The organism is Vibrio sp. NC2, from assembly GCF_025195005.1.
Taxonomy (GTDB): domain Bacteria; phylum Pseudomonadota; class Gammaproteobacteria; order Enterobacterales; family Vibrionaceae; genus Vibrio; species Vibrio splendidus.
The window spans coordinates 350,335-391,131 of record NZ_JANVFC010000002.1 but is presented as its reverse complement, the minus strand read 5'-3'; the positions used below and the strand labels follow the sequence as shown (position 1 = coordinate 391,131).

The following is a 40,797-nucleotide window of genomic DNA, read 5'->3' as shown; positions in this document are numbered from 1 at the left end:
ACTTTAGCGTGCGCGAATCTTCTTTATGACCATGAAAATGAAGGGTTATATTTAGAATCTAAGGTTGGGGTTAAATCTGATGAGCTTATTGCTTGGTCTCCGATGACTAAAGCGTTTGTCGGTAAAGAAATCTCACTCACAGGTGCATGTGCTGCAACCATGGAAATGAGCGACAACACGGCCGCTAATATAGTGTTAGCTGGTATTGATGGGCCTAACGGGTTAACAGAGTTTTTGCGTTCAATCGGAGACCGCGAAACGCGTCTTGACCATATCGAACCCGATTTGAATCATGCTCGTCCGGGCGATGAGCGTGACACCACGACACCAAACACTATGGTAAAAACGTTAAACGAATTGGTGTATGGCAACGTGCTATCAGAAGAATCTAAAGCTCAGCTAAAGACTTGGATGATGGATAATAAAGTCTCCGATGGGATGATCCGTTCGATTCTGCCGGATGGTTGGAATATTGCCGATAGGTCTGGAGCGGGCGCTTATGGCTCACGTGCTATCACGGCTATCGTGTGGAGTGAAACTCGCGCTCCGTTAATCATCAGTATCTCTCTTACAGAAACCGAGTTAACCATTCAAGAGCGTGACACTGTGATAAATGAAATTGGTCAACTCATCTTTGATGCGTATCGCGTACAGTAGTTAATACCACGTTCAATAGTTAATACCACGTTCAATAGTTAATACCCACTTCACTATACTTCGCGCTAGTCACTGGTCCAGCTTCGGTGCTAGCGTGTTTTATTCTTTAGACTGAACCGAGCAATTTGTAAATAAACCGTCAGAGATGGAGTGCTGATGGTTTTATTAGTTATTACATGATGTTAGATTTGAACCTATACTTGATTTAACGGCATGCATTCAAAGCCGATTAATCAACTTGAATATCGAATTCATAACATTTGAAGGGAGAGTCAAATGGGAACAGTTTTTCGACGCAAAGCCTCGCAGCGCACTCAGTTTTTCAGGTCTAATTTAAAGTCCTGTGCAGTCATGTTGCCGCTTATTGTTTTACACCCCTCCGTTACTTACGCTTCTGATACCCAATCAACTCCTGCTGTCACCGTTATTGAAACCACACAATTGGTTGGTTTTGGTGAAGCAAAATATCCAGCCGATTTTACTCACTTTGATTACGTTAATCCTGATGCGCCAAAGCAGGGCAAAGTGACCTATGGCAGCATAGGTACCTACGATAGCTTTAATCGATTCGGTTCCCGCGGCGTTGCTGCAAGTTATACCGGAGAGATTTACGATACCTTGATGTTTTCTCCGAGCGACGAGATTGATGCGTACTATCCATTGATTGCTTCAAAGGTTCGCTACGCCAGTGATTTCACTTGGATGGAAATCGACATCAACCCAAATGCTAAATTCCAAGATGGCGAGCCTATCACCGCGCATGATGTTGCCTTCACTTTTGACAAGTTTTCAAAAGAAGGTGTGCCTCAGTATCGCGTGTATTACAAAGAGATTAAGTCAGTAAAAGCGGTCTCTGATTTGGTTGTTCGTATTGAAATGAACAGTCCAAACCGCGAAAAACTGTTTAGCTTTGCGCAAAGCACTCGTGTATTGCCGGAACATTTCTGGAAAGACAGAAAACTGTCTGAGCCTCTAAGCGAGCCACCAGTCGGTAGTGGTCCCTATAAGATCATTAGCTATAAATCTGGGCAAAGTGTGACCTACGGCCTAGATGAAAACTACTGGGCAGCAGACCTACCAGTCAACGTTGGCCGTAATAACTTCAAGCAAGTGCAATACGATTACTATCGCGATGACACTGTAATGCTCGAAGCCTTCAAAGCAGGGGAGTTCGATCTTCGAACCGAGAACTCGGCTAAGTTCTGGGCCAACTCTTACACGGGCGCAAACTTCGATAAAGGCTACATCATTAAAGAAGAGATCAACCATGAGAAGCCTGAAACGACTCAAGGTTTTGTCTTCAATATTCAATCTCCAGTGTTCTCTGATCCTAAAGTTCGTGAAGCGTTAACGTACGCGATGGACTTTGAATGGATGAACAAGAACATGTTTTATGGTCAGTACAAACGGACTCGTAGTTACTTCCAAAACACTGACTATGAAGCGAAAGGCTTACCAAGCGAAGCTGAAGTTGAGTTGTTGTCTCAATACAAAGACCAAATTCCACCGAGAGTGTTTACTGAAGAATTCCAGCCATCAGTCACCGATGGCAGTGGCCGTATTCGTAGCCAAATGCGCACAGCTTTCAAATTGCTGAAAGAAGCGGGTTGGGTGCTGAAAGACAAGGTGATGACCAACGAAAAGACCGGTAAGCCGATGTCATTTGAGTTGTTGATTTACAGCCCAACCACGGAACGAATCGCAACGCCGGTTCAAAAGAATCTCAAGCGCATGGGTATCGAGATGAAGATCCGTACCATCGATACCACCCAGTACATCAAGCGTCTTCGTGATCGTGACTTCGACATGGTTTCGTCGTCATTTTCCGCAAACCCTTATCCTAGCCCGAACTTAATGATCGTTTGGAACTCTAACTACATTGATTCTACTTACAATACTGCAGGTGTGATGGATCCAGTGGTTGACGCATTAACAGAAGAAATTGCGCGTAACCAACAGCATCCTGAAAAGCTGCTTACGCTAGGTCGTTCACTTGACCGTGTATTGCAGTGGAATTTCTACAACATCCCTCAATGGCACGTCGGCGAATATCGCGTAGCAATGTGGGATAAGTTTGAGCGTCCAGATGTATTGCCTAAATACGATTTAGGTATCGATACATGGTGGATTTCAGAAGAGAAGGCGGCTTTGCTTCCTGAAAAACGTCGCTAGGAGTTAGCTTGCATGGCCGCGTATATATTTCGACGTTTATTGTTGGTGATCCCCACGCTGTGGGCGATCATCACCATCAACTTTTTCATCATCCAGATTGCCCCTGGAGGTCCGGTAGAACAAGCCGTTGCTCAATTAGAAGGGCATAACTCTGGCATCATGGAGCGCTTTTCTGGTGGTGGACAAGAAGTTGATTTAAGCGAAAGTGACCAAGCGTCTGCCAGTGGCTATAAAGGCTCTCGCGGGCTTGATCCTGAAGTGGTTGAAGAGATCAAAAAACAGTTTGGTTTTGATAAGCCGATTCATGTTCGCTACTTCGACATGTTGAAAAATTACGCGACCTTTAACTTCGGTGAAAGCCTGTTTAAAGGCGGCAACGTTATTGATTTGATCATCGAGCGACTGCCTGTCTCCATTTCCTTAGGGCTCTGGAGTACGTTAATTATCTATGTGATTTCGATACCCTTGGGCATTATGAAGGCGATACATCACGGATCTCGGTTTGATATTTGGTCGAGTGCGGTGGTGATTGTCGGTTATGCCGTTCCGGGCTTCTTGTTTGCGATTATCCTGATTATTTTGTTCGCGAGTGGTAACTACTTCAGTTGGTTCCCATTGCGTGGGCTCGTGTCGAGTAACTTCGACCAACTCAACTGGTATCAGCAAATTGGCGACTATTTCTGGCACTTAGCTTTGCCTATTTTTGCTATGGTCATCGGTGGCTTTGCCACGCTCAGCATGCTGACCAAAAACTCCTTCCTAGATGAAATCAACAAGCAATATGTGGTGACGGCGCGAGCGAAAGGCTTGGACGAGAGCAGTATTCTCTACAAGCACGTTTTTCGTAATGCCATGTTGATTATTATTGCGGGTTTCCCAAGCGCGTTTATTAGTATTTTCTTCACGGGATCTATGTTGATCGAAGTGATGTTTTCACTCGAAGGCATCGGTCTGCTTGGCTTTGAGTCGACCATTCAGCGAGATTACCCCGTGGTGTTCAGCTCTCTCTATATCATGACCTTGCTCGGCTTGGTGCTGAGTATTATCTCCGACCTGACGTATACCTGGGTTGATCCTCGAATTGATTTTGAAGCGCGTTAATGGCGAATGAATAAAAAGGTATTGATAATAAATGTTTAACAACCCTTTAGCTGAAGCTCGTTGGTTACGTTTTAAAGCAAACAAGCGTGGTTTTATCTCCCTTTGGATATTTACCATTTTGTTTGGATTGAGCCTGTTCGCTGAGATCATCGCTAACGATAAGCCACTCTTGGTTTCTTATGATAATCAGTGGTTTGTACCTGTTATCAATGAGTACGCCGAGACCGAATTTGGTGGTGAGTTTGAAACCGAAGCCGACTACAAAGATCCTTATGTTATCGAACTCATTGAAGACAGCGGATACATTGTGTGGCCAATCATTCCGTTTAGCTACGATACGATAAACTTCGATATTTCGGGCGCGGTGCCATCGGAGCCAGATTCAGTGAACTGGCTTGGAACCGATGATAAAGGGCGCGATGTGCTAGCTCGCATCATTTATGGGTTCCGTATTTCCGTTCTATTTGGTTTTATTCTGACGATTGTATCGAGCGTGGTCGGCGTCGTAGTCGGCGCGACACAAGGTTACTACGGTGGCTGGGTCGACTTGTTTGGGCAGCGCTTCATTGAAGTTTGGTCGGGCATGCCGACTCTATTCTTGCTGATTATCCTTTCCAGTTTTATCGAACCTAACTTCTGGTGGTTACTAGGAATTATGGTGTTGTTCAGTTGGATGAGTTTGGTTGGGATTGTTCGAGCTGAATTCTTACGCTGTCGAAACTTTGATTATGTAAGAGCCGCGCAAGCCATGGGTGTCGATGATAAACGTATTATGCTTCGTCACATGTTACCCAATGCGATGGTGGCTTCATTAACCATGATGCCGTTTATTTTGTCTGGCTCGGTCACTACGTTAACCTCATTAGATTTCCTTGGTTTTGGTTTGCCTGCGGGTTCACCTTCATTGGGCGAGCTATTAGCGCAAGGTAAAGCTAACTTACAAGCGCCTTGGCTTGGCATTTCTGCTTTCGTCGTGCTTTCACTGATGCTGACGTTACTTGTCTTCGTTGGTGAAGCGGTGCGTGATGCTTTCGACCCACATCAACAGAAGTAAGGATAGGTTATGACTTCAAATACAGTTCCTACTTCCAATAACGTTTCTACTGCAAGATCAGCAACAGGTAGTTCCGACACGTCTCCAGTTCTAACCATAGATAAATTGTCTGTCGGGTTTGGGCGTAAAGATTCGATAGAACAAGTGACTCATGATGTCTCTTTAGAAATATACAAAGGTGAGACATTAGCGCTGGTGGGCGAGAGTGGTTCAGGCAAATCGGTTACGGCTAATTCAATACTGAAACTGCTGCCTAAAGGCTCGTCACACTACTTGAATGGTAAGATCAATTTCTCTGGTACCGACATTCTGAGTTGTTCTGAAAGGCAATTGCGAGGGATTCGTGGTGGTCGTATCGGCATGATCTTCCAAGAGCCTATGGTTTCGCTTAATCCACTTCATCGAGTCGGTAAGCAGCTGGTTGAAACTCTCTCTATTCACCGAGGAATGCGAACCAATAAAGCGCAAGCCTTGGCGATAGAGTGGCTTTCAAAGGTGGGTATTCGCTACCCAGAGCAGAAGATATCAGCGTACCCGCACGAGCTATCAGGTGGAGAGCGTCAGCGTGTGATGATTGCGATGGCACTGATCAACGAACCAGAACTGCTTATTGCTGATGAGCCTACTACGGCTTTGGATGTATCAGTACAAGCGCAGATTCTCGACCTGTTAAAAGATCTGCAACAAGAGCTGGGTATGGCGATGCTCTTTATCACACATGATTTGAGTATCGTTCGTAAAATTGCCGACAGAGTGGCGGTAATGAAAGATGGTCGCTTGGTTGAAAGCAATGACTGCCAAACACTCTTTAATGCACCAGCTCACCCTTATACGCAAAAGCTTATCAACTCTGACCCGAAAGGTTTGCCCGTTCCAGTTTCTCCGGAAAGTGAACCTCTGCTCGATGTTAATCAACTTCGTGTTTGGTTCCCGATTACGGGCGGTTTATTCAAGCGAACCATTTCTCATGTTAAAGCTGTGACAGACATGGAGTTCACTTTGAAGAAAGGGCACTCAATCGGTTTAGTTGGCGAAAGTGGCTCTGGTAAATCGACGACCGGTATGGCGATACTCAAATTGGTGCAAAGTGAAGGTTCAATTACTTACGCAGATGAACAAATTCAAGGCTTAAACCGCCAACAGATGCTACCGTTTCGAAGCCGTATGCAAGTTGTATTTCAAGACCCATTTTCTGCGTTGAATCCAAGAATGTCGGTAGCTCAAGTGATTGGTGAAGGTTTGTTAGTGCATCAGAAATTGGATGAGAATGAACTCGACCAACGCATCTGTGACGTAATGAAAGAGGTCGACTTAGACCCAGAAACTCGTCACCGTTACCCAAATGAATTTTCTGGCGGACAAAGGCAGCGTATTGCGATTGCTCGTGCTTTGATTTTAAAGCCAGAGTTTATCTTGCTAGACGAACCAACATCGTCACTCGACAGAACCGTTCAAGCGCAAGTCCTAGACTTACTTAAGTCACTTCAAGAAAAGTATGGCCTGACCTATTTGTTTATCAGTCATGATCTGAATGTCGTGAAATCCTTGTGTCATTACACCATCGTCATGAAAGCTGGCGAGGTAATAGAGAAGGGCGATACTGAGACTTTGTTTGGTAATCCGCAGCATGACTACACCAAGCAGCTGGTGAGCCTTTCCAATGTTGGTGGTGTGTAGCTAAGTACATTACTCATAGATTAGCTCCTCTCTCATTAGACCAATAAATCGCTTCTGTTTCACAGTGGCGATTTTTTGCATTTGATTTCGATTTGTCACCATATCAATGCAGCTTACAAACATGTTTGAATTGTCTAAGCGGTTCACTTTCTAAGTTACAAACAAATATTAACGATACCTTCTAATTCCAAATTATTATTGATATCTAATTTAAGGTTATGATTTTAAAGGGTAAAGTTTTTAAATTGAACTGGTTAAAATTAAATGGAATTGTAAGCTAATGTAGGTAAATGTAACCATTTGACTACTTTATTTTATTGATTAAATTGATGAAATATTGCTTTAAATGGAATTTGGCTAGTTAGAATGATTGCATATTTACTGAAACGTTTTGCTTTAGTTGTACCTACGTTTCTTGGTATTACTATTTTGATATTCGCGATTACGCGATTTGTCCCTGGGGGCCCTGTTGAGAGGATGCTTGCAAATATGCAGCCTCAAGGGGACGGTGGTGGCGCGTCTAGTCTCGTTGGCCAAAACTCAGCTCTGTCTGAAGATCAGCTTGCTGATCTAAATAAATTTTATGGATTAGATAAACCGGTAACGGAAGCGTATCTCGAATGGTTAGTTCGACTTGTTCATTTTGATCTAGGCGAGTCGACACGCTACTACGAACCTGTCAGTGACATGATTTTTGAGCGCCTGCCAGTCTCTGTTATGTATGGTGGTGTTACCTTTTTCATTAGTTATTTTATCTCGATTCCTCTTGGTTATTTTAAGGCGATGAAGCACGGCAGCGTTTTTGATTCTGTTTCATCAATCATGATTTTTGTCGGCTATGCCTTACCGGGATATGTAGTCGGCGTGCTTCTTATTACGTTTTTCAGTTATCACCTAGAGTGGTTCCCAATGGGGGGCTTTGTTGATGATGACTTCGACGACTTCAATACTTTCTCAGAGCAAATTACTGATATTTTGTGGCATGCGGTCTTACCTTTGCTTTGTTACTTGATAGGTGACTTTGCGACGTTAACCATGACCATGAAGAATAATTTGATGGAAAACTTATCGTCAGATTACATTCGCACCGCTATCGCTAAAGGTTTGCCTTTCAGAGAGGCGATTCGTAAACACGCACTACGCAATAGTTTAATTCCAATCGCTAGCCACTTTGGCAACTCTCTTCTTTTCTTCATGACGGGCTCTTTCTTAATTGAGGTCATTTTCGATATTAATGGCATAGGCCTGCTTGGTTATGAATCAATTGTAGAAAGAGACTACCCAGTGGTTATGGGTATTGTTGCAATCAACGCCTGCATATTGCTACTTGGCAATATCTTGTCTGATGTCTGCGTTGCATTGGTCGATCCTAGAGTGAAGTTTGGAGCTTGATGATGATTAAATTAAATCCGCTGACGCTAAAGCAGATCAAGCGATTCAAACAAATAAAGCGTGGATACTGGTCGCTGATAATTCTATCTGTAATGTTGTTACTGTCTCTTTTTGCTGAAGCGTTGATCAACAGTAAGGCTTTGGTGGTGCGTTATCAGGGGGAATATTACTTTCCCATTGTATCTGATGTTTACTCAGGTAAGACATTTGGTTTGGAGTCTTCGGGAGAGGCAAACTATCGACTGCTTCAATTAGCGCTTAAAGATAAAAACAATGGCGACTTTGCGATTCTACCTTTAGTGCCTTGGAATCCTTATGAACAAGACTTCTCCGGCGAATATCCACCACATGCTCCAAGTGCATACTCAAAACACTATTTGGGAACAGATGTAATCGGCCGGGACATTTTAGCCAGACTGGTTTACGGATTCAGAACTGCAATGGGATTTGCTCTGATAACAATGATCATTGCATACAGCATTGGTGTAACAGTGGGCTGTGCAATGGGTTTCTTTGGTGGCAAGTTTGATCTGATTGTTCAAAGAATCATTGAGACTTGGTCTATGGTTCCGTTCCTTTACGTGATCATGATTTTGGTTTCGATAGCGCAACCAACGTTTATGCTTTTCGTATTGATTAATGTGACTTTTGGGTGGATGGGTATTACTTGGTATATGCGGACGATGACCTACAGAGAATCGGCCCGAGAGTATGTCTTAGCAGCAAAGGCTTTAGGAGCATCAACAGCAAGGATCATCTTTCACCATATTTTACCCAACACAATGGTAATGATCGTTACTTTGGCACCTTTCACTATTGCTGCAAACATTACAGCTCTTACCGCATTGGATTATTTAGGTTTAGGTCTTATTCCACCTACTCCTAGCTGGGGGGAGCTTCTTCAGCAAGGTAAGTCAAACTTAGATTCCCCATGGATTGTTGGTTCTGTTGTGACCGCAATAGTCGGTGTGTTGGTTATGGTTACATTCATTGGTGAAGCGATAAGAACAGCCTTTGATCCAAAAAAATACACAGTTTATAGATAAGCACTAGGAAGTGATGATGTACAGATATGGACTATTCGCTTTGTTGTTGAGTTTTCTAGCTCAAGCACAGCAAACACCAGACAATTTGGAATGGCATAGTAACTGGGTTGATCCAGTATTTGCGTCTGACGAAGCTAAGCGCGGAGGCACACTACGCAGTTATATGCCTAGCTTTCCACAAACACTGCGTTCAGTTGGACCAGACGCGAATTCTGGCATTCGTTTCTATTTAATGGATGGCACACCTAAACTGTCGCAACGACATCCAAATACAGACCGCTGGATCCCTCAACTGGCGAATGAATGGGCATTTGGGGATGATCACAAGACAGTTTATTTCAAACTGAATCCTGATGCGAAATGGTCTGACGGAGAGAGCGTAACGGCTGACGACTATCTATTTATGCTGACGTATTACCGTTCGAAAGACATTATTGATCCTTGGTATAACGACTTTTTCCGCAACAGCATCAAGGCCGTTGAAAAATTCGATGACCATACGATCAGTATTACGATGGCCGAGCCTAAAAGTAACGATGAACTTATGGCTCTTATCAATATGCCGAGTCACGGAGTGCAGCCTCGTCCCAAGCATCATTTTGTTGATATTAACGATGGGAATAAGGATGGCATGGATGATAATTTTGTTCGTAAATATAACTTCAAGTCAGAGCCTACAACGTCGCCTTATTACATATCGAAAGTAAATAAAGGCCGCAGCATTACGTTTTCACATGTTGGTGATAACTGGTGGGGTTACGGCAATAAATACTATAAAAACCGATTTAACGTGGAAAAACTTCGCATTAAGGTAATTCGTGATAGTGATATTGCACGTAAGCACTTTGAAAAGGGAAAGTTAGACACGTTTGCGATGGTACAGCCTCAACTGTGGCATGAGAAAACCAGCTCAGAACCTTTTAGCCATGGTTTTATCCAAAAATTCTGGGGCTTCAATCAAAGGCCACAAGGCGCTGGCGGTTTATGGATAAATACATCCATGCCACTGCTGAACAACATTAATGTTCGAAAAGGCATTACTTACGCTACTGACTTTGATGGCATGATCAAAAACGTGTTGCGAGGCGATTACTCCAGAAAACCTCATGCTATGGGATTTGGACACGGTAAATACGATTTAGAGGGTGTAGAGGCCCCACCGTTTAGACCTGAACTTGCGATTGGTTATTTCGAATCTGCAGGTTTCGATAGTATCGGTTCTGATGGTATTCGTATGAACGCCAGTGGGGTTCGTTTGAGTTTCAAAATTACATATGGCTACAACATTTGGACACCAAGAGTTGCCTATCTAAAAGAGCAAGCGAAGTTAGCTGGTCTAGAGCTCAACTTAAACCTTGTTGATGGTTCTGCTGCATTCAAATTTATTCTCGAGAAAAAACACCAGCTTGCTTTTCTTAATATGGGCGGAGGGGAGATACCAGCTTACAAAGAGTACTTTCACTCGACAAATGCCAACCGTCCTCAAACTAATAATCATACAAATTTCAGTTCACCGGAGCTAGATCAGAAAATTGAGGCGTTTATTTCTGAGTTTGATATGGAAAGGAAACAGCAGCTATCTCAGAACATCCAAAGAAAAATAAAAGATGCGTATGTCATTGTGCCTGGCTATATGGTGCCTTATACACGAGATGCCTACTGGCGTTGGATTAAGTTCCCAAAGAACCCAATGACGAAGAAGACTGGCGCCATGTTTAATATTTTAGATACCAGTAATTTCTGGATTGATACAGACCTAAAAGAAGAAACTGAGTTGGCTTCTAAAGAAGGTAAAGCATATCCACCCATCACCATCATTGATGACAGATATAAGCTCTAAGGATGACCGTGGAATGAACCAAAATATTGTACTAAAAGTTCGTGACTTAGAAGCAGAGTTCAGTACTGATGAAGGCATTGTCAAGATACTGAAAGGTGTGTCCTTTGACGTGAAATCAGGCCAAACACTCGGTTTGGTTGGGGAATCGGGCAGTGGGAAGAGCGTAACTTCCATGTCTATTATGGGACTACTTCCTAAGCCTTATGGAAAGGTCACGGCTGGAAAAATAATTTATCGTGATACAGACCTTACAGAGGTACCTGAACATGAGATGCATAAGATGCGTGGGAACCGTATCTCAATTATTTTCCAAGACCCTATGACAGCCTTGAACCCTGTTCAGACAATTGGCAAGCAGATTGTCGAGGTTCTGGATTTGCACCATAGCCAGATGTCTAAGTCTGAAAAGATAGAGTACGCAATTGGTTTGCTTGAGAAAGTTGAAATTCCAATGCCGAAACTACGTTTTAAAGAATACCCTCATAGCCTGTCAGGGGGGATGCGACAAAGGGTAATGATTGCGATAGCTCTTGCATGTAAGCCTGACATCTTGATATGCGATGAGCCGACGACTGCATTAGATGTAACGGTTCAAGCATCAATTTTGGAACTGATAAGAGAGCTTCAAGAAGAGACCGGGATGGCAGTGATCTTTATCACTCATGATCTAGGTGTTGTTGCGGAAATTTGCGATGAAGTCGCTGTTATGTATGACGGACGTATTGTTGAGCATGCAGAAATTTTCGAACTTTTCGATCACCCACAACATCCGTATACAAAAAGACTCTTGAGCTTAATTCCAGATCTCAATGTCGAGCCGAAACAAACCATTCAAATCAACCCAATTGATTTGAATGAATTCCCAGAATACAAGGGGAATTGATTATGTCAGAAGTCATTAGAATTGAAGGGTTGGAACAGCACTTTTTATCAGGTAAAGGTTTATTTAAGAAAGGCTACGTAATTAAAGCGGTCGATGGCGTTTCATTTTCAGTCAACCAAGGCGAGACATTGGGTCTAGTAGGAGAGTCTGGCTGTGGAAAAAGTACGCTTGGCCGAACATTACTCAAACTGTATGAGCCATCCGCTGGGAAGATCTTTTTCGAAGGCGAAGACATCACCCATTACAGTACAAAAAGAATGCGTCCACTTCGTCGAGATATGCAGATTGTATTTCAGGATCCTCTAGAATCATTGAATCAGAGGCATACAGTAGGCGGCATACTTGAAGAACCTTTTATTATTCATGGGATTGGTTCAAAGAAAGACCGAAAGCAATGGGTTTTAGAGCTACTCGATAAGATCGGATTACCTCACTCCGCCGTAACCCGTTATCCGCACGAGTTTTCTGGAGGGCAAAGGCAGCGTATAGGTATAGCAAGAGCAATAGCATTGAAGCCAAAGTTATTGATTTGCGATGAGTCAGTATCGGCATTAGATGTTTCTGTGCAAGCACAGATATTGAACTTATTACTAAAAATACAAAAAGAGATGAACCTTTCCATTATTTTTATTTCACATGATCTCTCTGTCGTTAAGCACATTTCAGATAATGTGGTCGTAATGAAAAAAGGTAAAATAATTGAGTTTGGAAGTGTGGAAGACGTTTATAAAAACCCAAAAAAAGAATATACAAAAACTCTATTGGCGTCGATTCCAATAACGCATCCATCTCAAAGGAATAAAATAAAAACAACGAGGTTAGCTAAACAGGCTTAAAACTGGAAAAAGAAAATGTAGATATAATACGGAAGTGTAATACAAGAAGGAAAATATGAATAAACTACTTATGTTGCCAGCGTTCATGCTGGTGGCGCCTTCGCTCGCCCTAGCAAATAATTTGCAAGATGAGTGGGAGTCCAAAAACAATGAAAACCCTTGGTCTGGATACATTAGCGCTGACTATTCTCGAAACGGATATGAAGACAGTGCGTCTTTAGCAAATCGTTCGGCTTCTGCAACTGGCGTTGTCCGATATTCGTTTTCAGACAAATCTCGACTCCAAGTTGTGGCGTCAGGTTACCACTTGTCCGACGGTGATGAATATGGGACTAGGGGACAGTTCTGGAATGATACGTCCATCTCATGGGGGCGCAATGGACTATTCAAACCAACTGATGGTTCATCACTGAGTGGTGAGGTGAGAGTAATATTGCCAACGTCTAAATGGTCAAGGAGGAACGATCTAACGTTAGGAACTAGATTGAAAGTCAGGTGGAGTGCTCCATTCGATAATTGGATTGGAGGGCTTTCATTGAGTAATACGTTATTACTTAGAAAAAACTTTCACGAATATAAAACAGCCGGTGGTAATCAGCTTATTGAATACCAATTGAGTAGCCAATTTTCTCTTGATTATGTTTTTGCAGAAGACTTCTATTTTAACATTTTCGTAATGCCTAGACAGTCATGGGATTATAGCGGGAACACGTTTGATCCAACTCTATTACATGGGGAAGAGGTGGGCTACCAAATAACTAAGAGTATTTCTATTTCTGCTGGATTGACTAATGGCATTAGTTATTACAATCCAGAAAGAGGTTCAAACCCTCTTAATGATTTAGTCGATTTAAAGAAAACAACTTATTACGCAGTGATTAACTATCAATTCTAATATTGCTCCGTTCGCATGAAATTAGATAGTTAGAAATAAAAATGTAATATAATTATAAATATAGGTAAATTATGTTTAAACACGCAATTATCGCAGCAAGTATTGCCGCAATCCTCAGCGGGTGTGGGGCCGAAGATCGTGCCTATGACACCTATGAAAAACCAACCGAAGAGATTTCTGTTCAATCTTTAGATACGGAATCACTTTGGATGTACATGCCGTCGACTGGTGAAGCTCCTCGCTATGCTATGACTCAGCGTGGCTTTTTCCAAGGCGATCCAAAGCTAGTTAAAGTGCGCTTTGACAAAACTAACGGTATTTATGTTGAAGAAGTTGATCGCGATAAGGTCAATGCGACAGATGAAAGTCGTTGGGATGCGGAAATCAACCGTGCTCCTGTACTTAAGATTCCTGGAGAGTTCCGCCAGTATCGTTGTGCTGAAAATAGCTACGGTGAGTGTACAAACAAAGAAGAAATTAACGCCGATGAAGATGTGCCATGGAGTCAGGCGACGCACTTTGTACCTAAGTATGAAGAGATTCAATCGCTATCTCAAGACACAATTAGAGCTTGGTATACCTCCAGTAACGTAACGGAGTCTGCAGAACCTCGTTTGATTTCATACGAATACGATCCTGAGGGTGGGGTAATTAACGTTGAAGTAGAACGAACCTTTACTGCAGAAGCGGAAGATCAATACCAGTTTGGTGGTGAACTTAACGACTTATCATTCAAAACACGTTTTTTCTATTCTCTTGTTAAGCTCGATAAGTTAGCAAGTGAAAATTACGAACCTATCTATTATCAAGGCCAAGACAGCGCATACTTTGGGTTCTTCAACGATAGCAAAGAAGTAAAAACTCACACCGGTGAGAGTAACGTACAGGGTTCTCGTTTTTCTTATATTAACCGATTCAATCCGGATCTAGAGTCGATCGATTACTACTTAAGCGACAGTTACTTCGATGATGGCAATGAAGCGTACCTGCAGCTTACGCTTGATACTATGAAAGAGGTAAATCAATCATTAGAAGGCACGGGTGTTCCTCGCATTAACATTGTTAATAGTGATAAGAAAGCGGGTGTGCAAACTGGTGACTTACGTTATAACGTGTTCAACTTGATCGCGGATCCGGTAGACAACGGACTTCTTGGTTATGGCCCATCGGCCACTAACCCATTAACGGGCGAAATTATTCATGCGCATGTTAACCAATACCTAGGTGTCATTCGCTCGGCAAGTCGTCGTACATGGGATGACCTTGCGAAACGCTACAACCGCCAAGAAATTGCAAAAGTACAACCTGCGGTTGTGGTGGAAAAAAGCAATGCTTCGAAATCAAGCGCTGAGCCAACCGAAATTGATTTGTTCAATAAAATGCTCGAGGAAGATCGAGGACCATCGGTCAATGTTCCAGCGTTGAGTGAACGTGAAATTAATTTGGTGGCCAAAGATAATTTAGTCGATTCACTTCCTGAAGCTGATTTGTATTTCAAATACGATACCAGCAACCAAGATCTCGCTCTACAGTCATTCTATAAACGCCAAGATATGTTGAAACGGTTCTCTGAGCAGAATGTATATAGCGTTGATGCGATGTGGTTAAGTACCCAATCAAAGGGCTTAGTGAAGGGCTTAGATTATGCCCAAGGTGGCTATTTCGCCGACGCTGATCAAAGCAAAATGAAAACGTGGGAAGAGCTGACGATTGATCAGCAGAAGTTAGCAAGCCAAGCGATTTCGAAACACATGTTCAAATCAACATTGATTCATGAACTTGGGCATAACCTTGGTTTACGTCATAACTTTATGGGTTCCACAGATGAAAGCCATTTCTATACAGAGGCTGAGCTTGCACAAAGCAAAATTGGGCACCTTGATAAGCCAGCGGCCTACAGTTCGATCATGGATTACGGTGCATCAATATTTGATGAACTGCTGACGTTCGGTAAGTACGACAAGGCCGCTTTACGTTTTGCTTATGCTCGTCAGGTTGAAACAAATGAGCTCATCGTTAACACAAATAGCGAAGGTGCTGATGTCGCTGTAGTGGATGCCACTGGAGCTCAAAAGCGTAAAGTCTATTCTTTGGCTGAGTATGACCGTCAGTTATCTAATGACTATAAGGTTTATCCAACGGGTGTTATTGCACACTTGAGAGCTAACGCTGGTCAAAATGGTATTCCAGATTCGTTAGTGAGCTATCGCTATTGTACAGATGAACACACGACCACTAACTTGTTATGTGATCGTTTTGATGAAGGTACAAGCCTTCAAGAAGCTACTGAGTTTAGAATTCAGCGATACAAAGATAGCTATGACACGGTTAACCAAAGAAATGGACGTGAGAGATTTGAACAGTACCATCAATATAATTACTTCTTATATCGAATGGGAGAGTTCCAACAAATTCGAGATATCGTTGAAAATGTTGGTGAAATCGACTTCATGTTTGCTCGTTACTTAGGCGCAAATACAACGAATAACAAAGGGCAAGTTTTCGAAGAAATAGCGGGAAACAACTGCGTGGATTTTCGAGGTAATGCTATTCCATTAGATAATTTGTCTGCAGGTGTTCGTCCAATTTGTGATACCTACAATGCAGCTAATTTAGCGGCAGATTTCTTCTTAGAAGTGCTAACAGCACCAGATAAGGTATGTGAACTTGAAGAATTGAGTGGTGTGGATGGAGTCCCTAACCGCTACCGTTTCGCCAAGTTATCTGATCTTTGGTTAACATACCAAGGCGGCATGTCGCAAAATCGTGATGTTCCAACCAGTTGCTTTGATGAGGAATTAGTTCAGATGTTAGCAAGCCAAGCTAACGAGATCGTAATTCGTTCTGAAACTCGAGATGGAAGAGTATGGGCTAGCTTAAAAGCGAATAACCCTTACCAAACATCGTCTTCTTCTGTTGATTTGTTAGGCGTATGGCCAGACAAACTACTAGCAGCGCAGATGTTAGTTAAACGTGATACACCTTTCAAATCAACAGAGAATTCGAGCTTAGCGTTGGTTGATATGTCAGACAAAATTTCACATTTGTATACGTATCTATCCGATTTAACGGGTAGAGCTGAAGCTCGCCAAGCTATTTTTGTTGATGGGAATGGAGATTACGTAGAGACAGTTCTAAAGTACAAGCAAGACATTACCGAAACAATTGAGGCGACACCTTCATACCTATGGCCAATGAAGCGCTACTTCTCAATGGGCGGTAATGAAGCATTTGTGTATTGGACTGATGGAGCTAGACAAGATACTAAGGTGCCGTATTTCGGTACGCTTCTGAAGAACTTAAACAAATACAATCGAGCAAATGAGTATGGTTTGAGTGATTCTGTCTCTGGGTTTAGCGACTCTATCCACATCAACTATGCGAATAGTAGTTATGCCGACGAAGATGGGATTAACTTTACTTGGAAAGGGACAAATTATTCGTTGAATTCACGTAATACACTTGCAAATGCTTTAGCTTCACGCGCTTTGTATAAAGAAGACCAAAAAGCACGAGTCGATAAATTGAATGGTTTGCCATATCGAGTTCGTAATGCACTTTCTGTGTTTAAGAATACTCGAGATCGTAACGAAGCACGTATTATTGCGGTCGGTGATAAGCAGGCTCTAGTCGCTCTTCGAGATACTACAGGATTCGCGCGTTGGACTATGTTTGATAACCAATTTGAAGAATATGACGAAGATGGTGAGAAATGTTTACGATTTAAAGTCGATGGAGAGTCCACTGAAGATCACATGAAACGTAAGTGTAACCCTCAGTCAAGCTTGCAAACAGTACAAAATAGTTCGATTGGTAAATTTGAAGATGAAGAGCACGACCGTATATTCGATTTGGCGCAAATCTTTGGTAACCAGATAGCGGATAACAACACCAGTTCGACGAATGCTGCTCATAAAGAAGTGTATAACTATGATCCTGAAGAGTTAAGACTTTGGAGCTCTAACGAATACACAAACTATCGTCGCGCATTTGAACAGTTCCCCATTTTCGATGACTAAACAGGCAACGCTTAGATAAACTCGTAAATCGAACCGATTACCTTATTAAGGTAATCGGTTTTTTTGAGTATAAAATTAAGAGTGTTTAATCTATTTTTAGCTGCATTACCTTTTATTTATATGTTATATAGATACTTTTGTTATTTTTATAAATAGAAGCTATGTAAAAGAATGTGCTGAATTTTTAGATAAATAAGCAGTTCGCAAGTTAGCAGAAGGCATGGTGAAAAGGATTTATGACCAACCCGAAACTCGTGATCGTAGAAGACGACCCCATCTTAAGAGAGATGTTACAGGAGTACTTTGAAAGCCAATCTTTTGAAGTCGTCACTATTTCTGATGGAGCATTAGCGTGTGAGCAAATTTTAACTATTCAGCCCGATATTGTTCTACTTGATCTCATGTTGCCAGAAGTTGATGGACTGACTATTTGCCGACAAGTGCGAAGTCAGTTTAATGGAAAAATACTGATTCTTACGGCGAGCGATGATGATTTCGATCATGTAGCCGCTTTAGAAACTGGCGCCGATGACTTTATTAGTAAACCCATTCGTCAAAGAGTGTTACTGGCGAGAGTGAGGATGCTTTTACGTCGCATCTCTGAAAGTTCTGTAAGTGCTGAAGTGAGTAAGAATGAGTTGGTTTTTGGTAAGTTAAGTTTAAATCGTGTTACCAAAGTTTGTACGCATATTGGACAAGACATATCGATAGCGGAGAGTGAATTTGAATTGCTTTGGTTATTAGCTTCTTCTCCGGAGCAAGTGCTATCACGTAATTTTCTTACTCAACAGCTGAGAGGCATCGAATACGATGGCATCGATCGTTTTATCGATAACAAAATCGTAATCTTACGTAAAAAGCTTAATGACATAACTGTCCCACCTAAAAAGATCATCACTGTAAGAGGCAAAGGCTACTTGTTCGTACCAGAACGTTGGTAACGGTAGCTGATAAATAACATGCGACGTATCTATTTTGAATATCTAGTGGGACTGACTGTCATCTTCTTAGTGAGTATATATTCCTATGCTTTTATTGTTTACAAGTTAAGCACTGACTACGAATACATATTACGAGACCATGAAGCAGAAGCTTATCAAGAATTGATTGATGTGGTTTACCGCGAAAAAGGTTTGCTTGAAACGCAGAATCTATTAAAAAGTTTTGCAAATAAGACTCGGCAAAACCTGCGAATCATCCCATTTGATAATGCTCCAGAATTAGTGAGAAAAGCGTTTCAGCAACAAGGCCGAAATGTCTACTACCATGACGAATACTTCCTTTGGTTGAGGTTGGTTGGAAGTGATGAGTTATATGAGTTATCTAAGAACAAAGATTCTTATCTGAGGAAGCAAATCAAGTTTGAAAACCGGCTTATTTGGGTTTTTGCCATAACTGGTTTTGCGTTTAGTGGCCTGTTTTTAGTTTGGAGAATAAAGCGCCGGTTAAACAACCTTGAAATGGCGACAGTGGCTTTTTCTCATGGTGAACTATTAGAGCGAGCATCTGAGAAGAACAGCATAAAATTGGGGACGTTGAACCGCAGCTTTAATGTCATGGCAGACAAGATAAGAGATTTAATCAATAGTAATAAGTCTTTGACTAACGCGGTAGCGCATGAGTTAAGAACCCCTATATTCCGGATTCAATGGCAAGCTGAGTTGTTGAGTGATTTGGCGCCAACGAAGCAGCAGTCTAAGGCTATAGCTCGTATTCTTGCGGATACCGAAGAAATGGAAGACATGGTCGATGAGTTGTTGTATTACGCCCGCTTGGAAAGGGGAGGTTTTGAGTTACTTAAGCAACCTATTGATGCTAATGAATGGTTAAATGAGCGTTTTACTATTTGGGAGAAAGAGACAACCCTCGATCTCATTAAGGTGCCATTAAAAATTCCAGCCTCTTTTTATGTCGATCTAAAATTATTCAATAGGGCGGTGGATAACATCGTAAGGAATGCGTTTAAGTTTGCTGATACTAAGATCGTTATTGAGTTATGGTATACCGACAATGAATTTGTTATTGAGGTTCATGATGACGGTAAAGGCGTTGAAGCGGAGCATTGGCCTTTTTTGTTTGATCCTTTCTACAGCGCTAATGCAGCGAGGAACAAGGGGAAAACGGGCCATGGTTTAGGGTTAGCTATTGTTAAACAGGTGTGTGACCGTCACCAAGCACATGTCACTGTTGGTGAAAGTTACTTGGATGGTGCGTGTTTTGCCTTGTCGTTTCCTCGGCTTGAGCTATAAATTCAACATGGTCATTTAGTTGTTTTAAGATTACACTGCGCCCAATATTTCAGAAGTACATATTTAGGTAGAGGTCACCATGGACCAAGAACATTACGAAGACGCTGATTACGAAGGCCAAGAGCTGGGCGAAGAAGGCGAAGAGATTGAAATTGAAGCAATTGGTATTGATGTATCGTCTCAACCAATCGAGCTCTACAAGGTGTTTAAAATCGCTAACCTAGTGAGTGGTGGCGGTGAAGCTAAGCATATCATCTCTGAAGGCTACGTAGCGGTAAATGGTGAGCTGGAAACGCGTAAGCGTCGTAAAATGTACGATGGCGACTTCTTTGAATTCAACCAAGAATACTATGTAGTGGTGTGTGATCAGCCAGTACAAGAAGAATCAGAAAAGCCGAAAAAGAAAGAAGCGCCTAAAAAAGAGAACAAGGCGAAGAAAGGTCAGTCTAAAAAGGATTCTAAGAAGAAAGAATCTAAGAAAAGCAAAGCAGAAATGCTAAGCGCAACGGCTGAACCAAAGAAAGAGAAAAAAGAGAAGAAACCGAAAAAGAAAGCGGATACGCCAAAGCCAACACGTGATGACAAAAGCGGCCGTAATTCGATTGAGTTCTTCTAAGTTATAGTTCTAAAGTACAGCTCTAAACTGCTGTTCTAAAACTATTCCTTCAAAACGCACGCAACGTTACACCTAGGTTTACGTTAAGCAAATATCAAAAGGCTCACTATTTAGTGAGCCTTTTTTGTCGGTGTAATTTAGGTTCTAGCCTAATTTTCTTTTTGATCAGCCACAAACTCTACAAACCTATCCCTGAGTGGGTTTTCACTCTCTCCATTCCAGATCAACCCGACAGGCCAAGTGCCGTATTCACCTTCTAGCGCAATGAATTCGACATCGGTGTTACTAATGAACTGCGCACTGCTAGGTACAATAGTGAAACCGATATTGGCCGAAACTAACGCCAGCAGAGTCAGAATGTCGTCGGCTTCTTGCGTCTTTGATAGGTCGATTTTGTTCGCAAGACAATATTGCTGAATCTGTCTGTCTAATCCGGGGCCGCGATGTTGGGCGAGCTTTAGATAAGGCCATTTCGACAACTCAGAGACGACGTGATCTTTGCTTGGCCCTTGCTTGAGAAGATCTTTGTGTATCGCGACCACAAGCGAATCATTGAACAGTGTTAGGCTTTCTAAATCCGATGATTCTGGTATCCGATTGAAGCTGATATCGAGATCATGGTTTGACAGTTCATCCGTCTGTTGCTTGGAAGGTGTGTCATTTAACGTGATGTGAACGTCTGGATATTGCTGTTTATAAGCCGCAATAAGCTTGGGTGCTTCATGATAAGTAGACACGCCAAAGCCAATGTTCAAATGTCCCTGAGTCCCTTTGACCACAGAGCCTGACAGCTGCTCAAACGCTTGCATTGAATGAACCAAACGTTGGGCTTCTGCCAGTAACGTTTTCCCCGCGTGCGTGAGCTCTGCGCCATTTCTGCCACGAGAAAACAAAGATGCCCCAATGTTGGATTCAAGTCGTTGAATCTTTTTAGTGAGTGCCGATTGAGTGATGTAGAGCTGCTCTGACGCTAAACGGTAATTGCCTGATTTAGCTAGCTGACAAAATGCCTTCAGTAGATCAAATTCCATTCCAAATGCTCATTGAATTGAGAATATTTTTCATTATATGGAATTGAATCGATTTTTTATACTGAGTCCAGACCAAATCAGAAAAAGCGAAGTTTGAGGACGAATCATGAAGAGAGATATTAAAGTAGCGTCGGTTCAATTTAACCACCACGCAGGTGATAAGGCGTATAACTTATCGGTTATAGAGCAATATGTTCGACACGCTGCAGAAAGTGTTGTGGAGATCATCAGCTTCCCGGAGATGTGTATCACTGGCTACTGGCATGTGTCTGCTTTGTCGCGAGATGAGATTGAAGCGCTAGCGGAACCTGTGCCGAACGGTGAATCGACTCAAAAGCTGATTGCACTGGCAACACAGTTTGGCATGAGTGTTGGGGCTGGTTTGATAGAGCAGGGCATCGATGGCGAGCTATACAACAGCTACGTTTTCGCCATGCCCAATGGTGAGCTACAAAAGCACCGAAAACTGCACACCTTTGTTAGCCCTCACATGAGCAGTGGCGATCAATATACGGTGTTCGATACGCCGCATGGCTGCAAAGTCGGTATCTTGATTTGTTGGGATAACAACTTGGTCGAAAATGTCAGGATCACTGCTTTGAAAGGCGCCGATATATTGATTGCGCCACACCAAACGGGCGGTTGTCATTCACGAAGCCCGAACGCGATGAAGCGAATTGACCCTGAGCTATGGTTTAACCGAGATGAAAACCCAGATGCGATTCGTGCTGAAATGCAGGGCAAGAATGGCCGCGAGTGGTTAATGCGTTGGTTGCCTGCAAGAGCGCACGACAATGGCATGTTTGTTGTGTTTAGTAATGGTGTCGGCGTTGATATGGATGAAGTAAGAACAGGCAATGCGATGATCCTCAGCCCTTATGGTGAAATCATTGCTGAGACCGATAGTGTTGATAACGATATGGTGATGGCAGAGTTAAAAGCAGAAGAGTTAGATATGTGTACTGGTAGACGCTGGATTCGTGGCCGTAAGCCAGAGTTATATCATTCACTCACACAACCTCTTGGTCATGAACTAGATCCGCACCAAGCGCGTTTTGCTGGGAAATAATGGTGTAAGCGTTGGTGAAAAAGGATGTATTAGGGACGGTTGAAAGGGAGGGGAAGTTGGAGGTGGGAGAAGGGTTCCTGATGTAGTCTACCCACTTAAACTGTTTTTTAAGTGGGTAGACTATTTGCACATCAAGCACTATGCATCAAACGTCTAAGTTCTATTCTCAGTGGCGAGTGCGAGAAGACGTCAGTTCTGATGCACGAAGTTGAGCAACGGCTTTTGCGAGTTCAAGCTGAGCTTGTGCAAAGTTAATGTCTACATTGCCCTTGTTTATATTCTCAAGAGCCGCATATTTCGCTTCTTCTGCGCGAGCGCGGTCAATATCTTGGCCGTGCAAGGCAGTATCGGCTAACACCGTTACTACATCCGGTTGAACTTCCAACATTCCGCCAGAGACATAAAGTACTTGCCCCTCTGATTTAGGGTCTGTGACAAACACGGTTACGCCCGGCTTGATCTTACTGAGAAGCGGGGAGTGACCGGGGCGGATCCCCAACTCACCATCAGCGCCAGAAACAGCTAGGGCATACGCTGGACCTGAAAACAGCGTACCTTCCGCACTTACAATATTAAGTTGAAATGTATTATCTGTAATTCCGATAGCCATAGTGCACCTGCCTCTTAGAGTGATTTTGCTTTGTTAAGCACTTCGTCGATAGAACCACAGTACAAGAATGCTTGCTCTGGGATATCGTCATATTCGCCGCCTAACAGGCCTTTAAAGCCTCTTAGTGTTTCGCTTAGCGGTACAAATACACCTTTCTGACCGGTAAACACTTCGGCTACGTGGTAAGGCTGAGTTAAGAAACGTTCAATCTTACGAGCGCGAGATACGGTCTGTTTGTCTTCAGTAGACAGCTCATCCATACCAAGAATCGCGATGATGTCTTTTAGCTCTTTGTAGCGTTGCAGCGTTGTTTGGACTTTTTGTGCAATGTCGTAGTGCTCTTGGCCAACCACAAGTGGGTCTAATTGGCGAGAGGTTGAATCCAATGGGTCGATTGCAGGGTATAGGCCCAATGCCGCGATATTACGAGACAGTACAACGGTCGCATCTAAGTGAGCAAAGGTTGTTGCTGGCGATGGGTCAGTCAAGTCATCCGCAGGTACGTATACCGCTTGAATAGACGTGATAGAGCCTTGTCTAGTCGAAGTAATACGCTCTTGAAGCACACCCATCTCTTCAGCGAGTGTTGGTTGGTAACCTACTGCTGAAGGCATACGACCTAACAGTGCTGACACCTCAGTCCCCGCAAGTGTGTAACGGTAGATGTTATCAATGAACAGAAGTACGTCACGACCTTCATCACGGAAGCGCTCAGCCATAGTCAGGCCTGTAAGTGCAACACGTAGACGGTTTCCCGGTGGCTCGTTCATTTGGCCGTAAACCATGGCTACTTTGTCTAGTACACCCGCTTCTTTCATCTCGTAGTAGAAGTCGTTACCTTCACGAGTACGCTCACCAACACCGGTAAATACAGAGAGACCTGAGTGGGCTTTTGCGATGTTGTTGATAAGCTCCATCATGTTGACAGTCTTACCTACGCCAGCACCACCGAACAGACCAATTTTACCGCCCTTAGCGAACGGACAGATAAGGTCGATAACCTTAACGCCGGTCTCAAGAAGTTCAGTGCTGTTTGCTTGTTCTTCATAAGAGGGTGCTTCACGGTGAATTTCGTAGCTTTCTTTTTGACCGATTTCACCGCATTCATCGATAGGCTGGCCAAGAACGTTCATGATACGGCCTAAGGTTTCTTCGCCCACAGGAACGGTGATCGGAGAACCGGTGTTTTCAACAGTTAGGCCACGGCGCAAGCCATCTGACGTACCCATTGCAATACAACGAACGATACTGCCACCCAGCTGTTGCTGAACTTCTAATACGAGCGAGCTTGCTCCTTCGCTCGTCACTTTCAACGCATCATAAACGCGTGGGCTGTTGCCGCCGCTGAACTCGACGTCTACCACCGCGCCGATAACTTTAACTATTTTTCCAACACTCATCTCTAAATCCTCAAATTCTATTCTTAACCCGCTCTTTTCTGCCTTTAGACAGCTTGAGCACCTGAGACTATTTCACTCAGTTCTTGGGTGATGGCAGCCTGTCGCGCTTTGTTGTATACCAACTGCAAATCATCGATGAGTTGGCCTGCGTTATCGGTCGCCGCTTTCATGGCCACCATTCGGGCTGCTTGCTCACAGGCAATGCTCTCTACGATGCCTTGATACACTTGTGATTCAATGTATCGATGTAACAGCTCAGAGAGGATGTCTCTTGGTGCTTGTTCGTAGATGTAGTCCCAACGACGTGCTTTTTTCGCGCCTCCATCGGCCTCAGAATCTGAAGGGTGGGGTAGCAACTGCAAGGTCGTTGGTTCTTGAACCATGGTGTTGATGAACTGGTTATACACGAGATACAAACTGTCGATTTTTTCGTCGTCGTAATGCCCTAGCATCGCGTTAACCGTACCTAAAATGTCTTCTAATTTAGGTGCGTCACCAAGGCCTGACGTTTGCGCGATAACATTGCCGCTGCGTTGGAAAAATGAGATAGCTTTTGAACCAATTAAGGTCGTTTCTACTTCAACGCCTTTGGTACGCCACATCTCCATTTCTTCTAACACTTTCTTGAACAAGTTCGAGTTCAAGCCACCACATAAGCCTCGATCGGACGAAATAATGATGTAAGCAACGCGTTTTGGTTCACGCTGTTGAAGGTAGGGGTGCTGGTATTCCAGCGACCCTGATGCGACATGAGAGATAACTTTGCGCATGTTCTCCGCATATGGACGTGTTAGCGTCATATTGTCTTGAACCTTACGCATCTTACTTGCCGCAACCATCTCCATTGCACTGGTGATTTTCTGAGTGTTACTAACACTGCCTATCTTGGTGCGAATTTCTTTAGTATTTGCCATTATCTGCTCCTAATTTGTTTTGATTTCCAGCCAACAAACCGGAGCGTTTACCAAGCTTTCAACGCTACGAAGTCACCGAGAAGCTTTGCAAGAGCGCCATCAATTTCATCGTTGTAGTCACCGTTAGCGTTAATGGTGTCGAACAACTCTGGGTTTTGACCTTTCGCGTAAGCAATCAATTCTTCTTCAAAACGTGCAATTTTGTTCAACTCTACGTCAGCCAAATAGCCTTTTTCTGCTGCGTAGATAACCGTTGCTTGCTCAGCGACAGACATCGGAGAGTATTGCTTTTGCTTCATCAATTCGGTTACACGCTCACCATGGTCAAGCTGCTTACGCGTCATGTCATCTAAGTCAGAAGAGAACTGAGCAAATGCGGCTAATTCGCGGTATTGAGCTAATGATGTACGGATACCACCAGACAGTTTCTTGATGATCTTGCACTGCGCCGCGCCACCCACACGAGATACCGAGATACCAGGGTCAACAGCAGGACGTAGGCCTGAGTTGAACAGTTGGGTTTGTAGGAAAACCTGACCATCAGTAATTGAGATTACGTTGGTTGGTACAAACGCCGATACGTCACCCGCTTGAGTTTCAATGATAGGAAGTGCCGTCAATGAGCCTGTTTGGCCTTTTACTTCACCGTTCGTGAACTTCTCAACGTATTCCGCATTCACTCGTGCTGCACGTTCTAGTAGGCGTGAGTGGAGGTAGAATACGTCGCCAGGGAAGGCTTCACGACCCGGTGGACGCTTAAGTAGCAATGAGATTTGACGGTAAGCGACGGCTTGCTTTGATAGGTCATCATAGATGATCAATGCATCTTCACCGCGGTCACGGAAGTATTCACCCATGGTGCAGCCCGCATAGGGTGCTAGGTATTGAAGCGCTGCTGATTCTGATGCTGATGCAACAACAACGATGGTATTTTTAAGCGCATCGTGGTCTTCGAGTTTACGAACAACGTTTGCGATAGTGGAGGCTTTCTGGCCAATAGCCACGTACACACATTTGATGCCAGAATCTTTTTGATTGATGATTGCATCGATGGCTAGCGCCGTTTTACCTGTCTGACGGTCACCGATGATAAGTTCGCGTTGACCACGGCCGATAGGCACCATGGTGTCAACGGCTTTATAACCGGTTTGAATTGGCTGATCGACGGACTTACGCTCGATTACGCCGGGAGCAATCACTTCAACTGGGTCGAGTCGGTCACAACTCACTGGGCCTTTGCCATCGATTGGCTCGCCTAATGTGTTTACTACACGGCCAAGAAGTCCGTTACCGACTGGTACTTCCAAGATACGGCCAGTACCTTTCACTTTCATACCTTCAGAGAGGTCAGTGTAGGGGCCCATAACTACGGCACCGACTGAGTGCGTGTCAAGGTTAAGAGCAAGAGCGTATTTGCCACCTGGAAGCTCGATCATCTCACCCTGCATGACATCCGCAAGGCCATTAATAGTAATGATGCCATCACGAACCGAGACTATGGTGCCTTCGTTGCGAGCTTCGGTGCTCACATTAAACTTCGAGATGCGATCTTTGATTAGATCGCTGATTTCATTTGAATTTAATTGCATAATTGTTACCTATCTCGCGTGAAGTTGATGGGCTAATCGGCTAATTGATGTGTTCAAAGAACCATCGATGACGGTTTCACCCGCCTTGATGACGATCCCGCCAACCAGCGAGTCATCAATAACCTGTTCCATTTCAACCTGACGCTCTAATTTCTTCTCAAGTGCAGCAGTGAGTGATGTAACTTGATCTTGTGTAAGCAATTCTGAACTGGTGACAGTGACAGGGATTACACGTTCATGTTCGTCCTTTAGGTCGCTGAACAAGTTAAACAAGTCTCTGATCACTGCAAGACGGCCATTCTCAGCCAAGACTTTAATGAGATTAATGACGTGGTCATCAACGAGTCCTTGGCAAACGTGAATGATGAGATTGACCAGTTCTTCAGATTGCTGAGTGTGAACACCTTCTGCTGATGAAATCTGTTTAGCGATCGTTTCTTCTTCCGCTACCGTTACAAGAATGGACAGCATTGAGTGCCACTCTTGTAACTTGTTTTCACCTAAAGCAAAGTCGAACGATGCTTTAGCGTAGGGATGAGCAATATTGGTGTAATCTGACATATTGCCTCCGTTTAGAGTTCGCTTATCATTTGATCAACTAACGCTCGGTTCGTTTCAGAATCTAGGTTTTTGCTGATCAATTTCTGTGCACTTTGAATAACAGCGTCTGCCATATCCGCCTGAAGTTCACGGCGTAACTTTTGACGTTCGCCTTCTAGCTCAGCTCTACCTTGTTCTAAGATGCGTGCCTTTTCTTGCTCACCTTCTTGGTGAGCTAAGGTGATGATTTCGTTGCGGCGTTTTTTGCCTTGCTCAATCAGTTCGGTCACATTTTTTTTCGCATCTGCGACGAGTTGTGCGCCATTTGATTTTGCTAGTTCTAGCTCTTTCGCTGCATTCTCTGAGTGGCGTAAACCATCAGCGATTTCTTTTTGGCGCTCGTCTAACATCGCGGTGAGAGGGGGCCATACATATTTCATGCATAGCCAAACAAAAATCACGAATGAGATTGCTTGACCAAACATGCTGGCATTTAAGTTCATACCTTCCTCACTAAATCTTGATTATTTACAAATCGATCTTTTCAAAGCTTCTAATTAAGCCACGGCAAAGATGATGTATAGACCGATACCAACACCGATCATCGGTACAGCATCCACAAGGCCCATCATGATGAAGAATTGAGTACGAAGCATTGGAGTAAGGTCTGGTTGACGAGCAACACCTTCAAGGTATTTACCTGCTAAGTTACCAATACCAGATGCTGCACCTGCTGCACCTAAACCGATCAGTAATGCACCTGCTACATATAAAACTGCGCTTACGATATCCATTTGTATCTCCGATAAATAATGTGTTAGTTAATTTTTTAGTTATTAATTAGTGGTGTTCTTCTGTTGCCATTGCTAAGTAAACAACGGTCAGTACCATAAATATAAATGCTTGTAAGAATACGATTAATATGTGGAATAAGGCCCATGGAACACTTAGTGCCCATTGCATCCACCAAGGCATTAGTGCGATAAGGATGAATATCATCTCGCCTGCATACATATTTCCGAATAATCGTAAGCCTAGTGATATTGGCTTTGAAATTAATGTTATTAATTCAAGAACAAAGTTAACAGGATATAAAAGAGGGTTATCAAATGGCTGAGTAGTTAGCTCTTTGATAAAGCCTTTCAAACCTTTATTTTTAAACGTATAAGTTAACAATAAAATAAACACACCGAGTGCCATCGACATTGGGATATTTACATCCGCTGTCGGTAGGTCTCTAAAGTGTTCTAAACCCATTACACGAGTTAACCCTGGTATTAAATCTATAGGCAATAGGTCGACTGCATTCATTAACAACACCCAAACAAAAGTGGTTAATGCCAGTGGCCCTATTAATTTATCCTCCGCTTGAAAAATCTCTTTGACTAGGTTGTTAACGAAATCAAAGATAAGCTCGATAAAACATTGAAAACGACCTGGAACACCGCTAGTGCCCTTGGTCACTACATATCGAAAAGCTCCAATAAACAGTAAACCCGTGATCCAAGATATCAACATTGAGTCAATGTTGAACGTCCAGAAACCATCACCTGTAGTTAAGAAGGTTAAGTGATGCTCTATGTATTCGTGAGCGGTAGTGACTTGATCCATACTACACGTACTCCGATCTTGTAGAGGCAGTAATAAATGGTGTTAAGAAGTACCCAATCATTGTGAAAATGTACGCGTATAATATTACTGGGTTATCCAATTTAAAAAACTGGAATGCCAGGATAAACATTAAGAACGTATAGGTTATTTTCACGACACGACTCATTTGCATTAAGTCACGTAAACTATAATTAGGATTCTTGTGCACCTTAAGGCTTGCATATATAAAACCAAACAGCGGTGGTAACATCGCGATTACGACACCCAAAGCTGAAGACTCCATATCTACTTTATTACCAAAAAACACTTCATATAAAACTACACCGACGGCTAATACTATTTGGCAGAGAACAACTCTTTTAGCAGCAACAAGGATGTCGCTACTTATCCCATTAAGCCTCATAATAAAACCTTATATTTAACAGTGTAAGTCAATATAAAACACAGTTTGAATATGTTTTGTTACTAGCACTTACTTGTTAATAGCAATTTGACTTGTTAATAAACCTTTACTTGTTAACAAAGAAATAATCTTTCTGGCTTTATATCTCCTGACGAAATTAAACGTTAAAAACTAACTCGCTATCGTTTCGACAAAATATAAACTACGCCTAAAATTATGTGATCAAAACGACAAATATCGGCATCAATAATTCCATTTTTGAAATGAGTGTTTTTCATTTATGAAAGTAATAGTTCTATTATTAAATCCATGAATATTTAAAATGCTTTGTTTATAGCGAGAAAAGGGAGGTTTTACCCAGAAAATTAGAGAGAAAAAATATTAAGATATGACGTTATCAATTAAGTATATTCAATGACTTAGAGTCTTTTCTAAATGTGATGACGGGTTGGTATTCGAAGCGGGGTATAACCAAGATTTTGTTGATATTGGAAGGTTTCGTTTGTGTAGTGAAATAGCAGTATGGTGCTCCTTATCATTAAGCTAATATTTTTTAATATCGTTATCATATTTTCATTATTGATGTATTGGAACGCGAATCAACACGCCCAGCACCGGGTTCAAGATGAAAATTTGATGAAAAATTCAGCGTCCAACCGCTGATGCAACAAGATCTAGGGTCAATGATGAGGGCGAGAAAACATACATACAGATGGAAAGTACGGGTTAATTGACTCAAAAATAGAGGTATCGCTGAGGTTGGGTCGAATTATTATCGGACGAATTCGCAGAGCATCGACCCAAAAACCACAGTTTCAATACAGAAATAATCGGAATCTAAAGATGTTTATCGTATCAATAGGCCTATAGGAAGCGCCTTCATTCATGTTTCTCTATTACTCTTCATAGCTTAGGTATTGAATGCACAAGTCATGAAAGGCTTGTGCTTGTGGCGAGATCGTACGGTCAGCCAATCTGAAAATACCGATCTGACGCTGTAAGGGCGGGTCAATCAATGGGATCCACACCAAACGGGTTTCATTGGTCGGGAAAGCCAGCTTAGGTAGCGTAGTCACGCCTATCCCGAGTTCTAACACTGAAAACAACGAAGTGATGTTCTCTACCGAATAAAGAGCCTGTTCGCTGAGCATTCGTGCGGGTGTTGGGTCAAGTAGGGTACAAGTACCGTTGCGAATGAAGGGTTGTTTTAACAAAGTTTGCCATTCTATTCCCTCTCGTTGAGAGGCGATGGGGTTATCTTTGAGGCAGACCACACCAATAGGGTCAGAGAGCAAAGGCGTGAAGTCGATACTCTCTTCTTCTAAATGGGAGCTATTTCCGAGGGCAACATCCACCTCTCCAGAGAGTAATCTCGCTTCCACACCTGCCGCATTATCGTCAATTAAGCTGACCTCAACATTGGGGTACTTTTCGCAAAAAGCCCCTAAGACACTAGGGATTAGTTTTGCGGCCACTGAAGGGACACTCGCTATTCGAACTCGCCCTTGTTGGCCAGCTGCTGCAGCACGGAGGTCGTTATCTAATGCCTTGTAAACATTTAAGAATTGAATGATTTTCGGTAAACATATTTCGCCAAAAGGTGTCAGCGTCGATTTGTTGCCCGTTTCAAACAGTGGTTGGCCGAGAATTTTTTCTAGCTCTTTTATCGATGTTGAAAGTGCCGCTTGCGAGCGATTTGCTCGGTGAGATGCCGCTCTAAATCCGCCTTCTTCGACCACTAAAACAAAATGTTTTAACTGTTGTAGCTTAATACTCATGACAGGAATCCTTCTCTAGGCCTTGCTATACCTTACTTTTTTAAAGGTGATAGATTTTATTTATCAAATGCACAAAATTTACCGTTAGATTTATCAGCCGTCAAGGTGCAGTATTTAACCATCTTGAAACATAGTTGTTACAAAGTTGGATGGAATCGTGAACGCACAAACTAAAAAACACCCAGTAAAAACCGAGCTTTTCGCTTCAAAAGCACCACTAGAGTGGGCAATCGTTAATAACGGCACTCTATACACAGCGCAGATTCCAATTGATGAAACTGGCGCAGTAGTAGAAGGCGGTATCGAAGCGCAAACGCGTCAGACTTTTAACAACCTTGTTCATACGTTGGAGTGTGCAGGCGAATCTATGGATTCAGTGCTGCAAGTTCTGATTTACGTGACAGACCGTGAATATCTAAAAACGGTCAACAGCGTATACGGAGAATACTTCAATGCACCTTATCCAAACCGTGCTGCGGTCGTCGTTGCAGGGTTAGCAAGAGAAGAAATGTTGGTTGAGTTCGTGGTTTACGCATCAGCCTCTCAACCTGAATAAAGATACTGTGAACTGAGGCAATTTGCGGATTAAAGCTATTTGTCTGTAAAGATCTTTATTGATACAAGCGTCTTGGTTCAGTTTTAGATACAAGATTTAAACGTTATTTCTTATATAAATTAACGTTTTATTCATTAATCAGATGGTTGCCAGGCTCAAACGCAACCTAACCGTTACAAGGACAGAATGATGACTCAATTACAGAATGTTCAAGCAGAAAACGCACTTTACATTGGCGGCGAATGGCAAGCGGGTGTAAGCACCGTTGCGAACATTAACCCATCAGATATTTCTGAAAACATCGGTAACTTCGCACAAGCAAGTGCTGACCAAGTTCAACAGGCGATTTCAGCGGCGAAGCACGCTCAACCAGAGTGGGAAAAAACGCCGATTGAACGTAAGCAAGCAGTACTACAAGCGATTGGTGACGAGCTGATTGCACGTTGTGATGAGCTAGGTAAGTTGCTTTCTCGTGAAGAAGGTAAGCCTTTTGCTGAAGGTCGTGGCGAAATTTACCGTGCAGGTCAGTTCTTCCAGTACTTTGCGGCAGAAGTACTTCGTCAAATTGGCGACAACGCAGAATCAGTGCGCCCTGGCGTTTCTGTTGAAGTGACTCGTGAAGCGGTGGGTGTTATCGGCATCATCTCTCCTTGGAACTTCCCGACAGCGACTGCTGCTTGGAAAATCGCTCCAGCGCTTGCTTTCGGTAACAGTGTTATTTGGAAACCAGCAAACCTAACACCAGCAAGTGCGGTTGCATTAACTGAAATTATCCACCGTCAAGGCATGCCAGCAGGCACGTTCAACCTTGTTCTAGGTAGTGGTTCAAAAGTAGGTGATGCACTGATCAACTCTAAAGAAGTGAACGGTGTGAGCTTTACTGGTTCTGTTGATACAGGTCGTAAGGTTGCCGCTGCTACAGCGCCAAACTTCGTTCGTTGCCAACTAGAAATGGGCAGTAAGAACGCACTTGTGGTTGCTGATGATGCTGATATCCAAACAGCCGTTGATGCAACGATTGCAGGTTCATTCTCTGGCGCAGGCCAAAAATGTACAGCATCTTCTCGTCTAGTGGTTATGGATGGCATTCACGACCAATACGTTGAAGCACTGATCAAGCGTCTGAGCGAGCTGAAAGTGGGTCACGCACTAGAAGACGGCGTGTTCATGGGCCCTGTTGTTGACGGCAACCAACTTGAAGCAAACCTAGGTTGGGTTGAGAAGGCACGTCAAAGCGGCGGTGAGCTCGCATTTGGTGGCGAACGCCTAAGCATGAAACACGAAGGCTTCTACATGTCTCCAACGCTGTTCTTAAACACTAAGAACGATTGGGAAGTGAACCAAGAAGAAGTGTTTGCACCAATGGCAAGCGTAATTCGTGTCGCTGACCTAGAAGAAGCGATTGCGACAACAAACGATACTCGCTTTGGTCTAACGGGCGGCATCATTACTCAAAGCCTACGTACTAGCGCAATGTTCAAGCAACAAGCGCAAACAGGTTGTGTGATGGTGAACCTACCAACAGCAGGCACCGATTACCACGTACCGTTTGGTGGTCGTAAAGAGTCTAGCTTCGGTCCTCGTGAGCAAGGTCAGTACGCGAAAGAGTTCTACACAGTGGTGAAGACAGCTTACCAGCGTCCTTACTAAGCAGCTTTCTATATAAGAATTGGATAGCTGAAGATATTGAGTCTCTAGCTATCCAGCTATCGAATTGGCCTGAGTCACAGAGTCAGGCCAACATCCAAACCCAATTACGCTTAATCAATGTAGATTTCAAAGACTGAGCACCCAGTAAGTGATTTAACCCATTTTTGAAAACATGTTATTTGAGCGTGTTTTCAAAACCGAGCTAGAACACTGAGCTTTCAATAGGAGTGGTTATGTACCAGCAACGGATTGTTATAGATGGATTGCAATACTGCAATTGGAACAGAGAATATTTCCAAACACTAAAGGCGAGCGGCATTACAGCAGTTCACGCTACCGCGGTTTACCACGAGACAGCTCGTGAAACCTTATCTCGCTTTGCTGAGTGGAACCTAAGATTCGAGCAAAATGCAGACATTATTATGCCGATTCATTCAATGGCTGATGTTGAAACTGCAAAAGCGACAGGCAAAGTCGGCATTTTTCTAGGTGCTCAAAACTGTTCGCCAATCGATGATGAGATTGGTCTTATCGAAGTGATGCGTCAGCAGGGTCTTTTGATCATGCAGCTTACTTACAACAACCAAAGCTTACTGGCGACGGGTTGTTATGAGCAGAACGACACAGGCATCACGCGCTTTGGTAAACAGGCCATCGAAGAGATGAACCGAGTGGGCATGATCATCGATATGTCTCACAGTGCTGAGCGTTCAACGCTTGAGGCGATTGACCTGTCTTCTCGTCCTATTTGTATTAGCCATGCGAACCCAACGTTTGCTCATGATGCACTACGAAACAAATCAAACGATGTGATTAAAGCCCTAACCGCACGCGGTGGCTTAATCGGATTCAGCTTATACCCATTCCATCTACCAAATGGCAGCCAATGTACGTTGGAAGATTTCTGCCAAATGGTTGCGACTACCGCTGACATGGTTGGCGTAGAACACCTAGGTATTGGTAGTGACCTATGCTTAAACCAACCTCAAGCCGTTCTTGAATGGATGAGAAATGGTCGTTGGTCTAAAGCAATGGACTATGGCGAAGGCTCTGCAAACAACTCAGGTTGGCCAGATGCGCTGCCTTGGTTCTGTGGTAGTGCGGGTATGGAAAACATCTATAACGGATTGATGCGCCATGGTTTCAGCGAGTCTGAAGCTGGGCAAGTCTTGGGAGAAAACTGGTTTAACTTCTTGAAAGATGGCCTAGAGCCTCAAAGCAAGGGTTGAGTGTTTTTTCACTAGCAATCATCGAATTAGCAGCCTTCTAATAAACGTTCATTTAGACGTGCTGTTTTAACCAATTTCACTATTCAAAAGGAACAACGGTCTATTTCGCAACGCGGTAACCCAAACATGGATTAGCCTGCCCAACACAAAAAACAATAGGGCAGGTGTTAAATACACCTCTTGTAGTCATCATTAAAGTGACAGCTGCAAAGAAACCTCTGGAGTCAGAGTATGTCTGATTTAACCAATAGCGTGAAATCTTCAAACGTAAATGCGGGTCAAACAAACACAGCAAACAATAATACACAGTCTGAATCTACTTCAGACAAATTAGGACTAACCAACCCAGCACTATGGTACAGCGGCGGCTTTATTGCTCTGTTCGTAGCCCTTGCTTTGTTTGATGGCGAGCTGTTATCAAGCCTAGTAAACACGGGTTTTGCTTGGTCTGTAAAAGTGTTCGGTCCTTATTGGCAAATGCTTCTTCTTCTGACTTTTCTTATTGGTCTTGGCCTAGCGGCAGGGCGAACAGGCAAGGTTATCCTAGGTGGCATCGATAAGCCTGAGATGGATGGTTTTCGCTGGATGGCAATCATCTTCTGTACACTACTTGCGGGTGGCGGCGTATTTTGGGCGGCAGCAGAGCCTATCGCGCATTACGTGAGCCCACCACCGTTGTACGGCGCACAAGAAAATGCACAACAAGGCGCGGTGAATGCTCTATCACAATCATTCATGCACTGGGGTTTTCTTGCATGGGCAATCGTTGGTAGCTTAACGTCTATCGTGGTTATGCACCTTCACTACGACAAAGGCTTACCGCTTAAACCTCGTATTCTTCTTTACCCTGTATTAGGTGAAAGAGCTCTGAAAGGCCATACCGGCGCATTGATTGATGCATGTTGTATTGTTGCAGTAGCAGCGGGCACCATCGGTCCGATTGGCTTCTTAGGCCTACAAGTGAGCTACGCCCTGAACGAACTGTTTGGTATTCCAGATGGCTTCACGACACAGCTGATCATCATCTTGTTCGCTATCGTTCTTTACACATTGTCTGCATTAAGTGGTCTTAACCGCGGGATGCAAATGCTAAGCCGTTACAACGTAATTTTAGCAATGGCATTGATGGTCTACATCCTGATCTTCGGCCCAACAAACTTCATTTTCAATGGCTACATCCAAGGTGTAGGCAGCATGATAGACAACTTCATCCCAATGGCAACATACCGTGGTGACGAAGGTTGGTTGAGCTGGTGGACAGTATTCTTCTGGGGTTGGTTCTTAGGTTACGGACCAATGATGGCAATCTTCATCGCACGTATTTCACGCGGTCGTAGTATTCGCCAATTGGTATCAACCATCAGTCTTATTGCGCCGTTTGTAACATGTTTCTGGTTCACCATTGTAGGTGGTTCTGGTCTAGCGTTTGAAATTGCAGACCCAGGCAGCGTAAGTAAAGCGTTCGAAGGCTTTAACTTACCTGGCGCGCTACTGGCAGTAACTCAGCAACTACCAATGCCAATGCTTATCTCTATTCTGTTCTTGATCTTGACGACGATCTTCATCGTAACGACAGGTGACTCAATGACTTACACCATCAGTGTGGTAGTCAGTGGTGAGACAGAGCCTAACGCAATTATTCGTACTTTCTGGGGTGTGATGATGGGGGTAACAGCATTGATTCTGATTTCCCTAGGTTCAGGCGGAATCTCTGCACTGCAATCGTTCATTGTAATCACAGCGGTACCGGTGTCCATAATCTTACTGCCATCGCTTTGGAATGCGCCTCAAATCGCAATCAAGATGGCGAAAGAACAAGGTTTTTAAAGAACAGGTTTTTTAAAGAGCAGATTTTGTAAAGAAAAGGGCTCTGTAAGACAAGAGCTCTGTAAAACAAGAAACTGATTAAATAAGAAAAATCAGCCTTCGAAAGAAGGCTGATGCAAAAATTCCGAAAGGAACAGCAAAACCGTACTGGTGAAGATACACCGGACGGCAAAGTATTTAGGTCAATCGATCTAGTCAGGACAAATAATAAGGGGCGAGCTCGCTGGCCCCACATAACGTGAAAGCTAACCAGCATACTGTAATAACGAATGCTTCAAATGACGGCAACGATCGGTTCTGAATGGCTAGCAAAATCCTATAACTATAAGGTGGTGAGCAAAATGGATGCACATCGTTCTACCTACACTGAATCAGCATTACGTGACGCAACGGTCGTCATGGCACCGGAAAGGCTAGGTGCGATGCACCAAACACGCATCAGCTTCGTGAGAACTCTGATTCGTAAAATGGCGCAGCAAGAGTGGAAAGTGACGAAACATGAGTGGCAATTAGACGCCCAAGGTTTTGGTCATGTTATCTATAAGCTAGCGACGCCAAACCATGTTTATCATTTGGTTGTTTTTTGCGATGAAATTGCAGATGACGAACGAAATGACCGTGTAATTGCTGAAAAGTGGGACGTAACGTTTGCGCTTGTTCTTGGTGATGTTGATGTCACCCTACTTGAAAGACTTCGTGCGAATGTACCGCTTCAAGAAGCCGGCCGTAATCCAAATAACGTACTTGTTTTAGCGCGTGCAAACAAAAGTGTACGTGTGTTTGAACATATCGTCAGTCACTTGGCGAAAGGTGTTCAACCAACGCCAAAAGAACTCGCTGAAGTAGGCTACATCCTACGAACCACTGCCGTTTATGGTAATGGAAAATTTGGCATTGCAGACTTTAAAATCTTAGAGAAAAATGAAGATTTTAATCAGTCATTTAGTGCGCAAATGTGTGCAGTTTATATGCTGCGTGAGTTCAGCCTAGATTGGGTTCATTACCTAGCCGAACAACAGGGCGGTGAACAAGCGATTACCTTGCATCGAGGATTACAACGTTACCTTGGTGTTGGTAATGCGACTGGTTTAGGTATGGCGCCATACCTGATTAACCACCCTAGTATTGTCGATCAGTGGATGACAACCCGTGAACATGCATTGGCGGACGTGTTGTCCAGTCAGACTGATACGGCGTTGATCGAGCCACTACGTACCTTAGTTAAAAAAGCGATTTGTCATTTAGAACAAGTCGTTACCATCAATGAAACACAGCAAGAGCTGAACAAAGCCGCTGTTGATGATTTGAAGCACACAGAACAATCATTAGAAGCTTCTGTCAGCCTGTGCGATACATGGGCACAGTTAGTCGAACAATCTAAGCACATGAGTATGGAAGCCCAAGAAATCCTTATCTCATGCTTGATGGAATTGTACCCAGAATTAGTGGACGCCCATCAAGAGCAAATGAATTGCAGCGAAACACTGTCGCTTCCTAGCGGCAAAAAGATTCAAGATCTTCTTGTTGTACTAGAAGAGAAGTATCGCTGGGCGATCACGACCGACTTTACAAAAGCAGAGAACAACTACTGGTTCTGGTATCGCTCTCAAGACAAAGAAGAGCCAAGACTCGGTGTTCGAGGTGAAGAGCTGGGTGAAGAGCGTGAACTGCCGTTGGATATTGGTCGTCAAGCTTACCGTTTGTACCATGCTTTATTGCAATTCGCGCCTGAGCTTTCATTGGCTGAGTTCCTTGTTAAACAGCCGCAACACCGTGCAATTGCGCGCCGTGTGTGGACGCTAGGTAACAAAGCGATGGGCGACATTCAAATGAATGTACTTCATCAAGATTCGCCGCCAATGCACTTGCTGCGTTGCAAGCTAGCGATGTTTGGTGCGACTAAGTTTGATCCTCGCTCAGACCGTTGGGTGCGAGTGACGTTTTTCCAAGGTGCGCCACTGCTTGATGATATTCATCAGGATGAATGGGTGTTCCCAATATTACCAAGTGCAGCTGAACTGTCTGGTTCGAAAAATGTTTCAATTCACAGCGCAACGGCGAAAGGCCAACATGGAGGTAAATCGTTATGATCGTTTCTCACAATGAACTGGTAGCGGCCGTCAATAAAGCCTTTTTGGGTATGCGTCGTACATGTGGTGAAGCTGATGTGATAGCGAACATGGTGGCAGATTTACAAATGGTCGGTTTGGATGGTGTTCGTCATTTTAACAGTGCGAGCAATTTCATCGGGCTAGAAGACGACCGCCCTGTCGATATTCAAGTGCGCAGTGATAATACGGTTGAAGTCGACCTGCACAAGGCGAGTTTGGCGTGTCATCTTCCTGTGATTATGGACTATTCGATTGAAAAAATGGTTGGTAAGAAGACGCTGAAAATTGAGCTAAATAATTGCCACAACCGTTGGTTGGCGTATAGCGAGCTTGTAAAACTGGCTGCGAAAGGTATCGCGTGCATGGCACGTTGGGATAATGGCTCTAACCCTAAGAGCACTTTGTATGTGCTTAATCGTGGTTGCGTTGCACCAGAACTGTTTTTATCAGATTTGCCACTGGCATCGGTCGAACATATCCACAATATGACCATCGAACTTTCCGTCCAGGATTTCGATATCGAACGTTTGTCAGATGGCTACCAAACACACATTGAATCGGAAGCGCTTTTTAAAACTCAAGAGAAAGCGTGGAACGATGGCATTGAGGTGGATGATGGCGAGTGGGCGGCACTGAAAGAGACCGCTACCGCAATCCTAGTTCAGAGCAGCGAACGCTCGACTCAAGGTGCCGGTGAACTGACGGCTTCATAGTCGCTAGATTTATTAGGTTCATTAGAACTAACAGGTTCGATAGATTAACGGCAAATAAGCGAGTTAGTTTATCAACACAGATAAAACCAAAGAGCTTAACGTATCCTCACCTCGTTAAGCTCTTTTTATTTGCCTCACGCTTTGGATTTGCCTCACGCTTTGGATTTGCTTTACCTCATTCTTTCGCTCTCTCGCTGGATCAACCTCTTCTAAACTGACTGTTTTGACACACGCTGTTACCCATTGAGAGGTAATTGAACATTTAAACTAAGTACCTTCACATTCATGTTAAACAAACGGTTTCATTTACAAGCTACTATGCGTATCTTGCTCATAAGGGTGCCAAAGGGCGCCATTTTTATTCGTACCAATGACTTTAGAATCAGATAAAAAGGAATGAAGCGTGCAAGCTAACTTTATTGATGGAACCACCCTGTATCGTCAGCACTCTTTCGAGTTGCCACTTGATTATCAAGCCAAAGATGGACAACAGATCCAAGTCTTCGCACGTGAGTTGGTTGATCTCGCTAAAGATGCGCAAGAGCTGCCGTGGCTGATCTACTTTCAAGGCGGCCCAGGTTTTCCTTCTCCACGGGTGAGCGGTCAATCGGGTTGGCTAAAGCGTGCATTACAAAACTATCGTGTTCTGCTTCTGGACCAACGTGGTACTGGCAACAGCACGGTTATCAGCCATGAAACTTTGGCGCATTTGTCTCCAGAACAACAAGTCGAGTACTTAACGCATTTCAGAGCCGACAATATCGTTCGTGACGCTGAAGCGATTCGTGAGCAATTCGGTGTTAAGCAATGGTCGACGATTGGTCAAAGCTTTGGTGGTTTCTGCACCCTGAGTTATTTGTCATTGTTCCCACAAAGTCTACAGCGCTGTTATGTAACGGGTGGTATTCCGTCTATTGAGCGTGAAGCTGATGATGTTTATCGTGCGACTTACAAGCGTGTCGAAGACAAAAACAGAGCTTTCTTTGCTCAGTTCCCGCAAGCACAAGCTATGTGTCGCGAGATCTCTGATTACCTGCTCAACAACGATGTGAGACTGCCAAACGGTCAGGTGTTCACAGTTGAACAGTTCCAGCTAATAGGTATTAATCTTGGTGGCGGCGAAGCAAACCTTCCAATGTATTTCACACTGGAGAGTGCGTTTGTCGAAGTGAACGGAAGCAAGCAGTTGAGCTACAGCTTCTTAAATCAAATGCAGCAAGAGCAGGGCTACCTAACGAACCCAATCTACGCGATTTTGCATGAATCGATTTACTGCCAAGGTGCAGCGTCTAACTGGTCTGCACACCGAGTACGCGAGCAGTACCCACA

34 protein-coding genes (1 of these 34 only partly in view) are annotated in these 40,797 nt (G+C 43.5%); 23 read left to right on the top strand and 11 right to left on the bottom strand.

Going from position 1 to position 40,797, the window contains the following annotated elements:
- From bla to NX845_RS05230, 15 genes are all read left to right on the top strand, one after another.
- On the top strand, positions 1–657 hold a 657-nt coding region (bla, locus tag NX845_RS05300), incomplete at its 5' end, for a class A beta-lactamase (RefSeq protein WP_260256600.1).
- A 276-nt stretch (positions 658–933) separates the two neighbouring features.
- Entirely contained in the window at positions 934–2,829 is a 1,896-nt protein-coding gene (locus NX845_RS05295) for an extracellular solute-binding protein (protein WP_102444886.1), read from the top strand.
- Between the two features lie 12 nt (positions 2,830–2,841).
- Positions 2,842–3,930 carry a microcin C ABC transporter permease YejB gene (locus NX845_RS05290; RefSeq protein WP_004730359.1) on the top strand — a complete coding sequence of 363 codons (1,089 nt, stop codon included), beginning with the start codon at positions 2,842–2,844 and terminating at the stop codon, positions 3,928–3,930.
- A gap of 31 nt (positions 3,931–3,961) precedes the next feature.
- Positions 3,962–4,984, top strand: a complete 1,023-nt coding sequence (locus NX845_RS05285; RefSeq protein WP_004730360.1) for an ABC transporter permease — start codon at positions 3,962–3,964, stop codon at positions 4,982–4,984.
- A 9-nt stretch (positions 4,985–4,993) separates the two neighbouring features.
- Positions 4,994–6,661 carry a microcin C ABC transporter ATP-binding protein YejF gene (gene yejF, locus NX845_RS05280; protein ID WP_260256599.1) on the top strand — a complete coding sequence of 556 codons (1,668 nt, stop codon included), beginning with the start codon at positions 4,994–4,996 and terminating at the stop codon, positions 6,659–6,661.
- 366 nt (positions 6,662–7,027) lie between these two features.
- The gene (locus NX845_RS05275) at positions 7,028–8,053 is read left to right on the top strand and encodes an ABC transporter permease subunit (protein WP_017074025.1); all 1,026 of its coding nucleotides are present in this window, start codon (positions 7,028–7,030) and stop codon (positions 8,051–8,053) included.
- Positions 8,054–8,055: 2 nt separating this feature from the next.
- Positions 8,056–9,099, top strand: a complete 1,044-nt coding sequence (locus NX845_RS05270; RefSeq protein ID WP_029405077.1) for an ABC transporter permease — start codon at positions 8,056–8,058, stop codon at positions 9,097–9,099.
- Positions 9,100–9,115: 16 nt separating this feature from the next.
- Positions 9,116–10,939: an extracellular solute-binding protein gene (locus tag NX845_RS05265; protein WP_260256598.1), complete on the top strand. Its 1,824-nt coding sequence runs from the start codon at positions 9,116–9,118 to the stop codon at positions 10,937–10,939.
- 13 nt (positions 10,940–10,952) lie between these two features.
- A complete protein-coding gene (locus NX845_RS05260; RefSeq protein WP_171310623.1) occupies positions 10,953–11,822 on the top strand; it encodes an ABC transporter ATP-binding protein in 870 nt (289 codons plus the stop codon).
- Between the two features lie 2 nt (positions 11,823–11,824).
- Positions 11,825–12,658, top strand: coding sequence for an ABC transporter ATP-binding protein (locus NX845_RS05255; protein ID WP_083994894.1), 834 nt, complete (start codon positions 11,825–11,827; stop codon positions 12,656–12,658).
- A gap of 55 nt (positions 12,659–12,713) precedes the next feature.
- Complete coding sequence (locus NX845_RS05250; RefSeq protein ID WP_065681387.1) at positions 12,714–13,553, top strand: hypothetical protein; 840 nt, start codon at positions 12,714–12,716, stop codon at positions 13,551–13,553.
- A 71-nt stretch (positions 13,554–13,624) separates the two neighbouring features.
- Positions 13,625–17,572 (top strand): zinc-dependent metalloprotease, encoded by a 3,948-nt coding sequence (locus tag NX845_RS05245; protein ID WP_065681388.1) that lies wholly within the window; start codon positions 13,625–13,627, stop codon positions 17,570–17,572.
- A 236-nt stretch (positions 17,573–17,808) separates the two neighbouring features.
- The gene (locus NX845_RS05240; protein WP_017085885.1) at positions 17,809–18,513 is read left to right on the top strand and encodes a response regulator; all 705 of its coding nucleotides are present in this window, start codon (positions 17,809–17,811) and stop codon (positions 18,511–18,513) included.
- An 18-nt stretch (positions 18,514–18,531) separates the two neighbouring features.
- A complete protein-coding gene (locus NX845_RS05235) occupies positions 18,532–19,821 on the top strand; it encodes an ATP-binding protein (protein ID WP_017089913.1) in 1,290 nt (429 codons plus the stop codon).
- Between the two features lie 79 nt (positions 19,822–19,900).
- On the top strand, positions 19,901–20,437 hold the full coding sequence (locus NX845_RS05230; protein WP_017094578.1) for an RNA-binding S4 domain-containing protein: 537 nt from the start codon (positions 19,901–19,903) through the stop codon (positions 20,435–20,437).
- 149 nt (positions 20,438–20,586) lie between these two features.
- Here NX845_RS05230 and NX845_RS05225 read toward each other — a convergent pair whose 3' ends face one another.
- A complete protein-coding gene (locus NX845_RS05225; RefSeq protein WP_065681389.1) occupies positions 20,587–21,468 on the bottom strand; it encodes a LysR family transcriptional regulator in 882 nt (293 codons plus the stop codon).
- Between the two features lie 106 nt (positions 21,469–21,574).
- Between NX845_RS05225 and NX845_RS05220 the strand changes: the two genes are divergently transcribed.
- Entirely contained in the window at positions 21,575–22,537 is a 963-nt protein-coding gene (locus tag NX845_RS05220; RefSeq protein WP_065681390.1) for a nitrilase family protein, read from the top strand.
- A gap of 166 nt (positions 22,538–22,703) precedes the next feature.
- Here NX845_RS05220 and NX845_RS05215 read toward each other — a convergent pair whose 3' ends face one another.
- From NX845_RS05215 to NX845_RS05170, 10 genes are all read right to left on the bottom strand, one after another.
- Positions 22,704–23,147, bottom strand: coding sequence for a F0F1 ATP synthase subunit epsilon (locus NX845_RS05215; RefSeq protein WP_004730391.1), 444 nt, complete (start codon positions 23,145–23,147; stop codon positions 22,704–22,706).
- A gap of 14 nt (positions 23,148–23,161) precedes the next feature.
- Positions 23,162–24,547 carry a F0F1 ATP synthase subunit beta gene (gene atpD, locus NX845_RS05210; protein WP_017094575.1) on the bottom strand — a complete coding sequence of 462 codons (1,386 nt, stop codon included), beginning with the start codon at positions 24,545–24,547 and terminating at the stop codon, positions 23,162–23,164.
- 44 nt (positions 24,548–24,591) lie between these two features.
- Positions 24,592–25,461 (bottom strand): F0F1 ATP synthase subunit gamma, encoded by an 870-nt coding sequence (gene atpG / locus NX845_RS05205; protein WP_012600781.1) that lies wholly within the window; start codon positions 25,459–25,461, stop codon positions 24,592–24,594.
- A gap of 47 nt (positions 25,462–25,508) precedes the next feature.
- Complete coding sequence (atpA, locus tag NX845_RS05200) at positions 25,509–27,050, bottom strand: F0F1 ATP synthase subunit alpha (protein WP_009844932.1); 1,542 nt, start codon at positions 27,048–27,050, stop codon at positions 25,509–25,511.
- 9 nt (positions 27,051–27,059) lie between these two features.
- Positions 27,060–27,611 carry a F0F1 ATP synthase subunit delta gene (locus NX845_RS05195; protein ID WP_004730398.1) on the bottom strand — a complete coding sequence of 184 codons (552 nt, stop codon included), beginning with the start codon at positions 27,609–27,611 and terminating at the stop codon, positions 27,060–27,062.
- Between the two features lie 11 nt (positions 27,612–27,622).
- Entirely contained in the window at positions 27,623–28,093 is a 471-nt protein-coding gene (locus NX845_RS05190; RefSeq protein WP_004730401.1) for a F0F1 ATP synthase subunit B, read from the bottom strand.
- Positions 28,094–28,147: 54 nt separating this feature from the next.
- Entirely contained in the window at positions 28,148–28,384 is a 237-nt protein-coding gene (gene atpE, locus NX845_RS05185; protein ID WP_004730405.1) for a F0F1 ATP synthase subunit C, read from the bottom strand.
- A gap of 46 nt (positions 28,385–28,430) precedes the next feature.
- Positions 28,431–29,201, bottom strand: coding sequence for a F0F1 ATP synthase subunit A (atpB, locus tag NX845_RS05180; RefSeq protein ID WP_017094574.1), 771 nt, complete (start codon positions 29,199–29,201; stop codon positions 28,431–28,433).
- Position 29,202: 1 nt separating this feature from the next.
- Positions 29,203–29,604, bottom strand: a complete 402-nt coding sequence (locus tag NX845_RS05175; protein WP_004730409.1) for a hypothetical protein — start codon at positions 29,602–29,604, stop codon at positions 29,203–29,205.
- 896 nt (positions 29,605–30,500) lie between these two features.
- Positions 30,501–31,382 carry a LysR family transcriptional regulator gene (locus NX845_RS05170; protein WP_004730410.1) on the bottom strand — a complete coding sequence of 294 codons (882 nt, stop codon included), beginning with the start codon at positions 31,380–31,382 and terminating at the stop codon, positions 30,501–30,503.
- Between the two features lie 157 nt (positions 31,383–31,539).
- Here NX845_RS05170 and NX845_RS05165 point away from each other — a divergent pair, with 157 nt between their 5' ends.
- The 7 genes from NX845_RS05165 to NX845_RS05135 all read left to right on the top strand — a co-directional run.
- Positions 31,540–31,938 carry a RidA family protein gene (locus tag NX845_RS05165; protein WP_004730412.1) on the top strand — a complete coding sequence of 133 codons (399 nt, stop codon included), beginning with the start codon at positions 31,540–31,542 and terminating at the stop codon, positions 31,936–31,938.
- Between the two features lie 189 nt (positions 31,939–32,127).
- A complete protein-coding gene (locus tag NX845_RS05160) occupies positions 32,128–33,588 on the top strand; it encodes an aldehyde dehydrogenase family protein (RefSeq protein WP_065681392.1) in 1,461 nt (486 codons plus the stop codon).
- Positions 33,589–33,821: 233 nt separating this feature from the next.
- On the top strand, positions 33,822–34,817 hold the full coding sequence (locus NX845_RS05155; RefSeq protein WP_004730415.1) for a membrane dipeptidase: 996 nt from the start codon (positions 33,822–33,824) through the stop codon (positions 34,815–34,817).
- Positions 34,818–35,048: 231 nt separating this feature from the next.
- Positions 35,049–36,644 carry a BCCT family transporter gene (locus NX845_RS05150; RefSeq protein ID WP_004730416.1) on the top strand — a complete coding sequence of 532 codons (1,596 nt, stop codon included), beginning with the start codon at positions 35,049–35,051 and terminating at the stop codon, positions 36,642–36,644.
- Positions 36,645–36,922: 278 nt separating this feature from the next.
- Positions 36,923–38,734 carry a hypothetical protein gene (locus NX845_RS05145; protein WP_065681393.1) on the top strand — a complete coding sequence of 604 codons (1,812 nt, stop codon included), beginning with the start codon at positions 36,923–36,925 and terminating at the stop codon, positions 38,732–38,734.
- A complete protein-coding gene (locus tag NX845_RS05140; protein ID WP_004730420.1) occupies positions 38,731–39,468 on the top strand; it encodes a DUF3726 domain-containing protein in 738 nt (245 codons plus the stop codon). The genes NX845_RS05145 and NX845_RS05140 overlap by 4 nt, the downstream gene beginning before the upstream one ends.
- 403 nt (positions 39,469–39,871) lie before the next feature.
- Positions 39,872–40,797, top strand: partial view of an alpha/beta fold hydrolase gene (locus tag NX845_RS05135; RefSeq protein WP_065681394.1) — the 5' portion only. 367 nt of this gene lie beyond the right edge of the window; the window shows 926 of its 1,293 coding nt (coding positions 1–926); its start codon is at positions 39,872–39,874; the stop codon falls past the right edge of the window.

Coding starts and splice junctions, on each gene's coding strand:
- NX845_RS05295 (WP_102444886.1), top strand. CDS start 934: ATGGGAACAGTTTTTCGACGCAAAGCCTCGCAGCGCACTCAGTTTTTC.
- NX845_RS05290 (WP_004730359.1), top strand. CDS start 2,842: ATGGCCGCGTATATATTTCGACGTTTATTGTTGGTGATCCCCACGCTG.
- NX845_RS05285 (WP_004730360.1), top strand. CDS start 3,962: ATGTTTAACAACCCTTTAGCTGAAGCTCGTTGGTTACGTTTTAAAGCA.
- yejF (WP_260256599.1), top strand. CDS start 4,994: ATGACTTCAAATACAGTTCCTACTTCCAATAACGTTTCTACTGCAAGA.
- NX845_RS05275 (WP_017074025.1), top strand. CDS start 7,028: ATGATTGCATATTTACTGAAACGTTTTGCTTTAGTTGTACCTACGTTT.
- NX845_RS05270 (WP_029405077.1), top strand. CDS start 8,056: ATGATTAAATTAAATCCGCTGACGCTAAAGCAGATCAAGCGATTCAAA.
- NX845_RS05265 (WP_260256598.1), top strand. CDS start 9,116: ATGTACAGATATGGACTATTCGCTTTGTTGTTGAGTTTTCTAGCTCAA.
- NX845_RS05260 (WP_171310623.1), top strand. CDS start 10,953: ATGAACCAAAATATTGTACTAAAAGTTCGTGACTTAGAAGCAGAGTTC.
- NX845_RS05255 (WP_083994894.1), top strand. CDS start 11,825: ATGTCAGAAGTCATTAGAATTGAAGGGTTGGAACAGCACTTTTTATCA.
- NX845_RS05250 (WP_065681387.1), top strand. CDS start 12,714: ATGAATAAACTACTTATGTTGCCAGCGTTCATGCTGGTGGCGCCTTCG.
- NX845_RS05245 (WP_065681388.1), top strand. CDS start 13,625: ATGTTTAAACACGCAATTATCGCAGCAAGTATTGCCGCAATCCTCAGC.
- NX845_RS05240 (WP_017085885.1), top strand. CDS start 17,809: ATGACCAACCCGAAACTCGTGATCGTAGAAGACGACCCCATCTTAAGA.
- NX845_RS05235 (WP_017089913.1), top strand. CDS start 18,532: ATGCGACGTATCTATTTTGAATATCTAGTGGGACTGACTGTCATCTTC.
- NX845_RS05230 (WP_017094578.1), top strand. CDS start 19,901: ATGGACCAAGAACATTACGAAGACGCTGATTACGAAGGCCAAGAGCTG.
- NX845_RS05225 (WP_065681389.1), bottom strand. CDS start 21,468: ATGGAATTTGATCTACTGAAGGCATTTTGTCAGCTAGCTAAATCAGGC.
- NX845_RS05220 (WP_065681390.1), top strand. CDS start 21,575: ATGAAGAGAGATATTAAAGTAGCGTCGGTTCAATTTAACCACCACGCA.
- NX845_RS05215 (WP_004730391.1), bottom strand. CDS start 23,147: ATGGCTATCGGAATTACAGATAATACATTTCAACTTAATATTGTAAGT.
- atpD (WP_017094575.1), bottom strand. CDS start 24,547: ATGAGTGTTGGAAAAATAGTTAAAGTTATCGGCGCGGTGGTAGACGTC.
- atpG (WP_012600781.1), bottom strand. CDS start 25,461: ATGGCAAATACTAAAGAAATTCGCACCAAGATAGGCAGTGTTAGTAAC.
- atpA (WP_009844932.1), bottom strand. CDS start 27,050: ATGCAATTAAATTCAAATGAAATCAGCGATCTAATCAAAGATCGCATC.
- NX845_RS05195 (WP_004730398.1), bottom strand. CDS start 27,611: ATGTCAGATTACACCAATATTGCTCATCCCTACGCTAAAGCATCGTTC.
- NX845_RS05190 (WP_004730401.1), bottom strand. CDS start 28,093: ATGAACTTAAATGCCAGCATGTTTGGTCAAGCAATCTCATTCGTGATT.
- atpE (WP_004730405.1), bottom strand. CDS start 28,384: ATGGATATCGTAAGCGCAGTTTTATATGTAGCAGGTGCATTACTGATC.
- atpB (WP_017094574.1), bottom strand. CDS start 29,201: ATGGATCAAGTCACTACCGCTCACGAATACATAGAGCATCACTTAACC.
- NX845_RS05175 (WP_004730409.1), bottom strand. CDS start 29,604: ATGAGGCTTAATGGGATAAGTAGCGACATCCTTGTTGCTGCTAAAAGA.
- NX845_RS05170 (WP_004730410.1), bottom strand. CDS start 31,382: ATGAGTATTAAGCTACAACAGTTAAAACATTTTGTTTTAGTGGTCGAA.
- NX845_RS05160 (WP_065681392.1), top strand. CDS start 32,128: ATGACTCAATTACAGAATGTTCAAGCAGAAAACGCACTTTACATTGGC.
- NX845_RS05155 (WP_004730415.1), top strand. CDS start 33,822: ATGTACCAGCAACGGATTGTTATAGATGGATTGCAATACTGCAATTGG.
- NX845_RS05150 (WP_004730416.1), top strand. CDS start 35,049: ATGTCTGATTTAACCAATAGCGTGAAATCTTCAAACGTAAATGCGGGT.
- NX845_RS05145 (WP_065681393.1), top strand. CDS start 36,923: ATGACGGCAACGATCGGTTCTGAATGGCTAGCAAAATCCTATAACTAT.
- NX845_RS05140 (WP_004730420.1), top strand. CDS start 38,731: ATGATCGTTTCTCACAATGAACTGGTAGCGGCCGTCAATAAAGCCTTT.